The sequence below is a fragment of the Pseudomonas sp. Sample_14 genome (assembly GCF_004307515.1).
GTDB classification, from domain to species: domain Bacteria; phylum Pseudomonadota; class Gammaproteobacteria; order Pseudomonadales; family Pseudomonadaceae; genus Aquipseudomonas; species Aquipseudomonas atacamensis.
Genome location: NZ_RCOC01000043.1, coordinates 57,323 through 112,542, shown reverse-complemented (window position 1 = coordinate 112,542; position 55,220 = coordinate 57,323). Strand labels below are relative to the sequence as shown.

Genomic DNA, 55,220 nt, shown 5'->3' with positions numbered 1-55,220 from the left:
GTCGCCGTCGCCGCGTTCAACATCATTTCCACGCTGGTGATGGTGGTGAACGACAAGAAGGGCGACATCGCCATTCTGCGCACCCTCGGCGCGACACCGGGCACGATCATGCGCACGTTCATGGTTCAGGGCACGGTAATCGGCGTGGTCGGCACGGCCATCGGCGCGGTGGTCGGGATCCTCGCGGCACTGAATGTCAGTGCGGCCATTTCGGCGCTTGAAGGGCTGATCGGCCACAAGTTTCTTAATGCTGACGTGTATTTCATTGATTATCTTCCTTCGCAGGTACAGAGCCAGGACGTCGTCATGGTCTGCGCCGCTGCGTTGGTCCTGAGTTTCCTCGCCACCCTGTATCCCGCCTGGCGTGCCGCGCGCACCCAGCCGGCGGAGGCGTTACGTTATGAGTGAGTCGGGCATGAGTGAACAAGCAATTCTGAGCTGCCGTAATCTGGGCAAATCCTACGAGGAGGGTCCGGAGTCGGTACAAGTGCTGGCCGGCCTGCAACTGGAGTTGCACCCAGGCGAGCGTGTGGCGATCGTGGGTAAATCCGGTTCCGGCAAAAGTACCTTGCTCAACCTGCTCGGCGGTCTCGATACGCCAAGCAAGGGCAGCGTCTGGCTCGACGGTGAAGAACTGTCTGCGTTGAGCGAGAAAAAGCGTGGCCTGCTGCGCAATCGCGCGCTTGGTTTCGTTTATCAGTTTCACCATTTGCTGCCGGAATTCACCGCGCTGGAAAACGTCTGCATGCCGCTGCTGATCGGCAAGACCGCCATCCCTGAGGCGCGTCAGCGTGCCACGGCATTGCTGGAGCGCGTCGGTCTCGGCCATCGTCTGGAACACAAACCGGCGGAACTGTCCGGCGGCGAGCGTCAGCGCGTGGCCATCGCCCGTGCCCTGGTCAACAACCCGGGGCTGGTGATGCTCGATGAGCCGACCGGCAACCTCGACCTGCACACCGCCGAAGGCATTCAGGATCTGATGCTGGAGCTGAGCACTTCGATGCGCACGGCGTTTCTGGTGGTGACGCACGACATGAACCTGGCTCGCCAGATGGACCGCGTCCTGCAGTTGCAGGAAGGTTGCCTCACTCCCATCTGACTGGCTGAAACCCGGCGCCCGTAACGGCGCCGGGTCTTTTATTTCTATACGGTGCCCCAGCGAATGTTCAGACCGTTATCGATCTTTATCGGCACGCGCTATACCCGCGCCAAGCGCCGCAATCGCTTTGTTTCGTTCATTTCGATGACCTCGATGATCGGCCTCGCCCTCGGCGTGCTGGCGATGATCGTGGTGCTGTCGGTGATGAATGGCTTCCAGCGCGAGATGAGCTCGCGCATCCTCGGCATGGTCCCTCACGCCACCATCGTCGGCGTCAAGCCGATCGATGACTGGCAGCCGGTGGCCGCCGCCGCGATGAAAAATCCCGAAGTGACGGCCGCCGTGCCGTTCACCGAGATGGAAGGCATGCTTTCCTACAAGGGTTCGATGCAGCCGATTCAGATCAGTGGCGTTGATCCGGCCCAGGAAGGCAAGGTGTCGATCGTTGCCCAGCACATCGTCCAGGGTCGTCTGGATGCCTTGAAGCCGGGTGAATTCGGTGTGGTGATCGGTGAAATCACCGCGCGGCGTTTCCGCCTCAATGTCGGCGACAAGATCACTCTGATCGTCCCGGAAGTCAGCACCGCGCCGGGCGGTATCACCCCGCGCATGCAGCGCCTGAATGTGGTGGGCGTGTTCAAGGTCGGCGCCGAGCTGGACGGCTCGATGGGCCTGATCCACGTCGCCGATGCCGCGACCATGCAGCACTGGCAGCCGAATCAGGTGCAGAGCGTGCGGCTGGCAGTCAAGGATCTGTACGCTGCGCCGAAGGTGTCTGCGGACATTGCCGGTGGCCTCGGCGCTGACTTCAAGGCTGACGACTGGACCCACACCCAGGGCAGCCTGTTCAGCGCGATGAAGATGGAAAAAACCATGATCGGCCTGCTGTTGCTGATGATCGTCGCGGTGGCGGCGTTCAACATCATCGCGACGCTGATCATGGTGGTGAACGACAAGGGCGCCGACATCGCCATCCTGCGCACCATCGGCGCTACGCCCCGGCAGATCATGGCGATCTTCATGGTCCAGGGCACGGTGATCGGTATTGTCGGCACCATCATTGGCGGCGTGCTGGGCGTGATTGCGGCGCTCAATGTCAGCGAACTGGTCGGCTGGGTCGAGCGTGTGACCGGCCAGCATATCTTCAGTTCGGACGTGTATTTCGTCAGCAACCTGCCTTCGGAACTGCAGGGCGGCGATGTGCTGTTGATCTGCTCGGCGGGATTCATTCTGAGTTTTCTGGCGACGGTGTATCCGGCGTGGCGGGCGGCGAAGATCGAACCGGCGCATGCCTTGAGATATTCGTAAGCGACTCCATGCTCGTTCCCACGCTCTGCGTGGGAATGCCTCAACGGACGCTCTGCGTTCGGCTCTTGAAGGGACGCGGAGCGTCCTGGGCTGCATTCCCACGCAAAGCGTGGGAACGATCAGGTCCGAGGCAACTCGATTACAAACCGCGTCCAACCCGCTTCAGATTCGCAATGAATCGTCCAGCCATGTGCCCGCACGATCGACTGGGTGATCGCCAGACCCAACCCCGCATGCTCACTGCTACCTTCCTGCCGCGCCGGATCCGCTCGATAGAAGCGGTCAAACAGACGCGGCAGTAATTGCGCTGAAACCCCCTCGCCACTGTTTTCGACGCAGACGCGCACGATCTCCTCCTCGTCGACGATGCTCAAGCGCACATAACCCTCGGCCGGGGTAAACCGCAGCGCGTTGTCCAGCAGGTTCGACAAGGCCCGGCGCAACATGCCGCGATCACCTTTGATACGCGCCTCGCCTTCACGACTCAAACTCACGCCAGCGTCTTCCGCCAATGGCGCAAAAAACTCCAGCAACATGTCAGCTTCATCCGCCAGTTCCAGCGGTTCGCGCTTGGGCATCAGCAAGCCGTGGTCTGCCTTGGCCAGATAGAGCATGTCGTTGACCAGTTGCGCCATCCATTGCAGTTCTTCGAGGTTGCTGTGCAGTGCTTCGCGGTAATCCTCCAGTGCCCGTGGGCGGGTGAGGGTGACCTGGGTGTGGGTCAGCAGATTCGACAACGGTGTGCGCAGCTCATGGGCGATGTCGGCGGAGAATGCCGAGAGGCGCTGAAACGAGTCGTCGAGGCGTTCGAGCATGGCGTTGAAGCTGTAGGCCATTTCTGCAAGCTCTGGCGGCATCTTCTCTTCAGGCAGTCGGGCATTCAGCGATTGCGCGGAAATCCCACGGGCCACCGCGCTCATCCGCCGCAACGGGCGCAGACCGCTGCGCGCCGCCCAAGCCCCGAGCAGGGCAGTAGCCAGCGCCGACAGGCCGACGGTCAGCCAGATCAGATGCTGCATGCGCGTAAGAAAATGCTGGTGATGGGTGATGTCCAGCAGCAGCGTCAGTTGCGGCGAATCCGCTGCGTCCGGGTAGAGCGGGGCGCGCAGCACGCGGTAATCGGTGCCGTCATGGCTGATGGTCGACAGGCCGGTTTGCAGCGGCAGATTCTTCGGAATCTGCACCGAGCTGTCATACCAGTGCTGACCGTCGCCACTGGTAATGCGCAACGACAGATCCGCCTGACGGCTGAGTTCATCGGCCAGCCGCGCTTCGCGTTGAGCAGGCTGCAGATCCTGCAAGGCGCGGCGCAGGCCGATCAGTTTCGTCTCCAGTTGTTGCTGATCGAGTTCGATGAAGTGCGCCTCGCTGGCGCGGTCGAACAGTACCCCGGCGAACAGCGAGACCACCGCAGTGCAGGCGGCAAACAACAGCGCCAGGCGCGTGCTCAAGGACCAACGACGCATCACAGCGAACGCTCTTCGAGCACGTAACCCATGCCGCGCACGGTGTGGATCAACTTGTTGGGAAAGTCATCGTCGATCTTCAGGCGCAAGCGGCGGATCGCCACTTCGATGACGTTGGTGTCGCTGTCGAAATTCATGTCCCAAACCTGCGAGGCGATCAGCGATTTGGGCAGGACTTCACCCTGACGGCGCAGGAGCATTTCCAGCAGGGCGAACTCCTTGGCGGTCAGGTCGATGCGCTGGCCGCTGCGTTCGACCCGGCGGCGGATCAGATCCAGGCGCAGATCGGCCAGTTGCAGGCTGGTTTCCTGGGCGATTGCGCTGCCGCGCCGCAACAGGCTTCGCACCCGGGCGAGCAATTCGGAGAAGGCGAACGGCTTGACCAGATAATCGTCGGCGCCCAGTTCGAGGCCGTGAACCCTGTCCTCCACCGCGTCTTTGGCGGTGAGAAAAAGTACCGGCGTGTCGAGGCCGGCGCTGCGCACCGCTTGCAGAATCTGCCAGCCACTGCGCCCGGGCAGCATTACATCGAGGATCAACAGCGCGTAGTCGCCGCTCAAGGCCAATTGCTGGCCGCTGATTCCGTCGGCCACCAGCTCGGTATTGAATCCGGCCTCGGTCAGGCCCTGACGCAGGTACTGGCCGGTTTTCGCTTGGTCTTCGACGATCAACAGTTTCATGGGCGACTCGGGCGGGGTTGGTATTTGGAAGGGCGAAGGCGTTATACCGTGAGATCCGGCGATAAGCGCCAAGCTGACAAAGTTGTAATCTGCCTGTCAGGTCGATGCCAGCCCTGGGTGGTTAGAGTTTCCCACAGGCTGAACCTTCTCTTGTTGGAGTACGACCATGTTTTTGCGCACCTCGCTGAAAATAGTCGCCTGTCTGCTGGCATTGAGTTCGCCAGCCTGGGCGACACCGGTGCACACCTTCGCCTTCGGCCAGCCGGCAGCGGCGAGCCAGGCCACGCGGACTATCGAAATCGTCATGGGCGACATGAACTTCGACCCGAAAGCCATACAGGTCAAGGCCGGTGAGACCATTCGCTTTGTGCTGGTGAATAAAGGCCAGTTACTGCACGAATTCAACCTCGGTGATGCGGCGATGCATGCCAGTCACCAGCAGGAAATGTTGCAGATGCAGCAAAGCGGCATGCTTACGCCTACCGGCATGAAAGAAATGTCCCACGACATGGCAGGCATGGATCACGCGGCGATGGGCCATGGCATGCAGCATGACGACCCCAACAGCGTACTGGTCGAGCCCGGTAAAACTGCTGAGTTGACCTGGACCTTCAGCAAGGCCATGGCGCTTGAGTTTGCCTGCAATATCCCCGGGCATTATCAGGCGGGCATGGTCGGCAAACTGACAGTCAGTCAGTAAGCACTCAAAGGCGCGGGCAAAGGCTGGTAGAATCCGCTGATTCTTCAGTCAGGTTTCCGCCATGCATCCCGCAGCCGAACATTCGCCGCTGGGCAAATCCAGCGAATACATCGCCACGTACACACCGTCCCTGCTGTTCCCGATTCCGCGCACCGCGAAATGGGCCGAGCTGGGCCTGACCGCCGAAACCCTGCCGTATAAAGGCGTGGATTTCTGGAACTGCTTCGAGCTGTCGTGGCTGCTGCCGTCGGGCAAACCGGTGGTGGCGATCGCTGAATTCAGCATCCCGGCGGACTCGCCGAACATCATCGAATCGAAGTCGTTCAAGCTCTACCTCAACTCGCTGAACCAGACGCCGTTCGCCGACGTCGCCACATTGCAAGCGACGCTGGTCAAGGATCTGTCCGCCGCTGCCGGCAAACCGGTGGGCGTGCGGGTGCGCAGTCTGAAAGACGTGGAAGCTGAAGGCGTGGTGGCGTTGCCGGGCGTGTGCATCGACGATCTGGATATCAGCGTGAGCAATTATGAACACCCGCGTCCGGAGCTGCTGCGTTGCGATGATTCGCGGATCGTTGAAGAGAGCGTGCACAGCCACCTGCTCAAATCCAACTGCCCGGTGACCAGCCAGCCGGACTGGGGCAGCGTGGTAGTGGAATATCGCGGCGCGGCGCTGGATCACGCCAGCCTGCTGGAGTACATCGTCAGCTTCCGCCAGCATTCGGACTTCCATGAGCAATGCGTTGAGCGGATTTTTCTTGATCTGCAGCGGTTGTTGAAGCCGGAGAAACTCACGGTGTTTGCGCGCTATGTGCGCCGGGGTGGGCTGGATATCAACCCGTATCGCAGCACTGAAGAGGTGCAGCTGCCGAATCACCGGCTCGTACGTCAATAAAGAAACGGAATGTGCGATATCCCTTGTGGGGGCGAGCCTGCTCGCGAATGCGGTGTTTCATTCAACGATGATGTCGACTGACACGACGCCTTCGCGAGCAGGCTCGCTCCCACAAGGGCTTGCATGCACATTTTGCAAATGAAAAAGCCCTGCCATCGCTGGCAGGGCTTTTTTTGTGCGGCGGGGCGTCAGATGCCCATGCTGCCCAGCGTATTCATGATATTGCGCAGGGTGCCGGCGATCGCCGGGTGTTCGACTTCGAAGCGCTCGACCGCCAGGTTCACGCCGTCGGCGATGCTCGCGTCCTGGGTGGCAGTTTCCAGCTGGATTTCCGATTCGATCTGCGCCATCAGCGCATGCAGATCCTCACGCTCGGCTTCCGACAGCGGTGGATTGTGTTCCAGCTGCTCGCGCAGGGTATCGAGCTGTTTTTGCAGTTCTTGGGCGGGCATGGTGGTTTCCTTTTATCAATAGGCACTGGCATTGACCGCAGCCACGCGCCAAAGGTCTATGGCTGACCTTTAGATTAATCCACTCTCGGTAAACCTGCATGACGCCGATCAGGGCTTTTCGCCTTTGGCGCGGCGCAGGCTGATGTCTGCGAGGCAGGCGTCCAGTTCGCCGAGATGATCGATTACCGAATGCACACCCAGGCCGAACAACTGCACGGTTGCCTTGCCGCGCAACTTTTCGCGTTCCTTTTGTGACAAAGCCTGCCACTCGCTCGGGCTGAGGCCGCATAGCGAGCCACAGGACGCCAGGCCAATCGTCCATAACCCGGCATTCAGACCGGCCTGTAACAGGCGCGGCTCACCGCTGACCAGCACGCAGCCGTCGAGGCGGTCGATGTTCAAACTCATCAACGCCTGCCAGCACGCGTTGGGCGCTGGCCATGGATTCATTGTTGCTGAATGTTGCGTCGGTTTGATCCAGTCTGGCAGCGAGGCGGCCAGTGGCTGAGCGAGGGCAGCGGGCAATTCGTCGAGCCACGCGCAGGGAATTCCCTGGCGCTGCAAACTTTTCAGGCTATCGAGTGCGCCGGGTGTAGTTTTGGCATGTTCCGGCTGGGCGTTGAGCTCTTGCGCGGCGCGGGCACCGAAATCCACCAGGCAACCGCTCAGGCCGAACAGCACGGCAGTCAGGCCGGGCGCGGCGACGGGCAAGGTTTCGGCGTGAGTCATGGCAACGTCCCTGAAATAACGCTCAAGACTAGGGCGCTGGGGTGACAGTTGCATGACAGGCGGGTGAAAGCCTGCGTAGGAAACTTCCTGCATATCCTTGCAGCGGCGCACTGCCCAAATCGCCGTTTACGCTTATACTAGCGGCCTTAATGCCCGGGCCGAGAGGACCGCGCCAGTATCGAATCCAAGGAGTTTTTCTATGCGCTGGAGCCCTTCGCTCACTCAGCTAAGTGTATGTGCCAGCCTGTTGCTGGCGCCGTTCGCCACCCAGGCGGCCACCGAAGAAGACCCTTGGGAAAGCGTCAATCGGCCGATTTTCCAGTTCAACGACTTCGTTGACACCTACGCGCTTAAGCCATTGGCGCAGGGTTATGAGTTCATCACCCCGCAGTTCGTTGAAGACGGCATTCACAATATGTTCCGCAACGTCGGTGACGTGACCAACCTGGCGAACAACATTCTCCAGGCCAAACCGGCTGCAGCGGGCGTTGATACCGCCCGACTGATTTTCAACACCACCTTCGGTCTGCTCGGCTTCTTCGACGTCGGCACCAAGATGGGCTTGAACCGCAGCGACGAAGACTTCGGTCAGACCCTCGGTTACTGGGGCGTGGGCAGCGGCCCGTACGTGATGCTGCCGCTGATGGGGCCGAGCACCCTGCGTGACGCACCGTCGAAATATGTCGACAGTTTCACCGGCGCGTACCGCTACATCGACCACGTGCCGACGCGTAACTCGATCTTCGGCCTGAACATCGTCGACACCCGCGCCAGCCTGCTGTCGAGCGAGAAGCTGATCAGCGGCGACAAATACACCTTCATCCGCAACGCTTACCTGCAGAACCGCGAGTTCAAGGTGAAGGACGGTCAGGTCGAAGACGATTTCTGATTTCGACCGGTGATGAAAAAGGCGGCCCTCGGGTCGCCTTTTTTGTCCGCGCCAGAGCGTCGCCTGCGACTGCCACTACCTTCCATCGGGTTACCGTTGGAGCGGTTCTTATAACTCCCGGTGATTTGACAAACAAAGTCGTCAAGCGACAATCGGCGCATGCTTGAAACGCTCTGCGGATGGGAGTACCGTCTGCGCCTTAGAAGGGCACCTCTGTTTAAAACCGCGCGCCAGGCGAATGCTTGAAAGCGCTGCAACAGAGAGGCTAGAAAGCGAATCCAGTAGTCTGCGCAGGGCCGATGCCCCGCTCACTACGCCAACCTAATTCTGGCGCCGTTTGCCCACATGCCAAAAACCAGTGCCACGCTGCTGATAATCGATGATGACGAGGTAGTGCGCGCGAGCCTCGCGGCCTATCTGGAAGACAGTGGTTTCAGCGTCCTGCAGGCCGGCAACGGTCAACAGGGTCTTCAGGTATTCGAGCAAGACGAGCCCGATCTGGTGATCTGCGATCTGCGCATGCCGCAGATGGGCGGTCTCGAACTGATCCGTCAGGTCACCGAGCGCTCACCGGAGACGCCGGTGATCGTGGTCTCGGGTGCCGGGGTGATGAACGACGCGGTCGAGGCCCTGCGCCTGGGCGCGGCGGATTACCTGATCAAGCCTCTCGAAGATCTGGCTGTGCTCGAGCACTCCGTGCGTCGGGCCCTGGATCGTGCGCGACTGCTGCTGGAAAACCAGCGCTACAGCGAGAAGCTGGAAAAGGCCAACCGCGAGCTCGAAGCCAGCCTGAACCTGCTCCAGGAAGACCAGAACGCCGGTCGCCAGGTGCAGATGAACATGCTGCCGGAAAGCCCGTGGAGCATTGACGAATTCAATTTTGCCCACCAGATCATCCCGTCGCTGTACCTGTCGGGTGATTTTGTCGACTATTTCCGCGTTGACGAGCGCCGGGTCGCGTTTTATCTGGCGGATGTTTCCGGGCATGGCGCGTCATCAGCCTTCGTCACCGTGCTGTTGAAATTCATGACCACGCGTTTGCTCTTCGAATCGAAACGCAGCGGTACCTTGCCGGAGTTCAAGCCTTCGGAAGTGCTCGGTCATATCAACCGGGGACTGATCAGTTGTAAGCTGGGTAAACACGTCACAATGGTCGGTGGAGTCATCGACGAGGAGACCGGTTTGTTGACCTATAGCATTGGCGGCCATCTGCCTTTGCCTGTGTTGTACACGCCTGACAGTGTTCGTTATCTCGAAGGCCGTGGCCTGCCGGTGGGCCTTTTCAATGAAGCCACCTACGAAGACCACGTGCTTGAGCTGCCGCCGACGTTCAGCCTGACGCTGATGTCTGATGGCATTCTGGACCTTTTGCCGGAAGCAACGCTCAAAGAAAAAGAGGCTGCTTTGCCCGAACGGGTGAAGTCAGCGGGCGGCAGCCTGGATGGTCTGCGGCAAGTGTTTGGTTTGGCCACGCTAGGGGAGATGCCGGATGATATCGCCCTGTTGGTGTTGAGCAGGAATCTTTAATGAGTACCGGTAGAATCCAGTTCGCCGAGCAGGACGGCACCTTCGTCTTGAAGTTCGTCGGTGAAGTTCGCCTGACCCTGTGTTCGGCGTTGGATGCGACTATTGAGAAAATCTTCACCGCGCTGAATTTCAACGCGATCGTGATCGATTTGACCGAAACCCGCAGCATCGACAGCACCACCCTCGGCCTGCTGGCCAAACTGTCGATCCTGTCGCGGCAGAAGGTCGGCCTTTTGCCGACGGTTGTCACCACCCACGAAGACATCACTCGGCTTTTGCAGTCGATGGGCTTCGAGCAGGTGTTCAACATCGTCAACCACCCGGTGCCGTGCCCGGAGTGCCTGGACGACCTGCCGGATCAGGACCAATCCGAAGAAGTGGTGCGAATCAAGGTGCTGGAAGCGCACAAGATTCTCATGGGCCTGAACGATTCCAATCGTGAAGCGTTTCATGATCTGGTCAATGCCCTGGAAAGACACTGATCTCATGAATTGATGGTGTCTGGGCTGGCCTCTTCGCGAGCAAGCTCGCTCCCACACTGGATCAGTTCGATCACAAATCCCCTTGTGGGAGCGAGCTTGCTCGCGAAGGTTTCAGTTCGGTCAACGCGCCTCTCAATGCAGAATGAAAAAGGGCGAACCTGTGAAGGTTCGCCCTTTTTGCATTCTACAAACTCAGATCACAGCTTGGCCTGCAGCAATGCTTCCAGTTTTTCCTGATCGCGGGCGAACTGACGGATGCCTTCAGCCAGTTTCTCGGTGGCCATCGCGTCTTCGTTGGACAACCAGCGGAATTGCGCTTCGTTGAGGCTCAGACGCGCTTCACCGGCATTGCCCGGTGCCAGTTTGCGTTCCAGCTTGCCGGTATCGGCGGCGAGCTTCTCCAGCAGTTCGGGGCTGATGGTCAGGCGATCACAGCCAGCCAGTTGTTCGATCTGGTTGATGTTACGGAAGCTGGCGCCCATGACCACAGTCTTGTAGTCATTAGCCTTGTAGTAGTTGTAGATGCGCGTCACCGACTGCACGCCCGGATCATCAGCGCCGGTGTAGTCGTTGCCGTTGGCTTTCTTGTACCAGTCGTAGATACGGCCCACGAACGGCGAAATCAGGAACACGCCGGCATCGGCGCAGGCGGCGGCCTGGGCGAAAGAGAACAGCAGGGTCAGGTTGGTCTGGATGCCTTCCTTCTCGAGGATCTCGGCGGCGCGGATGCCTTCCCAGGTCGAGGCGATCTTGATCAGCACGCGGTCGCGGCCAACGCCGGCCTTGTCATATAGCTCGATCAGACGATGCGCGCGCTTGAGGATCGCATCCTGGTCGAAGGACAGGCGCGCATCCACTTCGGTGGAGATGCGGCCCGGAACCACGTTGAGAATTTCCTTGCCCACTGCGACGCCGAAACGGTCGCTGGCCAGGCCGACATCGCCCTTGCAGTCGCGAACGCAATCGTTCAGCAGTTCGGCGTAACCGTGAATGGCCGAAGCCTTGAGCAGCAGGGAAGGGTTGGTGGTGGCATCGGTCGGTTTGACTCGGGCGATCGCTTCGAAGTCGCCAGTGTCGGCAACTACGGTGGTGAACTGTTTGAGTTGTTCCAGCTTGGAAGTCATGGGCGTGCTCTATCCTATGGGTCTGAAGACATTACCCGAGCGCTGACGGGCACTCAAGGGTGCATTCGTGGATCGATGGCCCCTGCGGCAACAACCTGAAAACGATTGTTTGAAAGGCGGGGCGCGGTGTCGCTGAATACGATGCCAAAACAGCCCACAGGTTCAAAGCAACCGACCTGTGAACAGACCGGTTGCCCAATGCCTACTCAGCGTTCAACAGACCTTCTACCGACAAGCGTGCCGGTTTTGGCTGGCCGTCAGAGGTGAGAAAGCCGAAGTTCTTCTCGCGATCGTTGCTGCCCGAATCACTGTTCCGCCATTCATAGATAGAGGTCAGGGGAATATTGAGGCGTTTAACGTCGGTAATAAACGCGTTGATCTTGGTCGCTTGCCCCTCGGGACCACCGTTGGAGGCGAGGGCCGAAACCCCCCATTCACTGATGACCCCCGGCAGATTGAAGTTCTGCTGGATGAAGGTCTGTGCGTTGCTGATCTGCGTGGCGGTCATGCCGTAAGGGTGATAGGACACGGCGTTCAGGCATTTGGGGTAATCGCTGACGATACTTTTCATCGCCACCGTTGACGCCGAGCCCGCGCTTGGCGGCCGGGCGAAGCCGAAACCGACCCGTGGCGTCGTCTGCGGCTGACCTTCGAAGGCCTTGCACATGCCAGCCATGAACGGCACGAAGGTGGTATCGAAATTGCGCGTCGGCCAATAGGTTTCCAGATCCGGCTCGTTCCAGATTTCGATCGCCACCAATTGCGAACTCCAGGTTTTTTCCAGCCCGGTCACGGTGTTGGCGAACTTAGCGCCGGCGGCGTTCAGCTCCTCTGGCGAAGTGGCCGGCAATGCCTTGATCGCGCGCACCGTCAGCAGCACCGGCAGGCCGGCGGAAGCGGCGGCGGCGAAGGCGTCGCTGACCTGTTTCTGATAAGTCTTGGCGGTGAGGCTGTCACTCCACACGCCGAAGCGCACAAAGCTGAAGCCGGCGGCCTTGATTTGTGCGGCATCGGCGGCGGTGAAGCTCTGGATCTTCACCTGCACGCCGATGGTTTTTGCTGGAAGGTTGGGGAACAGCTCACTGGCGTGAACCTGGCTGGCGGCACCGAGCGCCATCAGGGCGAGGGCGGCGAGTTTATTGCGCTGTGCTGTTTTCATGTCTGCTCTCCTGAAGAGAATGACAACTACGAATATTTGTCCCGTTACTCAATTTCCGATAACGGTGATGGCACTAAGTGCGCGAATGTTATTTTTTGTCAGGAAAACAGCAACTGAAAATCACAGTTATTTTTAGTCCGCTAATTGTGGTTGGGGCGGCTTAAAACGCTGTGGTACTTAATGTTCCTGTACTAACAGGGCGAAGCTATTTCTGAGTGCAGGAAAGTCGAGAGGGTTCATTAACTTTCACGGCATGTTGGCTGTTTGATATTACACAGGAAAGCAAGACTTGTTCAAAAAGATCCTCGTTGTCTGCGTGGGCAATATATGCCGAAGTCCGACGGCTGAACTGCTGCTGCGCAACGCGCTGGGCCAGTCCGCCATCACCGTGTCCTCAGCCGGCCTGTCCGCCCGCGTGGGCGAGGGCGTGGAGGCCTCGGCGCGGCAGGTTCTCGAAGAGCACGGGCATTGCGCCGAGGCCTTCAAGGCGCGGCAACTGACCTCGGACATCGTCAATGACTCGGACCTGATCCTGGTCATGGAAAAGACCCACGTCAATCAAGTGCTGAAGATTGCCTCGCACGCCCGAGGCAAAGTGTTTCTGCTCGGCAAGTGGCAGAGCGAGCGCGAAATACATGATCCGTATCGTCAAGGCAAAGCCGCGTTTATTCATGCCCACGCATTGATTGAAGATGCTGTTAGTTCATGGGCAAAGCGTCTCGGGCATTGATGAATCTTCTTCAGAACAGTAAATGGTAAGAACAGACTTATGCAGTTACCGTCCGTAATCGGCACCCGCGACAATGATCAAGACAGTATTGATCTGCTCGGCATCTTCGGCAGCCTGATCGACCAGAAGTGGCTGATCGGCGCGCTGACCGGTGCCTTCATGGTCACCGGCGTCGCCTATGCGGTTCTGGCAACGCCGGTGTACCTGGCGAACGCGCTGGTGCAGGTCGAACCGAAAAAGAACGACATGCTCGGTTTCTCCGACCTCAACAGCATGCTCGGCGGGCAATCGCCGTCGGTGACCGAAATCGGCATCATCAAATCCCGCGCGGTGATCGGCAAAACCGTTGACGACCTGCGCCTGGATATCGACGTCACCCCCAACACGTTCCCGTTGATCGGCGGCTTTCTCTCACGGCGCTATCGCGGTGACAGCGAGACCAGCGTCGCGCCGCCGCGTTTCGGTTTGACCAGTTATGCCTGGGGTGGCGAGCGCCTGGAATTCACTCGGCTGCAATTGCCGAAAGACCTGCTCGGCAAGAAACTCACCCTGATCGCCGGCGAGCAGCAGCGTTTTGAGCTATTCGATGAAAACGACAATCTGCTCGCCGAAGGCGTCGCCGGCGAGGCGTTTGCCAATGACGGTGTAGAAGGGCAGATCGCGCACTTGTCGGCCAACCCCGGCACGCGTTTTCAGGTAGTGCGCAATCCACGCATCGTGACTATCCAGGGCTATCAGGACGCGCTGGATATCTCCGAACAGGGCAAGGAGTCGGGGATCATTCGTCTGGCGCTGGCCAGCTCGGACGCGGCCGAGGCGGTGAAGATCCTCAACAAGATCGCCTCGCTCTACGTCGAGCAAAACGTACGGCGCACTTCGGCGGAAGCTGCGCAGAGCCTCGCGTTTCTGCAAAGCCAGTTGCCCCAGGTCAAGCGTGATCTGGCCAAGGCCAGCGACGCCTTGAATGCCTACCAGACCCACGGCAAGACCGTGAACATCTCGCTGGAAACCCAGTCGGTGCTGGGCCAGTCGGTGGCGCTGGAAACGCGCATCTCCGAGCTGAAAATGCAGCAGGCCGAACTCGATCGCAAGTTCACCAAACAGCATCCGGCCTATCGCGCCTTGATGACGCAGATCGGCGAATTGACCCAGCAGCAGAAATCCCTCGAAGGCAAGGTTCAGGACTTGCCGGCCACCCAGCAGGAATTGCTCAACCTGACCCGCGACGTCGAGGTGGCTTCGCAGATCTACACGCAGTTGCTGAACAAATCCCAGGAACTCGACATCGTCCGCGCCGGGGCCGTCGGCAACGTGCGCCTGATCGACACTGCCGATGTCGACCTGACCAATCCGATCAAACCCAAAAAACCACTGATCGTGCTGATCGCGACATTGCTTGGCGCGTTTGTCGGCGTGGCCCTGGTGCTGCTGCGCAAATCCCTCAGCCGAGGCCTTGAAGGCCCGGAAGGCATCGAGCAGTTGGGCCTGCCGGTTTATGCGTCGATTCCCTACAGCGCCTTGCAGGAAGAAGAGGACAACAAAAAGGGCCGCGCCCGCGACGGCGTCGACAAGCCGGCGTACCTGCTGGCGCTGCGCAACCCGACCGATCTGTCGATCGAATCGATCCGCAGCCTACGCACCTGCCTGCACTTTGCCGGGCTCGATTCGACCAACAACCGCATCATGATTTCCGGGCCGAGCCCACAGGTCGGCAAGACCTTCGTTTCGTCCAACCTTGCGGCGGTCATGGCCCTCAGCGGCCAGCGCGTGGTGCTGATCGATGCCGACATGCGCAAAGGGCATCTGCACAAAACCCTCAACACGCCGATCAGCAACGGTCTGTCCGACCTGCTGGTCAAGCGCTGCACCCTTGAGCAGGCGATCAACAAAGTCGAAGTCGACAACCTGCATTTCATCAGCCGGGGGCAAGTGCCGCCCAATCCTTCCGAATTGCTTATGCACGCCAACTTCCGCGAACTGCTGGCAGAACTCAGCGAGCGCTACGACCTGGTGATCATCGACACGCCGCCGCTGTTGGCAGTGACCGATGCCGCCATCGTCGGTCGCGAGGCCGGCATCAGCCTGATCGTCACCCGCTTCGGCGTGAACCCGGCCAAAGAGATCGAACTGACCATTCGCCGCTTCGCCCAGAACGGCATCGAGTTGAAAGGCGCGGTGTTCAACGGCGTCGAGAAGCGTGCGGCCAGCTATTACGGCGGCACGGGCTATTACAACTACGAATACGCGTCCGACAAATCCTGATGGTTGCCGATTGTTCTTTCCTGTTTGAAGTGGGTGAGTTGTGAAAAAAATACTGCACGTGGCAGAGACGATCAAAGGTGGCGTGGCGACGGTGATCCGCACGATCTCGGCATCCCCCGAAGACGACGCAGCGAATTATCAACTGGTCTATCTGGTACCCGAGGATCAGGCCAAGGAGCTGCACGGCATCGCCCCGCAGCAGGTGCGCACCTTCCCGCGCAGTGGTCGCAACGTGCCGTCGCTGCTGCGTTTCGCCTGGCGTCTGAGCCAGGTGCTGCTCAAGGAAAAACCCGACGTGGTGCATTTGCACAGCACCTTTTCCGGAGTTATCGGCCGTGTGGTGTGTGTGCTGTTGCGACCATGGCGCAAGCCGAAAATCGTCTACTGCCCGCACGCGTTTTCGTTCCTGATGGAAAGCTCGCCGACCAAGCAGAAGGTCTATGCGTGGATCGAGCGCGTGCTGCAGAAAGTCACCGACGTGATCATCTGCGTCAGCCAGTACGAGCTGGATAAAGCCGCGCGTTTCGGCATCGAGCGCAAGCGCATGAAGCTGATCTACAACGGCATTCATCACAAGGACGACGCACCGAAAAGCGCTGGCGCCGAGCCGATTCATCTGCTGTTCGTCGGGCGTCTGGATTACCAGAAAGGCTTCGACGTGCTGCTCAAGGCCTACGCCAAGGTCAATCGCAACGACCTCAAACTGACGGTGGTTGGCAGTGCGGTCAACGAAGACTCGGTCGAGTGCCCGCCGATGGATTCGGTCGAGTACCTGCCGTGGGTGACCCCGAGTGAAGTGCAGGCGCTGTATCAGAAAGCCGATGCGCTGATCGTGCCGAGTCGCTGGGAAGGCTTTGCCATGGTGCCGCTGGAAGGCATGGCCATGGGACTGCCGGTGATTGCCAGCAACTGCACTTCACTGCCGGAACTGGTCACCAACGAAGTGTCCGGCTACGTGTTTCCGTCCGGCGATCACCAGGCGCTGGCCGATGTTTTGACGATCATCCAGAAGCCGCGCCTGCTCGACCTCGGCAACGAAGGCCGGAGCATTGTCCGCGAACGCTTCAGCGCCGCGTTGATGATCCGCCAGACCTACGACCTGTATCACGCTCCCACTTATTAAGTAGAACTCAAGCTTATGAACGTAACGATTTTGCATGGCTACAGTGCGTCCAACTCCGGTGACGGTCTGCTCGTCGATCTGGCCATTGCTCTGGTGCAGCGTAACTTCGGTGACGACACCGCGATCAGTGTCGTGGCGTCCGACCCTGAGTCGTTCAACTATCTGCCGCACCCGCGTTTCGATGCGCCGGTGATGGCGGCCAAAGGTCTGGGCCGGGTCAAGCAAGCGGTGTTTCTCAATCAGTCCTACGCCGGGCTCGCCGATCTGCTGAAGAAGACCGATCTGATCGTCGGCGTTGGCGGTGGTTACATGCGTTCGAAAAGCGCCTTCGAGCACATCAAGCTGAAGCTCGGCCATGCCAAGCAACTGGAAACCGCGATTCTCAGCAAAGTGCCGTCGGTGTACCTGCCGCAGAGCATCGGCCCGTTCCACGGTGAGAGCAGCAAGATCGTTGAACACTACGCCAGCGCTGATGCGGTGTTCGTGCGTGACAACCGTTCCTCGGCAATTTTTGATGCTTGCGAAAACGTCTACCGCGCGCCGGATCTGGCGGTGCAGTCGCTGGCGAGCAAGATTCTTCAGCAACCGAAATTCACCCGCTGCGCCGCCTCGCCGGCGACAGTCTGCGTGGTGCTGCGCAAGCCGCCGGAGTGGAGCAAAGAGAAGAAGGTCGCCTACGTGGCCAATCTGAAACTGCTGCTGCAGCGTCTGAAGAACAAAAGCAAAGTGGTCTGCGCCGTGCAAAGCGCGGTGCGCGGCAACGATGACGGCGCGTTCTACCGCGAGCTGGGCATCAACGAAGATCTGCTGTCGCTGAAGGCAACCATTGCCAAGTACCAACCGGACTTGGTGATCTCGGTGCGTCTGCACGGCGCCATCGAATCGCTGCTCTCCGGCGTGCCGGCGTATCACATCAGCTACGAGCGCAAAGGCTTTGGCGCCTATCAGGACATGGGCGTCGAGGACTGGGTGATCAACGGCGGCGATATCGACGTCGACACCATCATCAACACCGTTTACGCGCCCAATGCCTTGGCGGATTTCGGCAAGCGCCTGACCGACACTTGCCGCGAGATCGAGGCGAAAACCGTGGCCATGGACGAAATCATCAAGGGTGTCGTTCGATGATATTTCGGCTGTTGCTTCGCGGCGGAGCCTTGGGCGCGAAGTTCTTGCTGGTGTTGGCCATCACCCATTACCTCGGTTACGAGGCGCTGGGTTTTTACGGTGTGGTGGTCGCGGCTTCGCTGATCGCATCGAAGTTCTACAGCGTCGGCTTCAGTTCCGAGATCAACCGTTTGATCAGCGTCGGCGGCAGTTCGCGGCGGGTGGTCGACAAGGTTTTGCTGCTGTATCTGGCGGTGGGGCTGTTGTTGTCGATACTGACGGTACTGATCTATTCGCTGTTCCAGTCGGTGGAAGCAACCGCCACGTTGATCCTGTGCGTGACCCTGGTGCTGCTCACCGAACATCTGTCGTTCGAAATCAATTCCTTCGTGTTTTCCGCGCAGAAAGCCACCGCCGGAGCTCTGCTGTTCTTCATCAAGACCGGCCTCTGGGCGGTGTTGGCGGTGGGCGGCATGGTGCTCGGCTGGGTCGCGGGCATCGCCAGTGTGTTGTGGCTGTGGGTCGCCGCCAACGTGCTGGTGATCGTCGCCGGTTATTTGATCGTGGTGAATGTGCACAAGGGCCGCGAAGCCGCGCCGCTGGACACCGCGACGGTGTGGAAGGCCGGGTTGCCGTTCTATCTCGGCACCGGTCTGATCGCCCTGAGTCAGTATGCCGAGCGCTTTCTGATCATCGACCTCGAGCCCTACGCCAGCCTCGGTAAATACGTGTACGCGTGGTCAGCGGCCAACACTTTGCAGGCATTGTCGTATGCGGTGGTGGCGGTGGTCGGCATTCCGGTGCTGGCCAAGCGTTTCCAGGCCGATCAGCAGGCATTCACGGTCAAGCAACTGTTCGTCAACAAATGGGTGATTCGCTCGCTGGTGGTTTCCGCCGTTGTGGCCGTGGCGATCTATGTGTTTTTCAATGTGCTGCTCGATTACGTCGCCGCCAGCGTGCCGCGTCCGGATAACGCGCTCCTCGCGGTGCTGATCTTTTCGTTCGCCTTGCGGGCGATTGGCGACATTGTCTGGGGCGGTTTGATTGCCTCGAAAAACAGCCGGGTGTCGCTGGCCAGCGCTGCGCTCTGCCTGCTGATTTCAGTGCCGGTCAGCTATGTGCTGATCAAGCATTACTCGATCTATGGCGCGGCGTGGGGCAATGTTTTCGCCATCGTCGTGCAGCTCAGTGTGATTGCACTGTTGACCCGTGTCAGCGGCGCGAAAAAGGCTGCGCTGTCATGGGCCTGAAACTGCCGCGCATCGAGTTTCGTGGGCGCAAATTCGATTCGTCGATTTCCTTCCTGATTCTGTTCACCGGGCTGTTTCTGTCAGTGGCGATGCCGTTGCTGGTGCCGCGTGATCCGGGGCCGGATGCGATGACGTTGTGGTCGTCGTATGCGCGCGCCGACAACTGCAATTTCTGGAACCCGTTCTCGCCGGATCGCTCGTCCTACGAATGTTCGGCGTTCCTGCTGCGGCCCACCGGGATCAACCTGACCAACGCCTGGGCCTACGGCATGTTCTGCAATTTCTTCCTCACCGCAATTCCGGTAGTGGTGTTCCGGCGCATGCCGTTGACCATTTTCGGCACCCTGTGCCTGTGGGGCATCGTGCGCTCGTTTTTCCTTGAGAACCTGACCAAGGAAATCATCGTGTCGGTGGCGGTGTTGAGCATTCTGCTCAGCGCATTGACGCGCAAATATCGCGGCGGTTTTTTCCTCTCAGCGGTGATTTACGGCGTGTTGATCCGGCCCTACTGGATTCTGTTTTCGCTGTCGTGGGTCGGCGTCTGCGTGATGAAAAAGTACGTCTCGCGCTTCACCTTTTTTCTGATGCTGTTCCTGTTTTATCTGGCGGTGGCCATGGCCATTCAGCTGGCGCTGGGCTTTCCGGTGTCATCGATCCGCGCGAGCAACAACGAGCTGCGCACGGCGGGCGAGGAGGGCTCGAAGTCGCTCATCGTGTCGTGGCTCAGCGGCAGTGACTTCGTCTCCCAGGCACTGGACTCAATGATCATTTTCTTCCGGCTGTCGTTTCCGGTTGAGCTGATTCTGCTGTCCGGGCCGGGGCAGGTGATCTTCGTTGCGCTGATGATCATGACTGCACTGCTGCTGTTCAAAGTCATCACTTCGACCGACTACAAGGGCGCGCCGATCCAGACCAAACCCAAGGAACTGATCGCGATTCCGCTGGCGTTTCTGTTAGTGCAAGGCTTGTTCGAGCCGGACTTCGGCTCCTTCGCCCGACACTTCTCGATGGTCGTGCCGGTGTTGTTCGTCGGCCTGGGCTTGATGCTGCGCGCGAACAAACCGGTGCAGGTCGAATCAAGAATTCTCACTTAAGGCAGGTGCTCTATGTCGAGCAAGAAAAAATCCCTGGAGATCGAAACCCTGCGCGGCCTGGCGTGCCTGCTGCTGGTGCTCTATCACGTCATCGGCCCGCTGGGCGGCGGCTTGAAGATCGACATCGGCTCGCCGTTCCGGGTCATCGCCGACTCGATGGTGTACGTGCGCATGCCGCTGTTCACGTTCATCTCCGGCTACATCTATTCGATCTACAAGATTCGCGGCAATGACTTTTCCGCGTTCTTCGCCGGCAAGGTGCGGCGGCTGATCGTGCCGCTGTTCTGCGTCGGCGTGCCGTTCTCGGTGCTGCAAGCGGTGGGGCCGGGGGTGAACAAGGACGTCGGCGTGATCGACGCGTTGTTGTCGTTCTGGGTGCCGATCAACCACTTCTGGTTCCTGCAGGCGGTTTTCAGCATTTTTATCTTCGTCGGCTTGCTGGAGTGGCGCGGCCTGTTGCATTCAGCAACGCGGCTGTATGGCTTGTTTGCGTTTGCGGCAGTGTTGTTCCTGCTGCCGCCGTTGCCGCTGGATGCGTTCGGTATCAACGGTGCGATTTACCTGCTGCCGTTTTTTGTTGCAGGGATGATCGGTCAGGAAAATGTCGATGTTTTGAAACAGCGTTTCAAAGTGATCGGGCCGCTGCTGTTTGTGCTGATCTCGCTGACGCTGTTGTATGTCGCGGCGATTGATCGTGAGCTGATTGTCGATCGCCGCAGCCTGATTGGTTTGACGGTGGGGTGCGTGTCTTGTATCGCATTGCTGTCGAGTGACATGCGCTCGAAAGCGCTGACCTGGCTCGGCGGGTATTCCTATGCGATTTTCCTTTTTCATGTGCTGTTTGCCGCGACCTCGCGGTTTGTCCTTGGGCGCCTCGGCGTGAAGGATGAGAGCTTGCTGGTGTTTGGTGGTCTGAGTTGTGGATTGCTCGGGCCGGTGCTGTTGGCGATGGTGTTCAGCCGGTTCAATTTCACCTCGGTGTTGTTCCTTGGCGAACGTGCGGCGAAGAGGAAAGCACCGGTGATTGTCGCTCCGGTGGTGCAGACGCAGAACAGCTGAAAACTTCGCGAGCAGGCTCGCTCCCACAGAGGTTGTGTGAATTGCACAAGGTCTTTTGTGGGAGCGAGCCTGCTCGCGAAGGGGCCATCCCGGACAAAGGAAATATTCAATGATGCCAGTAGACGCCCCTCAACCAGTCGCCACCTCGGCCATCACGATAGACGATGCCCGCCAGCGCTTTGCGCAGTGGCGCGAGGGCAAGGCCGGCAAGGTGCTGGCGGTTTCGGTGATCGGCGACAGCTACACCGCCGGGCAGGATTTCTACCTGAATAAACTGGTGCAGCGAGTGGCCGCCGAGGTGGGTTTCGCCGGCCCCGGTTACGTCGGTTTCAACCACGGCGCGGCGCTGGGCGGCACGCATTTCAAATACACCCGCAGCAGCGACAAATACTTCGGCGGCGGCTGGAAGGTTTCCGAGCTGGGCCAGGCCAGCCCGGACAGTCGCACGATCAGCGGCAAGCCGGGCGCCTGGTTGCAAGTCGATGCCAGTCCTTCGCCGCGCATCGATACCACGGTCACTCAGGCGAAACTGTTGTATCTGGGCAACGGCGAAGCCGACGAGCTGCGCTATCGCTGGTCGCCCGCGCAAGCCTGGCAACCGTTGAAACTCGCAGGCTCGGGCGTTCAGGAAGTCGCGCTAGCGGGCGTTCCATCAGCCGCAGACTGGTCATTCAGACTGGAAGTGGTGAAGGGCGCGCCCACGTTGTTCGGCCTTTGGATGACGAATGATGAGAAGGGCATTCGGGTGTCGAAACTGGCGGCCTCCGGCGCGGCATCCGCGGATTTCTATCACGCCGATCCACAGTGGCAGGCGCAGTGGAAAGCCGTGGTGTCGAAGATCCCGGCCGATGTTTACCTGATCATGCTCGGCGGCAACGATCAGGGCTTCGGCGTCAAACCTGCGCAGTACCTGCAAAACGTTCAGGGCCTGGTGAGCATGCTGCGCGAGATTCAGCCGGCGGCGAGCATCAACCTGATCATGCGTCAGGACACCACGCGCTCCAGTGCTTATCCGATGTCGGCCTATGCGCAGGTGCTCGAACCGTGGGCGCGGGAGCAGCATTTGGGCTTCGCCAACCTGCAATGCGCGTTCGGCCCCGACGTTAAACGCTACGCCAGCGCGATGATCGGCCCGGACAAGATTCATCCGTTGCCGGCCACGGGCGGGAAGGTGATTGCCGATTATTTTTATGGCTGGATCATGGGCGCCAACGACCGTTGCGACGGCGGCGGACAATGATCGTTCCCACGCAGAGCGTGGGAACGATCATCGTGCAGGAGCGAAGTTGTCGACTTGTTCGAGTAATTCCGCGAGCTTCTGCGGCATCAACCGCGCATCACAGCGGGTCTCGACGTTAATGATGATCGCCGGATCGTTGCAGCAGATGCGCACGCGAAAACGCCAGTCGCTGAAGATCACTTTCAGGCCATCACGGTCATCCATTTCCAGCGCCTGTTCGCCATACAACGCCTTCAGGTGCGCGAGCAGCGGATAAGGATCGCGCAGCGGCCGGCGAATATCGCCGGACGCAGGAAACACACCGATCCGTTCCACCAGCAGAATCGTTCCCAGCCAGGTTTCGTTGGCGCTGGGCAGCGGTTGATGGCGCGACAACCAGCTCATCACCCCGAGGTTGCCCACCTCACGTTCAATCTCTGTCGAATGTTGTGCAATGTTCATGGTTGCCTGCCTCTGGTGATGGGGGGCCGTCTCAGCGGCCCTTGAGGTACACGTTGTCGTAGCAGAAGTTGGTCGCCTGCAAGTAGCCCTCGGCATCGCCGCAATCAAAGCGCAGGCCTTTGAATTTGTAGGCCAGCACGCAGCCGTTCTGCGCCTGTTTCATCAGTGCGTCGGTGATCTGGATTTCGCCGCCCTTGCCCGGTTCGGTGTCGGCGATCAGGTCGAAAATGTCCGGGGTGAGGATGTAGCGCCCGATGATCGCCAGGTTTGACGGCGCGTCCTGCGGCGCCGGTTTTTCCACCATGTTGTTGACCCGGTAGATGCCCTCGGAAATCAGCTCACCGGCAATCACCCCGTACTTGTGAGTCTGGTCGGCCGGGACTTCCTGGATGGCGACGATCGAGCAGCGGAATTTCCTGTACAGCTGAATCATCTGCGACAGCACACCGTCGCCTTCGAGGTTCAGGCACAGGTCGTCGGCCAGTACCACGGCAAACGGTTCGTCGCCGATCAATGGGCGACCGCTGAGAATGGCATGGCCCAGGCCTTTCATTTCCACCTGACGAGTGTAGGAGAAGGTGCAGGTGTCGATCAGCTCGCGGGTGCCGGCGAGGAATTTCTCTTTCTCGGTGCCACGGATCTGGTGCTCGAGTTCGTAGCTGATGTCGAAGTGGTCTTCCAGCGCGCGCTTGCCCCGGCCGGTGACGATGGCCATGTGTTGCAGGCCGGCGTCCCGTGCTTCTTCAACGGCGTATTCGATCAACGGCTTGTTGACGATCGGCAGCATCTCTTTCGGCATGGCTTTGGTCGCCGGCAAGAAACGCGTGCCGTAGCCGGCAGCGGGGAACAAACATTTACGAATCATAAAAGTATCCTGGACAGTCATGGAACACAGGCGACGGTTGCGCACCACAAAGTGGCGGCAAGTTTCAATGATTATTGAAGGCTTACTTTAATACCCGAGTCAGGTTGTTGCTGGCAATTAGTTGCGCTGTTAAAAAGCGCTAATGTTATGAGATGTCGACTACTTGGTTATTAGTTATTTTTAGTCGGTATCCGTCGATAGTGATAAGTGTCCAGGGAGTGCTAATAAGTACCCGTCAAACAGTTTGACCGGCAAAAATAATTATTGCCAAGTGGTTGAACTAAATTTGTTTGAGGTTGTTGTCGCCCTGTTTGTGTGAATTGCTCCGCATATCCACCAGGCATGGCTTGACACGCTACCGGGTATTTATTCAATGACGGACCGCGCTATGAAGATTCTGGTAACGGGTGGTGCCGGCTATATCGGCTCGCATACCACACTTGCATTGCTTGAAGCAGGTTATGAAGTTGTCGTTCTGGATAATCTTTGTAACAGCAGCGACGCAGCACTTCACGCCGTTGAAGCCATTTGCGGCAAAAGTGCATGGATGATTCGCGGCGATGTCTGCGATCGGCCGCTGCTCGACCGGATTTTCCGCGAGCATCAGATTGACGCCGTGCTGCATTTCGCCGGGCTCAAAGCCGTGGGCGAGAGTGTGCGCAAGCCGCTCGAATACTACGAAACCAACGTCGGCGGCAGCATCACTCTGTGTCAGGCGATGGCAGCGGCGGGGGTGTTCCGCCTGGTGTTCAGTTCCTCGGCGACGGTGTACGGCGAGCCTGAAGAGATGCCGATTCGCGAGGATTTTCCTACGGGCAATCCGACCAATCCCTACGGTCAGTCCAAGCTGATCGTCGAGAATGTGCTGCGCGACCTGAGCCTCGCCGAGCCGCGCTGGAGCATCGCGCTGCTGCGCTATTTCAACCCGATCGGCGCCCACGCCAGCGGGCACATGGGCGAAGACCCCAACGGCATTCCGAACAATCTGGTGCCGTATATCAGCCAGGTTGCGGTCGGCAGCCTGCGTGAGCTGTCGATTTTCGGTAACGATTACCCGACCGCCGATGGCACCGGCGTGCGCGATTACATTCATGTCGTCGATCTGGCGGACGGGCATTTGAAAGCGTTGCAGTCGATCAGCGAGCGCACCGGCATTCACACCTGGAACCTCGGCACCGGCGATGGCTACAGCGTGCTGCAAGTGCTGCATGCCTTCGAACAGGCCAGCGGGCGGCCGGTGCCGTACCGGATGATGCCGCGCCGCGCCGGTGATATTGCCGAGAGTTTTGCCGATGCTTCGAAAGCGGCGAAAGAGCTCGGCTGGAAAGCCACGCGCAACTTGCAGGACATGGTTGCCGACACTTGGCGCTGGCAATCGAATCATCCCAATGGTTATTCGCGATGATGGCCATTTAGTCTGATGTTAGTTTCAGTCAGGTTGTTAGATAACGTCGGGAAATTACACTGGCAATGCCATTTGCAAATCCGTAGATATAAACCTGCCGTTCGACTTTAGCAGTTGCACAGGACTGTGAAAGAACAACGGATCTTGTTCGCGCTCTTTGCGGACTTGAAAGCTACCAGCTCTGACACAGATCTGTTTTTTAACAGTTCGAATGTTAGAAAGGAGTTGTTATGAAAAAAGTGATGGCAGTTGCCCTGTTGACGATGTTGAGCAACTGGGCTGCCGCCGCTGAAGCGCCGTTGACAGCGGTAACCAATGTAGGTGGCAGTGTGGCGGCTTCGCAAGCGCCCGCGGCCAGTACTGCAATGGTTGCCAGTGCTGTAGCGGCGTCCAACAGCGGTGGCAGTGCCAACGGTGGTACCACCGGTACGACGGGTACCACCGGTACAACCGGCACGCATAACTAACAGGAACATTTGTTAGTGCAGTACAGAGTCGCCCGACGCAAGTCGGGTGACTTTGTTTTTTGGATTCGCCCTTGAATAGCGTAGTGCCATTATGACTCGTAGTGTTTATCTTTTAATGTTGGCAAGTCTCGCTTTGCAAGGTTGCATGTTTTCCCCCGGCCAGTACCTGAGCACCAGCGATATCACCCGCCAGGGTGCCAGCGAAAGCAGTCGGGTCGAGCTGATTCCGATCACCCCGAAGCTGATCGCCATGAACCGCGCCACCCAGAAGCGTGAGTCGCTGCCGGCAGAGCTGCTGGTGACGCCGGCGGAATATCGCATCGGCAACAATGACGTGCTGTACATCACCGTCTGGGATCATCCGGAGCTGACCGCCCCCTCCGGCGCGCAACAACAGATCGATGCCAACGGCCGTCTGGTGCGCTCCGATGGCACGCTGTATTACCCGTTCATCAAGGAAGTCCAGGCGGCCGGCCGGACTATCCAGCAACTGCGCGCGGACATCGAACAGCGCTTGTCGGCATTCATCGCCGAGCCGCAGGTCGACGTCGCGGTGCTGCGCTTCGCCAGCCAGAAAGTCGTGGTCACCGGCGCCGTGACGAAGGCCGGCCCGCAAGCGATTTCGACCAATCCGCTGAGTGTGGTCGAAGCCCTCGGTTCCGCTGGCATCGACACTAATAACGCCGACTTGTCGGGCCTGCTGCTGACGCGCAACGGGCGGGTCTATCCACTCAATCTCGACACGCTCAATCAGCAGGATTCCGAGCTGCAGAACGTCTACCTCAAGGGCGGCGATCAGCTGTATCTGCCGTACAACGACAATAAGCGCATCTACGTCATGGGCGAAGTCAACCAGCCGCGCGCGCTGAGCTTCAAGACCGCGACCATGAACCTGTCCGACGTGCTCGGTTCGGTCGGTGGCCTGAGTCAGACCAGTTCCAACGGCAACGCGGTGTACGTGATTCGCGGCGTGGAAAATCTCGACGTCGAGCCGGCCAAGATCTATCAGCTCGAAGCCGAATCGCCGACCGCCATGGCGCTGGCCTCGCACTTTCAGGTGCGGCCGCAGGATGTCGTCTACGTCGGCCCGGCCAACGTTACGCGCTGGAACCGTTTCATCAGCCAGTTGGTGCCGTCGGCGTCGATTGTCGGCACCGGGGCTTCGGCAGCGAAGAACTGGAGCGAATACAGCAACAACAGCAAATAAGGCCGCCCGACTGTGAACCTATTGAAAGTGGGCGTCTGCCTGATGGCGGCCTCGTTGCTGTGCGGCTGTAACCCGCTGATGAGCGCATCGCTGAACAACCTCAAAGCCGCCGTCGTCGGCCCCGACGAGGTTGATGTGACAGCGGCCGAAGTCGCCGGGGTCAACTACCCGCAACTGAAACTGACCACGCCATCCGGCTCAGGTGTACTGGCGCTGGTGCGCGAGCGCGAAGACCTGCAATTCTGGGTCGCCTCCGGCAAGCAGGTGTTGCTGCTCCGCGATGGCCTCGCCGTGCGCAGCATCGGCCTCGGTCTGCAAGGTGATCTGGATGGCACACGGCTGGCCGATGATTCGCCGTTCAAACACGGTCTGCATCACGTCGCCGACGGTTTCACCACACGGCGCTGGATCGATCTGTACAAAGGCCAGGAAGTCGGCGTGATCGTCAACAGCCGCTTCTCGCGCCGCGCCACCGAAACCCTGGAAATTCTCGACAAGCCTTACTCGGTGCTGCGCATCGATGAACAGATCGACGCCCCAGCCATCGGCCTCAGCGCGACCAACCGTTACTGGGTCGACCCGCGCGACGGTTTCATTCTGCAGAGCGAGCAACAACTGACCTCGCAATTGCGCGTGAAGCTGGTGCAATTGACTCCTGATCGCAGGCATCTGCCGTGAAGCGCTTAAGCCTAATCGCGGCGGGTCTTTTGCTGGTCGCAGGGGCGAGTCAGGCCGCCGTCATCGTGTCCGGCGACGTCGCCAATCCCGGTCCGATCGCATTGCCGCCGGGTGGACGCCTGTTCGATGTGATCAGCGAAGCCGTGCCCAATGCAGAGGGTTATTGGCTGGCGGGCGGCTTGTTGCGCCAGGCGCTGGTCGAGGAACAGACACGGCTCAAGGTCGGCGTGTTGTTCGATCTCGAGGTGCTGCAGCGCATGGCGACGCTGTTTGATCGGCCAAGCCGCGCGGCACTGGCACAGCGCGTTGCTGAAGAAGTCCGACAAATGCCAGTGACCGGACGGCAGATCGCTGACCTCGATCCGGTAGCGGTGGAAGTCGGCTTCGCGCGCAACATTCGCCTGGATGACGGCGATCGGCTGATCTATCCGAAACGGGTTGATGAAGTGCAGGTGTTGGGCGCGGTCACCGAGCCATGTCACTTGCCGTACCAGCCATTGCAGGAGGCTCGTGAATACCTGGAAGGCTGCTCGATTCTCGACGATGCCGAGGCCGATTACCTGTGGCTGATCCAGCCCAACGGCGTGTCGCGGCGCGTCGGCATCGCGCACTGGAATCGCGAGTCCGGGCAGTTTCCGGTGGCCGGCAGCAGGATTCTGGTGCCGATTAAAAATGATGATCTGGATCCGCCTCTTCCTGAATTGAATCAGCAGTTGGCCGAATTCATTGCCACGCAGCTGGCCGAGGTGGTTCGTTGAAGTTACGTTTTGCAGCTGTGTTGTTATTGCCCTGCGGTCTGGCTCACGCCGAGCCGCGCATCACCCAGAATGACTTCGGTGGCGCCGGTCTGTTGCAGACACCGACGGCGCGCATGGCCCCGGCCGGCGAGCTGAGCGTCAATGCCAACCGCACCGATCCCTACAGCCGCTACAGTGTGTCGTTGCAACCGCTGGACTGGCTCGAAGGTTCGTTCCGCTACACCGCGATCACCAACCGGCCGTACGGCTCGGAGGCCCTCAGCGGCAGTCAAAGCTACAAGGACAAGGCGGTCGACGCCAAAGTACGCCTGTGGCAGGAAAGCCACTGGGCGCCGGAAGTGGCGCTGGGCTTTCGAGATATCGGTGGTACCGGTTTGTTCTCCAGCGAATTCTTCGTCGCCAACAAGCGCTTCGACAATTTCGACTTCAGCGCCGGCATTGCCTGGGGCTACATCGGTAATCGCGGCGACTTCGACAACCCGCTGGGCTACGTCAGCAATCGCTTCGATACGCGCCCGGCGCTGGAAGGCACCGGTGACGTCAACTCCGGCTCGTACTTTCGCGGCAAGCCTTCACTGTTCGGTGGCGTGAGCTACCAGACGCCGTGGGATCGGCTGAGCCTGAAGCTGGAATTCGAAGGCAACGACTACAAGAACGAGCCGAAGGACAACGAGATCAAACAGGACTCGCCGATCAACCTTGGCGCGGTGTTCAAGGTGACCGATTCGATCGATCTGAGCGCTGCTTGGGAACGGGGCAACACGGCGATGTTCGGCGTGACCTTTCACACCAATTTCGTCAGCCGCAAGGCGCCGGCCAAGACCTACGACCCGACCCCCGAACCGCTGCCGGCGAAGGCGCCGACGACCTCGATGGAACAGGTCAACTGGGCCGATGTGTCGCGGCGTTTGCAGCAGAATGCCGGGTACAAGGTCGAGCGCATCAGCCAGCGCGATTCCGAACTGATCGTCTATGGCGAGCAGCAGCGTTATTTCCATTCGTCCAAAGCCGTTGGCCGCGCGAGCCGGATTCTCGACAACAGCGTCAACGACGACATCGACTGGTTCACCGTGGTCAACAAGCGCTACGACTTGCCGCTGGAAGAAACCAGCCTGCCGCGCCAGACCTTCCGCGAAGTGATCAACAACGAAGAACCGTTGGAGGCGCTGCACCGCACCACCGAAATCAACCCGGCGATGCCGCACAACGAGAAGACCCTCTACATCGAAGCGCCGCAGCATTTCAGCTATGGCGTGGGTCTGGGCTTCAAGCAAAACGTCGGCGGCCCGGATGGTTTGCTCTATCAATTCAGTGCTGATGCGGACGCGGAATATCGCTTCAACCGCAACACCTGGTGGAGCGGTTTGCTCAGCGCCAACCTGGTCAACAACTTCGACAAATTCGTCTACGACGCGCCGAGCGGATTGCCCCGCGTGCGCACGGATTTGCGCCAGTACCTGACCACGTCAAACACGACCATGCCGTTGTTCCAGCTCAGCCATGCCGAGCAGTTGGATAAGGATCTGTACGGCATGGTGTACGGCGGCTATCTGGAATCGATGTTTGCCGGCGTCGGTGCGGAAGTGTTGTTCCGCCCGACCGGCGAGCGCTGGTCGCTGGGCGCCGATCTGAACTGGGTGCGCCAGCGTGATTTCGATCAGGGCTTTGCCTTGCGCGATTACTCGGTCGTGACCGGGCATATCACCGGCTATACCGACCTGCCGTTCGACACGCTGGCGGCGGTCAGTGTCGGGCGGTATCTGGCCGGAGACTGGGGCACCACCGTGGACATCTCGCGCGAGTTTTTTAACGGCGTGCGCGTCGGTGCCTGGGCAACCATCACCACGGCCAGTAGCGCCGAATATGGTGAAGGTAGTTTCGACAAGGGCCTGTACCTGTCGATCCCGTTCGACGAAATGATGAGCATGTCGACCATGCGCCGCGCCAATTTGGTCTGGGCGCCACTGACCCGAGATGGCGGCGCCAGACTGAGCCGCAGCTATCAACTGCACTCGATGACGGATAGCCGGGAAGGGGACATGTTCTATCGCAACTTCGAGAAGATTACCGAGTAGGCGCTGGTATGTGGGAGCGAGCCTGCTCGCGAAGGCGCCGACACATCCAACATCGCCATCGCCTGACACACCGCTTTCGCGAGCAGGCTCGCTCCCACAGGGGGTTGTGTTACAGCACAGTTTTCGACCCTAACCCTGATCCCTGTGGGAGCGAGCCTGCTCGCGAATGGTCCGGCACATCCAACATCTCCATCGCCTGACACACCGCTTTCGCGAGCAGGCTCGCTCCCACGGGGGCGCACCTGTAGTCGATACTGGTTACCCAAATCCCGCCCACAAAAAAGGGGACTTTCGTCCCCTTGTGATCTGCAGCGCTGAACCTCAGTAAATATCCTTCGACAACAACGTAAACGGCGTCTTCACCAGGATCTTCAGATCCAGCCACAACGACCAGCTGTTGATGTACTGCAGGTCGATCTCGACACGCTTCTGCATCTTGTCGATGGTGTCGGTCTCACCGCGGCAGCCACTGATCTGTGCCAGGCCAGTGATGCCCGGTTTGATTCGGTGGCGGGCCATGTAAGCGAGGATCTTGCCCGAGTAGTAATTGTTATGCGCCACCGCATGCGGCCGTGGACCCACCAGCGCCATGTGCCCCTGCAACACGTTGAACAGTTGCGGCAACTCATCCAGGGAAGTGCGGCGAATAAAACGGCCTACTGCGGTAATGCGCGAGTCATTGCGGCTGGCCTGTTTCACTTCGCGGTCATCGTGGACACGCATCGAGCGGAATTTCCAGACCTTGATCACCTTGCCGTTCCAGCCATGGCGGTCCTGCTTGAAAAATACCGGGCCGGGCGAGTTGATTTTCACCGCCAGAGCGATGATCAACAGCAGCGGACTGAGCGCGATGATCGCCAGGAATGCCACGGTTTTCTCAACCAGACTCTTGCTCAGAGCAGCGGTGGGGCGGCTGGTCAGCGGGCTTTCGTTGAGGTAAATCGCCGGCAAGCCGTCCACGACTTTCACCGAATGATTGAGCAGGGTCAGGCTGTTCAAGTCCGGCACCCACACCACATCGACGTTGGCGCCGAGCAAATCGACATACATCGCTTCGATTTTCGCGGCTTCGCACAGCGGCAGAGTAATGTAGAGGCGGCGGATGTCGTGGGCTTCGATCAGCTCAAGCAACTCGTCCTGAGCGCCAACGACACGCGGTGCATCCGAGGCGAGAACAGGTTTGTCACCGTTGCTGACCAGACCGATCAGCGGCAGGTTTTCCAGTTGGCTGAGTTTCTTCGCCAGGCCCAACGCCAGTTCGCCAGTACCGACGATCAACGTCCGGTGTTCGCTTTTACGCGAACGCTGGTAGTACTTGGAAAACGCATGCAGCGGCGCGTAGAGGAACGCCTGACCGAGGAAGCCATACACCGCCCAGCTGAGAATCACCTGACGGGAAAACAGCTCATCGGCCTGGCAGACAAACGCGATGCACGCCAGCGCGGCCATGGTCATCGACCAGCCCATGAACAAGCGGCCGAGGCCGGTCAGGTAGTTGTCGCGTTTGCGATAAACGCCGCTGAATGTGTAAGCCGGCACCGAAGCCAGGACGGCGAGGGTGGCGCACATTCGGTAGTAGAACGCGACGGTGCCGGTGTGCTGTTCAGCGAGAATGAACAGCAGCGTCACAACGAAAGCCTGTGCCAGCGCCCATTGGCCCCAAAAGGTCAGTCCCTTGAGGCCCGTGCTTCGATTAATACTGAGAGAAAGATCCATACGATATCCCCAAAAGACGTCCATTCAGGTTTCAACAGTTGAAAGCCGAGTTGTTATGCAGACTTATTGTTTTTGTTTTAGCGAGTGTCTTGAGGTAACAACATCGAGAGCCGAACTGTCGTCAGCCAATAGACTAAGTTATTGCCGGGAATGGTGTCTGACGAGTTCTAACAAGATGGCACAGTGCCAACTTTTAATAATTAAATAGATGGCTGTTAGAAAAGGTCGCAGAAAGAGGGATGAAAAAGCGGGGACGTATTTGTTACTGTTTGAGGGTGGAGGCAGGGAAAGCTTTTATTGAATCAGGGAGGGAAAACCAAACAGAGTGCTCTTCTTGTTGTTGTAGTCGCACTTTATATCTGTTTGTCTTGGTTTGTGTGTCGCTTGTGATTAAGCAACGACTTCCTGGATCAGGCAATATCCGCGATTTCTTACGGCTCGGAACAATCGCTCGCCATTACTTGCGCTCTTGAATTTATCCTGCAATCGGCTCAGGCACATTTCCAGGCCACGGTATTGCTCGGGTTCCCGACCAATGCTGATGATCAAGTCATCACGACTGACCACGCGCTCTTCATGGCTCAGCATTTTCCTGACCAGAGCGGTTTCCAAACCAGTCAGGCTGATCGCAACATTGTCCTTGAGCAACACGCCTTGTTCATCGTCAAGATGCCAGGTGTCGCTGCAAGGCTCAGTGCTCTCGCAGACATTGGAGATATGAGCGCGTTCTGCACTGCGTGTCGGGAAGCTTTGAAACGGATTGTCTGTTTGCGCAGCTCGCCATTCATTTTCAAGAGTGGCCAGTATGCGTTGAGTATCATGTTCGATACTGCGCGCAACATTCTTTCGGCTGAGGCTTGGGTAACTGAACTCCATGACCATCGGGGCGGAAGAGGGCGAAGCAACACCTTCAACAAACATTTGTGCCTGCGACGTGCCAAACGAATTGAAACGCTCACTGGACAAGATGCTTTCCAGTTCACGTTGCGACGTTGTGCTGTGCGTCACAACAACAAAATATTTTCTGGGGAGGGTTGTACTCGTTTCCATGTCTCTCTCCTAAATACACACCAAAATTGGCTAAAAGATAAATCGGCAGGCGAGCAATGACTTCCTCGGAAGTAATCGTAGGCAGGGTTCTGGCCGAAAATGGCCATCGATAAATTCCACTCGATCTGCTGCTATGTTATGGAGTTTTATTGTTATGTGGCGTGATGCCGTGCTCATTCAAGTGCTTGAGTTTTAATAAGTATGAGGCGCAATTGAAACGATATGGCTGCATCAGACGATCCTTCGTACGTATGCAAAAGGGAAGACTGCCCGAGACTCAGGCAGTCGATATCAGGCCCCGCATCAGGCGATAGCCGTAGCCGCGGATGCTCTGAATCGCGTTTGTACCATACATGTCCTTGATTTTTCCACGCAAGCGACTGATTGATTTTTCCAGTGCCCGAGGGTCGTAGAAATTGGTGTTGAGGCCCATGATGCTGGCGATTTCATCATGACTCAGAATGTGATTGCCGGTGTGCGCAAAGGCCTCGAGGATCTTCATTTCGGCGAAAGAGATATCCAGTTTGCGCCGACTGTCCATCAGGCAGATCCGCGTCGGATCAAGCGTGAGATTGATATCTCGTTGCCAGTCTTCGCTGTTGAAGAACTCCGCGAGCAAGTCTTCGCTGTCATCGCTCAATGTGTTGAGCTTGATACAGGCATCCGCCCCGGCGAGGAAATATTTGATCTTGTTGACGGCACCGCGGCCGGTAACGACAGCGCAAATAAGTGGCTTCAAGTTGTCATCGCGCAGGGTCTGCACCAGGGCCAGATTTTCTTCGATGGCTTGTGGACTATCGATGATGACGAAAATGGCGCGATAGGAACCTATGTAGCCGTGCTGTTTATATGAACTAGTGAAAGCACCTGTTTCCAGGGTCATATCGGGTTGCACGTGCTTTGCGATCAGCGATCTGAAATGATCAGCCACACCCAGTGTACGACCCAGCGCAAGAACACCGGATTCATCATTTGTCGGGCGCGGACTTCTCGTCGCCAAGTTCCCTGAGAGCATCATGCGTTGACTCGAATTAGGTGCTGACATCGGGATGTTAAAGCACCGGTTCTCATCTGTGACTGACAATTGGTAACATTTGTGCGGATTTTAGACGTGTCTCCCGAGTTTTCTAACAATAACTAAGCTTTTCAGGCTTTTAGTTGATTTTCTCGGGCTTGTGAACTAACGCGTAGATGATGGCTATATGCAATGGTGCCACTATTTTGAGCTTGTGGCGATGGCTTTGTCTATGTCCTTTTGCCATTGATTGGCCATGTCAACAATATGTGAGGTTGATCACACTTCATATCTGAACTGAAACATTTGTTGTAATAGATGTAAATTTTTTCCGTTTAGTTCGTCGGCCGACGATTACTAACAGCTCTTGAGTCTAACTCTGCATAAACCCTATTCTTCCGGATCGGCGAATCGCTGTATGAATTACTTCAGATACTCAACCCCTGAGTGTTATTGACTGGTCGCTCACCCTGAGTGCTCTGACGGAGGATTAATGGATTTCTGGACCCTTTTCCAGGTGTTGATATTAGGCGCGGTAGAAGGCTTGACCGAGTTCTTGCCCATTTCAAGTACCGGCCACCAGATTATTGTCGCCGACCTGCTCGAGTTTGGCGGCGAACGCGCGATGGCGTTCAACATCATTATTCAACTGGGGGCCATTCTTGCTGTGGTCTGGGAATTTCGTCCGAAGATCTTCGAAATCGTCAAAGGCCTGCCCACCGAGCGCAACGCGCAACGTTTCACCCTTAATCTGCTGATCGCGTTTTTCCCGGCCGTTATCCTCGGCGTGTTATTCGCCGACGCGATTCATGAATACCTGTTCAACCCAATCACCGTTGCGGTGGCCCTGGTTGTTGGCGGCATCGTCATGTTGTGGGCCGAACAGCGCAGCCATGTAGTCAGCGTCGAACATGTCGACGACATGCGCTGGTCCCACGCGTTGAAGGTCGGTTTCGTACAATGTCTTGCGATGATTCCCGGCACCTCGCGTTCCGGCTCGACCATCATCGGCGGGCTGCTCTTCGGCCTATCGCGCAAAGCCGCCACCGAGTTCTCGTTCTTCCTCGCCATGCCGACCATGGTTGGCGCCGCCGTTTATTCCGGCTACAAATACCGCGACCTGTTCCAACCCAACGACCTGCCAGTCTTCGCCCTCGGCTTCGTCACCGCGTTCATCTTCGCCATGATCGCCGTACGCGGCTTGCTCAAGTTTATTGCCAACCACAGCTATGCCGCGTTCGCGTGGTACCGGATCGGTTTTGGATTGTTGATTCTGGCGACGTGGCTGTTTGGTTGGGTCAACTGGACCGCCGCAGCGGCCGCCTGATCACTGCGCGCTGATCAACGCCGCCACGGCGAGATCGTTTAACGTCGAATCCGACGACTCCTGACGAAAGCGCTGCAAGGCCGAGTTGAAATACGCGGCTTGCAGCATGCCGTCGCTGGCCAGATAGAGTCGCGCGTCTTCTTGCTCCTCGGCAGAGTAAACACGCTTGTGACTGTCGGTCGTTTCCTGGCTAGACGAAATAGGTGCGAGGATTAAAGACACCAAAGTGAAGCCGGAAAGCTGCGTCACCTCCCACGGCGTATCGGTACGGCCCATGCAAAAGCCATCGCAGTGCGCATAAACGTCGGAAGTGAAGCTGAACAAGGCGAGGAGGGTGAAACGCTTGAAACCTGAAAAAGTAAACGCGGGCATAAACAAAAGACATCCTGTCAGTACATCAAAATACCGGGCAACGCTCATGCGCCGCCCGCACACTCAAACCATCAATCAACGCCCTTCAAGCAACTCAGCCGCCTGATCCAGCAACGCCAGCGGATCCTTGGCCTTGTGAATATCCACCGACAACAACTGACGAAACTTGCGCGCCCCGGGGAACCCTGTGCCCAGGCCCAGCACATGCCGAGTGATGTGATGCATCGCACCACCGGCCAGCAAATGCTCGGCGATATAAGGCCGCAACTGCGCCAACGCCTCAGCCCGACTGATCACCGGAGCGGTACTGCCGAACAGTTGCTGATCGACCTCCGCTAGCAGATAAGGATTGTGATAAGCCTCACGCCCCAACATCACGCCATCGAACGTCTGCAGATGCTCATGGCAGGCCTCCATGGTCTTGATCCCGCCGTTCAGCACAATCTCCAGCTCCGGAAAATCCGCCTTCAACTGCGCCGCCACGTCATAGCGCAACGGCGGAATGTCGCGATTCTCCTTCGGCGACAACCCCTCGAGGATCGCAATCCGCGCATGCACGGTAAAACTCGTGCATCCGGCATCCCGAACAGTGCCGACGAAATCGCACAGCTCGGCATAACTGTCGCGCCCGTTAATGCCGATCCGGTGCTTCACCGTCACCGGAATCGACACCGCATCACGCATCGCCTTCACACAATCGGCCACCAACTGCGGATGCCCCATCAGGCACGCGCCGATCATGTTGTTTTGCACACGATCACTCGGGCAGCCGACGTTCAGGTTCACCTCGTCGTAGCCATGTTCCTGCGCCATGCGCGCGCAGGCGGCGAGATCGAGCGGAACACTACCCCCGAGCTGCAACGCGAGCGGGTGCTCGGCTTCGTTGTGACGCAGGAAACGTTCGTGGTCACCGTTGAGCAACGCGCCAGTGGTGACCATTTCGGTGTAGAGCAGGGCGTGCTTGGACAGGAGGCGCAGGAAGTACCGGCAATGGCGGTCCGTCCAATCCATCATGGGTGCCACACTGAAGCGCCGAGACGGCTCAGGCGTTGGTTTTACTGGGCTAAAGCTCGGATTCTGGACCATTTTACTCAACGTGTTTTCGGCGTGTTTTTGGGCGTTTTCAGGCGTTTTTCAGGTCTCGGTGGTACGAAGTACCACTTCAAAACCAACGCGTACCACTTCCGATATGGCAGCGATCAGGGCAAGAAAACTGGCGGATGGGTCTGTGAGCTACACCGCTCAGATCCGCCTCAAGCGTGATGGGGTGCAAGTCTACCAAGAGAGCCAGACCTTCGTCCGGAAACAGGGGCGTACGTTGGAATTGAAACTGGGTAATTTTTTTGCGATGGAGAAAGCACAAGAAGGTCGCGCGGCGGACGGGAAGATGATCGGGGGCTACCTTGGCGAGTACTAGCAGAGATCTTGTACGTAACCAAGATGCGAGCAGGATCATCCTGCCGGGTGTCGACAAGTGATTGCATATTGAGATCATTGTCGAAAAAAGGTAGGTTGCCCATCAGTGCTACGTTTTTACACCTCGCTGAAGGATATGTTTGTGAAAGGAATCAAGCCTTTTTTAGTTTTGCGATATTCGCTCGTCGAAAATAAGCAGGGAGCTCTTGTCCCTACGCCTTTACCTAAACCTAAGGGTGGAGTGGTGGTGGCAGCACTTCAGGACGATGGTCGTGAATTCGTAAAAAATAAGGTTCGCTACAGCTTTGTGGGATTCTCATATGTTGAACCCGTAGCTGATGAGTTTCCTAAAGGCCGCTTTTTGGTTGGGAAAACAGCAAAACATAAGCTGACAAAAGTAGGGGATAAAGTCCCCGGTGATATAGTTGCTCATGATGCTGACGATTGGGTTCCGGTGATCACAGTGGTGGATGTTGCAGATCAGTATATTTTTGTTCAACATGATTGGCGGTTCGGGTCGGACGAACAAATTGCAAATGCCATCCAGGCTGGGCTTAAAGATCCAATATTAAATGAGTTTAATTATTCAATTTTCATCGAGCCCAAGACGGTTAAGGGCAAGTTCTGGGACGTAATAAAAACCCATAAAAAGATATTTGAGATCGAGTTGGAGCTTATCTCTCCCAACATTCTTGAAACAAATATCAGAGCTCGCGATGCTCTCAAGGCAGTGAAACAGCTCTTTGGGCAGGACGAGGTCAAGATCTCCCTAAGCAATGAATACGGAGATTTAAAGGTACCAGCTTCGCCGGTTGAGGACTACATCGATTATATTGAAGAAGGTGAAGGCAAATGGAGTGTGACCACGGAGGGCGGACAAAATGGCAGGCAGATTCATAAAAGCTCATCTGCCATCGTGAAAATTGATCTGAGTGTCCCTTCGGATGACGTGGTAATGCAGGAAGGGCAATTGGAGCTGGAAACAGGTCAACCTGCACCGGGGCGTTACGCGAATGACGCTCGAATAGTGGCTGACGTTTATTCCGCTATCAGTGAGTTGTTGAGGCGCTAATATGATTCGCCTGTTGTTTTTGTCCTTAACGTCGTTCGCGCTAAGCTATCTTTCGTTATGGGGGACGGATGGCGCAGTCAGTTTACTCTTCAGCAATTACAATCCGCTTTTGTTTGTATTGGGAGCGTTATTCGGGGCCCTGTCACTTGCTTTTTTCAATTTTGTTGAAGGGGTGATGAAAGATGTTCCAAAAGCATTAAGGGTGAAAAACGCTGAAGCATATTTAGGCGTAATTAAAACGCTGACTGATCTAAAGAGAGAAGTTATCGTTAATGTGATGCTAGTGGTAGTGCTCCTAGTGGTGGCGTATGCCGCAGGTGCTGTCTACGACTTGATAACTTTACAAGAGCCGAATTTTGAAAAACGCTGGATATGGAGTGTTTTGTCAATTCGTGGCGCTTGTGCGTTGAATGTCTTGGTTGTAATTGTTTTGCAAGCGGGAGGTTTTGTCACAGCTAACCACCTACGCGCTCAAATATCGATGAATGGGGATTAGTATGGGTATGCTAAAGTTCTGCATTATATTCTGTTCGACGTGACACCGATTTCTCCATGGTCAGCGTTTTCCGTACTGTCTGGGATGTTAAGACTTATCTGTGCTTGCATCTTTCAAGCTCTTTTTGGCTACTCAAGCGAGTAGTCACGCCAAGCCGATATTTGCAGTACTGAATAACCAGCTGCCGCTCCTTCTCGCTTAACTCACCTATGGTTTTGTCATCTGATTCATAAGCGAAAATATTCTCGAATTTCAATTGAAATGTCGGACTTTTCTTGATGAAGAACACTTTTTCCGGATAAGCGTCTTCCATCTTTTCATAGAAGCCGACGTATAGGACAACGACACAGATAATTGTGGAGATGATAAGAAGCGATTTCATGACGAAGGCGGTCGCAAGAGTTTGGTTTTGATTCGAAGGTTTTTTACCAGCTCCATGCCAATATTGCCGGGACAAATCTTCCCTTCGCCGGCCTGCATGGGGAATTCACGATGTCCTCCTAACGTCGTTACCCTGAAAACACTGGTCAGGGCCTGAATCAACTTCAGAAGAGTGTCAATCTGAATGGCAGGAATTTTCTGATCCATATTGCCATTGAAGGTTTCAAGAGCCTGACGGGCAAGAGCCACCATGTCTCCACCTTCGTCGGCAGTCGTCAGGTTCTCCAGCAAAACGATCCCAATTACACCAGTGTTGTAGTTATGTACGCTTGAGCCTTTGAATCGTATGTCACGTCCTTCAAAGACTTTACCCGTGCAGTCGATACCATAGTGATAGCCGATGTCATCAAACTTGGCTTGATGCTCACTTTGGATTGCCCGCATTTGTCCTGCCCCAGCACCGCAACCCATACTCCGGCCGGCATGGTGAAGGGCGATCATTGAGTAGTCCCAATCATCGACCATTTCGCCTTTTGCTTTATGTGCTCCCCAAGAGGATCTTTCCACAAATTCGCATTTGTTTTTGTGGAGAAGCCTGATAATCGCTTCCCTTGTTGCAGCTCTATCGTTGACCGTGATAATCGTGGGGACAATTGGCGCGCCTGGTTTGATTTCCGCTGCTTTTGCTTCAGTAGTAAATTGTTCGGCCATAGTGTTCAATCCGTGAGTTCGCTGAGCGTCCGAGCTGGTGAGGTGAAGTCGATGGTAATTGAAATAGGAGCATCTTTTACTTGGGTCTTAACGGTCGCTGCTCCTGCACTATCAGTGACACCGGTAATCTTCTGACCATTAACGATTGCGCTGAAATTCCTTCCCGCCAAGGGCTGGCCTGTTTCGCTGTCAACAATGCTGAAGGTGTGCCCATACGTTGTCTGCAGTAATAGGGGAAGCGGTGCAGTAAACGGTGCCGGACTATGCGAGTCACCGATAATCACAGTGCCCGAGCCGCCGATGACGATGTCTCCATGGGTGCCTACCGTACCTACCAAGGCAGCATTCTTGCCGTTGATAAACACAGTCGAGGACACTGCTGACGCCAAAGCGCTGCCGCAGGTGCAAGTATCGCCTTTGGTCGCGGCTGCAAGACCGTCGAAGAAAACATCGGGAGATCCGGACGCGATAGCTTTCGGACCGTGTCCAGGGATAGGGCATTTGGTGGGATCGGTAATACGAGCCGCTGGCTTTGCCATGTTTGACTTCCTGTCTACGATTTTGCCAAGTGGAACTGTATCAGACTCGATTTGAACTTTGGCTCGGGATTTTTAAACGGTTGCGCAGGCGCTTGTTTAAATCTGACTGGTGAAAGTCATCCGAAGCCTACCTTGTCTTGCGCCTCCCCCTACGGCTAAGACAGAATCCGCCGGCTTGTGCGTCTAGCCTGCGGGTTTTATCTTCCCTGGGTCACTGAAATCAGTGATCGGGTTTGGTAGCCCGCTTCGTGTCTAGATGCATTGCGTCACCTGATTCAGGCCGCTTCTCAGCGCTCGATATCATGGTGGTCATGCGTGGGGTCCATTCGTGGGCGCCGGGTTCTAGTGCGACCGGTCTACCAACCCGCGTGTGGCCGCCACCCTTCGTTTGGTAGCGAGGGTGAAGGCTTCTTTTGTAATCGCGCTAGAGGTTTCATCCATGTTTAAAGTTACACCCCACCCGCCGGACACCAATCCCGCATCCCCCTACAAATCCCCAGACTCAAAAAAACTCCACGACGCCGCCGAGCGTGCGCTGGACTATTACCTGCCGCCCGCCAGTCACATCAAAGCCTCCACCAACCAGCCCGAACGCATGTTCCTCGCCAACCCGGCTTACGACAGTGAGTCCCTGTTGGCCAACGCCAGCGAATCACTGGGTTCGGCCAGCACCATGCTCAACGACTTCGCCGCGTTGCTGGAAAACTCGCAGCGCAAGAAGTTATTGGGCATCGCCCAGGTAGTGATGCTTGGAGAGATCGCAGTGAATCAGGCGTTGGACAAAGTTGAAGTGAAGGCTTGAAGCGAACCTCGCGGTGACGGAGCGCTTATCCGTCACCGCGAGGCTATATGGTTAGCTGAACAGTCGCCGTCACCGCTGCACGACGATTAACCGTTATTGCCCCGGCACCGCAATCCACTCACCCAACGTCTGCTGATACTTGCCAGTGACCTTGCTCAAGTGCAGCCACTGATCGACATACAGTTTCCAACTCATGTCATCGCGCGGCAGCAAGTAAGCCTTCTCCCCGTACTGCATGTACTTATGCGGATTCACAGCGCACAACCCCGGTTTGAGTTTCTGCTGATACAGCGCTTCCGAGGCGTCGGTGATCATCACGTCGGCTTTGTTGTCGAGCAGTTGCTGGAAGATCGTCACGTTGTCGTGCAAGGCCAGTTGCGCCTTGGGCAGGAAGGCGTGGACGAAGGCTTCGTTGGTGCCGCCGGCAGGTTCCACCAGGCGCACGTTGGGCTGGTTGATCTGGTCGATGGTCTGGTATTTGGACTGGTCGGCGCAGCGCACCAGCGGGATCTTGCCGTCGGTGTCGAGGGTGTTGCTGAAGTAGGCTTTTTTCTGCCGTTCCAGTGTGACCGAGATGCCGCCCATGCCGATGTCGCATTTGCCGGCCTGCATGTCGGGCATCAGGGTTTTCCAGGTGGTCTGCACCCATTGCACCTTGACGCCGAGGCTGTCGGCCAGGGAGCGGGCCATGCTGATGTCGATGCCTTCGAAGTCGCCATCGCTGCGCTTGAAGGTGTAGGGCTTGTAGTCGCCGGTGGTGCAGACACGCAACTGGCCTTGTTGCTGGATGCTGTCGAGGTGGGACGTGGCGGGGTCGGCGTGAGCGCCAGTCGCCAGGGTCAGCAGGCCGCCGAGGATCATCGTGCTTTTTAGTGTTGTCATTGAGATCGGGCTTCTGAAAGGGAAGGTGGCCCAGTGTAGTGAAAGCTTTCCACGGGTGTCATCCCGGGTCCGGACTCAATGTGCCCAGCCACGCCACCAGCGCCACGATCAACAGGGCAAGGGCCAGCTCCATCACCACACTGCGTCGCAGCGCTTTCGCGGCGATGAGGTGCTGGCCGTCGCGCAGCGATTGTTGCAGTGACGGTCCAAGATGAAAGCGGTTCAACGCAGCGAGCACCAGCATCACGGCAAACGCCAGCACCTTGATCGCCAGCAGCTGCCCGTAGGTCCCGAACAGCACTCCGTCGAGCCTTGGGCCGACGATGAAAAGATAATTCATCACGCCGGTGACCGACACCGTCAGCACGATCACCGCGCCCACCCATTCGAAGCGTTTCACTGCACCGGCGAGCAGGCGAAGGCGTGTGTCACCGATCCGCCCGCTCGCCATCAACACCAGCGCCAGTAAGGCACCCAACCACGCTCCCGCCGCAAGCAGGTGCAAGATGTCGCTGAGAAAGTGCCAGAACCGCAGCCATCCTTCGTCCATCGCGCCATGCCCGCTCCACGCCAGCGAAGCGAGGGCAATGGCGCCTGCCAACGACGCTGGCCAAAGACCCGGTCGGATCACCACGATGGCCAACGCTGTCATCCGCAGCACCCACGCCAGGCCGACGTCCGTGTCCAGCAGCATCATCTGCAGGTGTGGCCACAATGCCGCGAGCTGTGTTTCGCCACTCATGGCGCGGGTCATCAGCACCAGTCCGGCCACTGACAGCAATGCCCCTGTCACTGCCATGCCGCGCAACAACGGACGGAACCGCAGCAGCGCGTTGAAGCTGTACAAGCGAAACAACGCCAGCCCGAACAACAGCAGCAAATCCACATACAAGGCGAACCGCAGGATGATGTTGAGCAGGTCCGCCATTGTTCACTTCACTTTGAACGTGACGTTACCGGTGATCGGGTGCGTGTCGGCGGACACCGCGCGCCACTGCACCTGATAGGTGCCGGCAGGCAGCGGGGCGAGCGGGGTGATCAGCATGGTTTTCGGATCGCTGCTGGCGCTGACTTTGGCTTTCATCGGCATCGGCGAGTGAGCCATGCCACCCATTTCGGTCATTACCAGTTTGGCCCCGGAGAACTGCGTGACCAGGTTCTCGGAAAAATGCAGCTCGATCCTGCCCGGCGCGGCGCCTTCCGCGCCTTCGGCCGGCGTTGACGAAAGCAGTTTCGGGTGGGCCTGGGCGAGGGTGCTCAGGAGTAATCCGCTGGCGAATATCAGGGGCAGGGTCAATGTGCGCATGCAAGGTCTCCGGTTTGTTTTTGTAGAAGAATTCAGAACCACAGCCTGACCCCGAGGACCAGGCGCGCCTCACTGCGATCCTCGTCTTCTTCGCGGGCGTAGTCGGCGGTGTTGCCGTAAGTGCGATTCCACGTCACGCCGATATAAGGCGCGAATTCGCGGCGGATTTCATAGCGCAACCGCAGGCCTACCTCGGTATTGGACAACCCTGAGCCGATGCCTCGCTGCGGATCGTTTTTGCCGTAGATGTTGAGTTCTGCGGTCGGCTGCAGGATCAGTCGGTTGGTCAGCAGGATGTCGTAGTCGCCCTCCAGGCGTACCGCACTCTGGCCGCCCTCGCCAATGAAAGCCGTGGCTTCGGCCTCGAAGTTGTACAGCGCCATGCCTTGCACGCCGAACGCGGCCCAGGTTTGCGGTGCGCCGGGTTTGAAGTCCTGACGCACGCCGCTGACCACGTCCCACCATGGTGAAATCGCGTGGCCCCATAGCGCTTGAATTTCCGCGTCTTCAGTCTTGCCGTTGTTGCGCTCGCCTTCAGAGCGCAGCCACAGCCGATCGGTATCCCCGCCGATCCAGCCGGACAGGTCCCAGGCCAAAGCGCTGCCGTCATCGGCGTTCTGCCATTCGAGTTTGTCGGCAAGAAAGTAGCTGTTTATTACGCTGTCATGCACCTGATGACCGCCGGGGCTGATAAACACCGCAGCGCGGTCGGCGTCGGTCACGGGCGCAATCGGCGTGCGGCTTTCGCTGGGCGCGGCGGGCTGCATCATGCCGTCGTCCATGCTTTGCATTGCCGAATGATCCATCCCGGGCATCTGGCTGTGGTCCATGCCGTGCATGGCGTCGGCAGCCATGGCAGAGGTGCCGGCGAGCAGCAGCGAAAACACGCTGAGTCGAGTCATGATCGGCCTCTTCATTCTTCCACCCGCACTTCGCGGAACATGCCCGTTTCCATGTGATAAAGCAGATGACAGTGATAGGCCCAGCGGCCGAGGGCGTCGGCGGTGACGCGATAGCTGCGGCGGCTGCCGGGCGGCATGTCGATGGTGTGTTTGCGCACCTGAAAGTTACCGTTTTCGTCCTCCAGATCGCTCCACATCCCGTGCAGGTGGATCGGGTGGGTCATCATGGTGTCGTTGACCAGCACCAGGCGGATGCGCTCGCCGTATTTCAGCCGTAGAGGCTCGGCATCGGAGAATTTGATGCCGTTGAACGACCAGGCGAATTTCTCCATGTGGCCGGTCAGGTGCAGCTCTATCGTGCGGCCCGGATCGCGGCCGTCCGGGTCCTCGAAGGTGCTGCGCAGGTCGGCGTAGGTCAGCACTCGGCGGCCGTTGTTGCGCAGGCCGAGGCCTGGGTCGTCGAGCTTTGGCGCGGTGATCATGGCCTGCATGTCCACCAGCGGATTATTGTTTTCACTGTCGGGATGGGCTTGCATCGGGCCCAGGGCGGAGTGATCCATGGCGCTCATGTCCATGCTGCCGTGATCCATGCCGCCCATGCCCATGTCGTCCATGCTCACCAATGGACGCGGATCCAGCGCCGGCACTGCTGCCGACATGCCGGGGCGTGTGGCGAGAGTGCCACGGGCGTAGCCGGTGCGATCCATCGCCTGAGCGAAGAGGGTGTAGGCCTCGGTTTCAGGTTCAACGATCACGTCATAGGTCTCGGCCACGGCAATGCGCAGTTCATCGACGCTGACCGGTTTGACGTGCAGGCCATCGGCAGCCACTACCGTCATTTTCAATCCCGGAATGCGCACATCGAAGTAGGTCATGGCCGAGCCGTTGATCAGGCGCAGGCGCAGTTTTTCGCCGGGACGGAACAGCCAGGTGAAGTTGCTATCGGGGGCCTGGCCGTTGATCAAGAAGGTGTACGTGGCGCCACTGACGTCGGCAATGTCGGTGGGATTCATGTTCATTTGCGCCCACATCGTGCGATCGGCAACCGTGGCGCCCCAGCCTTTCTCACCGACATCGTTGATAAAGTCGCCCACGGTGCGTTTGTGAAAGTTGTAGTAGTCGGACTGCTTTTTCAGGGTCTTCATCAGGCTGGCCGGGTCTTCGTCGGTCCAGTCGCTGAGCATCACCACGTAGTCGCGATCGTACTGGAACGGTTCCGGCTCTTTGGCCTCAATGACCAGCGGCCCGTAGACGCCGGCCTGCTCCTGTAAGCCGGAATGGCTGTGATACCAGTAGGTGCCGTGTTGCCGAACCTTGAACTGGTAAACGTACACGCCGCCCGGTTCAATGCCGTGGAAACTCAGGCCCGGCACGCCGTCCATGTTCGCCGGCAGCAGAATGCCGTGCCAGTGAATCGAGGTGTCGGCGGTGAGCCGGTTTCGCACCCGCAGCGTCACGGTATCGCCTTCGCGCCAGCGCAACAGCGGGCCGGGCAGGCTGCCGTTGATGGTCATCGCTGTGCGTGCCGAATCCGTGAAATTGACCGGAGTTTCGCCGATGAACAACTCGAATTCGTTGCCGCTCAGTTCGTTGACGGGCGCGGCGCCGTTCAGCGCCCAGACCGGTGTCCGCCAGAGCCCGAGGCCACCGAGCAAGCTACCGGCGGCCAGGCCTTTGACAAAAGTGCGTCTTGTGAGAATGGAAGGCATGCGCTGGAAATCCCCGTCTGGCTCATGACAGAGAGACTAGCCAGCCCCGGCTTTCAGTTGGCTGAGGCAAACATTACAGTTTTGTCAGTTAACCCGGGCGGCTTACAGGCTCAACCCTTGCTGCACCACCTGCAGCAGATTGTTTTCCGTCAGCGCGATCGCATCCAGCTCCTGGCCGGTCTCGATAGTCTGCAACCACCAATGGCTTTCGCCATGCTCGTCAACCGTGCGCAGCAACGACTGATCGCGCCCCGGCACCTTGATCTCGACACGTCCGCAACCGTCCTCGGTGAACCGCGCAATCGGATCGAAAATCAGACTGTGATTGTTCGCTTCGATCACCAACTGGTCGATGGCGTAGTCGTGGCTTTCGCCGTCCGGCGAACTTTCGCAAACGTGCGTAGGATTGCGCCGAATCTTCAGTCCTACTTCGGTGACTGGCTGCAGCCAGCCCTCAATGCGGTGGTACAAGTCGTACACCTGAGCAGGCCAGCAATCGATTTCCAGCGCCGCATCAGCCTGGGTATGCCGTGTCTGCTTGAGTCTGGCGGCGAGTTCGTCTGCTTTACTCATGTCGGTTCCCTTGTTGGATGTCTGCCTGTTCAGCGTAGACCTTTGCACGACGCAGGGCCTTGCCTTGCGTCATGCGCTTGCAATACAAGCGTGTCGAAATCAGCACTGGCCAGGTCTGGCCAACAACGAAAACCACGGACGCAGGCGTCCCAAGGAACGGGTTAATGAAAAAGCTGTTTACAATTCTAGCGCTGATCGCGCTGACGGCCGGTAGCATCGGCATGAGTTCGGCGCGTCAGCCGGAGTCGAACAAAGCTCAGGCGGAATCGGTGGCGGGGGTGTTCGACTACTACCTGCTGGCGCTGTCCTGGTCGCCGACTTTTTGTCTGTCGCACAAGGACGACGCGCAGTGCACCGGCAAGGGTTATGGTTTTGTCCTGCACGGTTTGTGGCCGCAATACGCCAAAGGCGGCTGGCCAGAATCCTGCCCGCCGCTGACCAGGCTATCGGCGGCAGAAACCAGCAAGGGCCTGACGATGTACCCGACGAAAAAACTCCTCGATCACGAATGGTCCAAGCACGGCACCTGCAGCGGTCTCGGCGCGGAGGGCTATCTGGACAAGTCCGATCAGGCCCTCGGCGCGGTGAAGATTCCGCAGGCGTTACAGCCGTTCGGCTCGACGTCGTACTACTTCGAAGCGCAGGAAATTGTCGATCTGTTTCGCAAGGCCAATCCGGGTATTCCCGAGGATGGAATTGCAGTGGTTTGCAGCGGCCCGCAGCTGTCGGAAGTGCGGGTGTGCATGGACAGGGATTTGCAGTTCGGCGCGTGTGGCAAGGGGGTGAAGACGCAGTGCCGGGCGGGGGATATTCGGGTGCCGCCGGTACGGTGAACCATCCGTAATGAGCCAGGGAAAACAGGCGCTCCCGTGAGCGCCTGTTTTTTTGGCCTGAGGATTTGGAAATGTGAATATGAATACGAACCACGCTACTACTCAAACACCATGAACATCCCCACCGCCGACCTGCTCCGCGAAATCAACAAACCCAAATAAACAACCCCGGGGGACTCACGCAAATCCCCCCGCATCCACCCCCAATTCCCCACGCAAAAACTCCACCAGCCCCCGCTGCAACCCGCTCAACACTCCCTCGCGGCTGACCAGCGCCAGTTCCGTCGGCGCCAACTCCGGCAAATCCGTGCACACCTCATGTTCTGGCAATAGCGCCGAAACCGGCAGCACCGAAATCCCCAACCCGGACGCCACCGCCGCTTGAATCCCGGTCAGGCTGTGGCTGCCGAACGCCACTCGCCACGGTCGCTGCGCCACATCGAGCAGGCGAATCGCCCGTTGTCGATACAGGCAGCCCTGGGGAAACAGCGCCAGCGGCAGCACACCGCTGGAGGTGTCGAATTCGGTGCCTTTGACCCATACCAGTCGTTCCGGCCAGGTGGCCCATGCCGGGCCGCTGTCGGGCTCGCGTTTGATCAGGGCAATGTCGATGTCGCCGGCGTCGAGGCGTTGGCGCAGGTCGAGGCTCATGCCGCTGATGGTTTCCAGGCGCGCTTGCGGATGGTTGCGGGTGAAGCCGGCGAGGATCAGTGCCATGCGCCGGGCGTCGAAGTCTTCCGGCATGCCGATGCGCAGCACTTCCAGGTCGACGTCACTGGCCAGCGCTTGCGTGGCTTCGGCGGACAGCGCCAGTAACCGGCGCGCATAGTGGATCAGCAGTTCGCCGTGTTCGGTGACCGCGACGTTCACTCCGGTGCGGTCGCGCAGGAGTAGCGGGTGGCCGACCAGATCCTCGAGTTTGCGCACCTGCTGGCTGACCGTCGATTGGGTGCGGTGCACACGTTCGGCAGCGCGGGTGAAGCTGCCTTCGTCGACTACGCAGACAAAGGTTTTCAGCAATTCCAGATCCAGCATGGCGGCGTTCCTGATAGTGGATTTGCGAATGACGATCGCGTATTTATTTAATTTCACACTATCACCGCACGCTCATAAGCTGAAGTCCTCACTCTGGAGGAATCGACCGATGACCTTGAACAACACGCCGCGCCCGCAATGGCTGACCTTCGATTGCTACGGCACGCTGATTCAGTGGGATGAAGGACTGAAAGCCGTGGTCGAGAAACTGCTCAGCGACAAGGGCGAGCACGCCGTCGACGCCGCTAAGCTGATCGAAGTCTACGACCGTCACGAGCACCGTCTCGAACAAACACCGCCGCACCGTTCCTTTCGCGAACTCAGCACCCTTGGCCTGCAACTGGCGCTGGAAGAATTGAGCTTGCCGAGCCAGCCCGAGGACAGTCAGCGTCTGGCGGCGGCCATCCCGAACATGCCGCCATTTGCCGAAGTGGTCGACACCCTCGCGCTGCTCAAAGCCTTGGGCTTCAAGCTGTGCATCGTCTCCAACACTGACGACGACATCATCGCCGGTAACGTCGCGCAACTCGGCGGCCATATCGACCGGGTGATCACCGCGCAACAGGCCGGTGCCTACAAACCGGCGCCGCGCCTGTTCGACTACGCTCATGAGCAATTGGGCGTGACCCGGGATGAAGCGGTGCACATCTGCGCCAGCCCCATGCTCGATCACACGGCGGCGCGGGACATGGGCTTTCGATGCGTGTGGATCGATCGCGGCACGGGTCGTCAGTTATTGCCGGACTATCGCCCCGACGCGATCCTCTCCAGCCTCGATCAAGTGCTGCCGCTGTTCAAATCCCTCGGCTGGACCTAAGGAGAATTGCCATGGCTCATATCTTGAGCGGCACTGGCAAAGCCAGACCAAGCGCAACGCTGCACCTGGACACCGAGGCGATCATCACCGCCCGCAACGAACTCGCTGCGTGCTTTCAACTGGCCGCGTTGCATGGTCTGGAGGAAGGCATCTGCAATCACTTTTCGGCGATGCTGCCGGGGCATGATGATCTGTTTCTGGTCAATCCATACGGCTACGCTTTTTCGGAAGTGACAGCGCAGAATCTGCTGGTCTGCGACTTCGTCGGCAATGTGGTCGATGGCGATGGCGAGCCCGAAGCGACCGCGTTCTACATCCACGCGCGCCTGCACAAACAACTGCCACGGGTAAAAGTCGCCTTCCATACGCACATGCCGCACGCCACCGCGTTGTGCCTGTTGCAAGGCCCGCCGCTGCTGTGGCTGGGGCAGACCGCGCTGAAGTTCTACGGACGGACGGCGGTGGACGAGGATTACAACGGCCTCGCACTGGACGCATCCGAAGGCGACCGCATCGCCAGCGTCATGGGCGACGCCGACATTCTCTTTCTGAAAAACCACGGGGTGATTGTCGCCGCGCCGACCATTGCCGAAGCCTGGGACGATCTGTATTACCTGGAACGCGCCGCGCAGGTGCAACTGCTGGCGATGGCCACTCAGCGCGAATTGAAACCGGTGCCTCATGCGATTGCGCAGCGCGCCTATGAACAGATGCGTGAAGGCGATGCGCAAAGTGCCCGCGAGCACCTGACCAGCGCGATGCGGCGGCTGGCCCTGCACAACTGATTAACCGTAAAGAAGCAATCGTAAATAAATCGACGAAAAGCGATCATCCAAACTCGCGACGCGCCGATAACTGGGCGGGAGGCGGGCGTTTGCCCGGTACATCCCGGTGGGCTACGCTCACACATACAAGGGTTTCGGGCTCGCGCCCCTGTCGTACCTGCCCAGGACATGCTTTTGCCAATCCCCATTCACGATCCGCATCAGGCCCCCGGCACGCTCAAACGGTTGCCGCTTCGCAAAGCGGCGGTGCTGTTTATCGTTGCGGTGAGCCTGTGCCTGTGCGGTCTGCTGTACCTGCAATTGGAGCAGTCGCGGCGTCAGGATCTGGCGGTGGCGAAAATGGCCTCGGGCAACCTGACCCGGGCCATGGCGCAGCAGGCCGAGGACACCGTGCGGGCAGCGGATCTGGTGATGACCAGCCTGGTCGACTGGATTCAGGACGATGGTTACGGGACGGCGCAGCGACCCCGGTTACAGCGGATTTTCGCCCGCCGCGCGCAGCAGCTCGATCAGTTGCACGGCATCTTTCTCTTCGATCGCGAAGGGCAGTGGATCATCACCTCGTTTGCCGATCTGCCTCGTGGCAACGGTGTGGCCGATCGCGAATATTTCAAGTTCCATCAGCAGAATGCTTCGACCGTTGCGCACATCGGCCCGGCGATTCGCAGCCGCGAAAACGGCGAGTGGATCATTCCGATTTCCAGACGCGTCAACGACCAGCTCGGCAATTTTCAGGGCGTGCTGATGGCCGGCATCCGCATGTCCTACTTCGATCAGTTCTTCAAAAGCTTCAGCCTCGATGACAGCGGCATCATGTTTCTGGCGCTGACCGACGGCACCTTGCTGGCGCGACGGCCCTTTGATGAGTCGTTGATCAATACCTCGGTGGCCCACGGCGAGATCTATCAAACCCTGCTGCCGAACGCTAACGCTGGCACCGCGATGCTCAACTCCGTGGTCGACGGCGTGACCCGCTTGTATGGCTATCGACAGCTCGCCTCGTATCCGCTGGTGGTCTCTGCCGCGACGTCGCAAGACACGATTCTGCAGGGCTGGTATGACCGCGCGTTTCAGTCCAGCGTGATTGTCGCGCTGGTGATTCTTGGGGTTGGCCTGTTCGGCTGGGTGTTCATTCATCAGGTGCGCGACGGCGAGCGTATCGAGAAAAATCTGCGCAAGGCGCAACTGGCGCTGGAGCAGATTGCCACCCACGACAGCCTGACCGGGTTGGCCAATCGGCGCTTGTTCGAGCGCTCGCTGGACATTGAATTTGCCCGTGGCGCACGCCAGGTCAGCCCGGTCAGCCTGATCATGCTCGATATCGATTTTTTCAAGCGCTACAACGATGCTTATGGTCATGTCGCCGGCGATCAATGCCTGGCGCAGGTGGCGCAAGTGGTGAAGGCCTGCTGCCAGCGCAAGTCGGATCTGGCGGTGCGTTATGGCGGCGAAGAATTTGCCGTGCTGTTGCCGGACACGGACATCAACGGCGCGCTGGCGATAGCCGGGCAGATTCGCCGCAGCGTGATCGACAAGCACATCATCCACAGCGGCTCGCCGACCGGTTATCTCACCGTGAGCCTGGGCTGTTATGCGTTTATTCCGCACGGCAACGACAGCCCGCAAGTGTTTATCCAGCGCGCGGACGCGGCGTTGTATCAGGCGAAAAATGCCGGACGCAATCGCGCGGCGGTGTATGCGCCGGAAGAAGGTTTTGCCGAACTGATGCGGTCGGATCGCTGATTCTTTCAATCAACAGAAATCAGAAGTGGGAGCGAGCCTGCTCGCGAATCGGTGTGTCAGCTTGCATCAAGGTTGGCTGACAGACCGCTTTAGCGAGCGGGCTCGCTCCCACATTGGGTCCTGATGTAAGCAGGACTATCTGGGATGGCTCTTGTTCGTTCAGCCGCCCGTGCCACCGCCCGCACCACCCGTGCCGCCGCCGGCCGAGCCGGTGCCACCGCCCGCGCCGGAACCCGAACCGCTGGCGCCGCCATTGGTGCCCGTACCGGTGCCCATTCCCGAGCCAGTACCGGTGCCGGTGCCGTTATTGGTTCCGCCAGAACCGCTGCCACCCGATGGCGAGCCCGGGGTGTTGTCTGGCGGCATAGTCGAGCTGCTGGCGCCGCCGGACTTGGTGCCCGTCGCATCGGTGCTGTCATTGGCCGCGAAGCTGGCGGCGGACGCCGTGGCGAGCAGGCCGGCCAACAATAACGAAGTGAATTTGCGCGTCATCATGGTACGTCTCCTGATAAAGGGGATTACCTGATATTGGTCTTGCGCACTGAAACCTTGGTGCCCGTCGAGTGACGAGCGGTCAGTCGCCGCGCCGAGTGGCCTACCGTTCTTCTGCAATATTGGCTATTTGCCGAACCACCCCCGGGGACTAACGTAGCCGCACATTCAATCGCTACCCCGGAGCCCACCATGCAACCTCGTGCCGACTTCTACACCGCTTCCCCCGATGCCATGAAAGCGATGATGGCGCTGGAAAATGCCGTCTCGAAACTGTCGCTGGAAAAGAGCCTGCTCGAACTGGTCAAGCTGCGCTCTTCACAGATCAACGGCTGCGCATTCTGCATCGACATGCACACCGCCGACGCGATCAAGGACGGCGAAACCCCACGCCGCCTGTTCGCCGTGACGGCATGGCGGGAAGCGCCGTTCTTCAGCGAGCGTGAGCGTGCCGCGCTGCTGTGGACCGAGTCGCTGACACAACTGAGCCTGACCCACGCGCCGGACGAAGACTATGAAGTCGTCGCTGCACAGTTTTCGCCGAAGGAACTGGTTGACCTGACGGTGGCGATCAACACCATCAACGGCTGGAATCGCTTGGCGGTGGGCTTCCGCAAACTGCCGCAGGCCTGAGGCATTCACGCTTTTCCCTTGTAGGAGCGAGCCTGCTCGCGAAGGCGACGTGTCAGTCACCATCATCGTTGCTGACATACCGCATTCGCGAGCAGGCTCGCTCCCACAGGGAGATCTTCAGTGTCCATCTGAACTCGGCCTTGTGTGAGCGCACCTTGCGCATCAAGAACACCATCACAGCATGCATTGCTTTGTATTAATACGAAGCATTACTATTCACGCCCCTTTCTCACCATGCCGCCAATCCCCCATGCGCTCCCGCAGATCCGGCTTTTTCGAGCATTACGAAGAGTTGATCGGCACCTGGACTCGGCGCCTGCGCAATCGCGCGCAGGCCGAGGATCTGGCGCACGACACCTTTGTGCGGGTGCTCGAGGCGGATTCGGCGGCGGTGCAGCAGCCGCGTGCGTATTTGCATCAGACTGCACGCAATATCGCCGTTGACGGTTATCGGCGGGAGGACCGGCGGGGCGCCCTGGAGTCGGAGGCGGTCGAGGACACTGCGTCGTCGGCGGGCGATCCGGAGCATTACATGCACGCGATCCAGTTGGCCGATTCCATCGAACGCGCGCTCACCGAGCTGCCGCTCAACTGCCGCAAGATCTTTGTCTGGCAGAAGATCGAAGGCCTGACTCAGGCAGAAATCGCCGAACGCCTGGGGCTGTCCAAGAACATGGTCGAAAAGTATATGATCCGCACCCTGCGGCATCTGCGTGAGCGGCTGGATGGCTTGCAATCATGAGCGCTTGGATCTTTTCATTTTCAGCCGGACAGGACATTCCATGATGGAGACGGGTGATTGCGCCTGTGGGCAAGCGGCGGTGCGTGACGAAGCGGCGGCCTGGTTCGTGCGATTGCAGGAGTCGAATGTCAGCGTCGAGCAACGGCAGCGCTTCGAGGCCTGGCTGAACGAGCATCCGCAACACCGCGAAGAATTCCAGTTGCTGCAGGGTTTGTGGGCGGCGGCTGATCTGCTGCCGACGTCGCGTCTTCAGGCGCTTGCGCAAACTCCCCGCCGCGAACGCCGGCCGTTGCTGCGTTATGCCGTGGCCGCGAGTGTTCTGGCCGTGGCGCTGGGGCTTGGCCTGTTCAGTGGTTTGAATCATCCGGGCGCTTACCGCGCTGAATTCGCCACGGCGCCGGGTGAGCGCAAGCATGTGGCGTTGCCGGACGGTTCGCTGATCGATCTGAACAGTCGCAGCCGCTTGCAGGTGCGTTATGAGCAGGATCGACGGGTTATCGAATTGAGCGCGGGCGAGGCGATGTTCAGCGTTGAACACGACGCCTCGCGTCCGTTCATTGTTGAAGCCGGCAGCGGCAAGGTCACAGTCACCGGTACACGTTTCGATGTGCGCCGCGATGCCACGCAGACCCGCGTGGCGGTGGAGCAGGGCACGGTGAAGGTGCAGGGAAGTGCTGCCCCGGACAACGAGTTCATCAACCTTACCGCAGGCCTCGGCACTTCGGTCGATGCCCAGGGCAAGGTCCTGCCGGCCTACGCGGTTAGCCCGGCGGAATTGACCGCATGGCGCAACGGCAAACTGGTGTTCAACAACGCCAGCCTCAGTGAAGTCGCGGTGGAAGTATCGCGCTATCGCGACAAACCGCTGACCGTAACCCAGCCGAACGTGGCCAGCCTGCGCCTGACCAGCGTGTTCAAATCCGATGACACCGACGCTTTGCTCAAAGCCTTGCCGAGCATCCTGCCGGTGACGGTGCGCACCCTTGCCGATGGCAGTCAGGAAATAATTTCCAGATAGCATTCAGGTTTTTTTTCAGTTCATCGTCTTCCTGTTCAACTGCAACTGGTTTGCATTAACAGCCGCACACTCTTGCGATCCACAGGACTGCGTACGACGTGAACATCACCACAACCCACAATAAAAAATCCCCTTGGTTGCCATTGGCTCTCGCGCTGGCGGTCAGCGCCGCGATGCCGTTGGCGTTTGCCGCTGAAGCCATTCATATCCGCGCGCAACCGCTGGGCCAGGCCTTGAGCGAACTGGGCCAGCAAACCTCGCTGCAGGTGTTTTTCAGCCCTGAGCTGGTGGCCGGCAAACAGGCGCCAGCGGTCGACGGCGACCTTTCACCAGAGCAGGCTTTGCGTCAGCTGTTGCAGGGCAGCGGTCTCGATTATCAGATCAACGAAGGCTCGGTGACGCTCGCTCCAGCCGCCACCTCCGCAGCCAGCAACGGCCCGCTGGAGCTCGGCGTGACCGACATCAAAGTGGTCGGCGACTGGCTTGGTGACGCGGACGCTGCGGTGGTGCAGAACCACCCCGGCGCACGCACGGTGATTCGCCGCGAAGCGATGGTCGAGCAGGGCGCGATGAACGTCAGCGACG

At 58.4% G+C, this 55,220-nt stretch carries 58 protein-coding genes and 2 pseudogenes (2 of these 60 running past the window's edge); 35 read left to right on the top strand and 25 right to left on the bottom strand.

The features are described from left to right. The 3 genes from D8U61_RS10125 to D8U61_RS10115 all read left to right on the top strand — a co-directional run. Window positions 1-408 carry the final stretch of a lipoprotein-releasing ABC transporter permease subunit gene (locus tag D8U61_RS10125; RefSeq protein WP_024013629.1) on the top strand. It extends 843 nt beyond the left edge of the window, so only the last 408 of its 1,251 coding nucleotides appear in the window; the start codon falls outside the window, past its left edge; the stop codon is at window positions 406-408. A gap of 7 nt (window positions 409-415) precedes the next feature. After that, window positions 416-1,099 (top strand): lipoprotein-releasing ABC transporter ATP-binding protein LolD, encoded by a 684-nt coding sequence (lolD, locus tag D8U61_RS10120; protein WP_016775477.1) that lies wholly within the window; start codon window positions 416-418, stop codon window positions 1,097-1,099. Window positions 1,100-1,162: 63 nt separating this feature from the next. Continuing rightward, window positions 1,163-2,407: a lipoprotein-releasing ABC transporter permease subunit gene (locus tag D8U61_RS10115; RefSeq protein ID WP_024013627.1), complete on the top strand. Its 1,245-nt coding sequence runs from the start codon at window positions 1,163-1,165 to the stop codon at window positions 2,405-2,407. A 119-nt stretch (window positions 2,408-2,526) separates the two neighbouring features. On the opposite strand, the gene D8U61_RS10110 is transcribed toward D8U61_RS10115, so the two are convergent. Both D8U61_RS10110 and D8U61_RS10105 read right to left on the bottom strand, forming a co-directional pair. Further along, a complete protein-coding gene (locus D8U61_RS10110) occupies window positions 2,527-3,873 on the bottom strand; it encodes a heavy metal sensor histidine kinase (RefSeq protein WP_130926861.1) in 1,347 nt (448 codons plus the stop codon). Then, complete coding sequence (locus D8U61_RS10105) at window positions 3,873-4,553, bottom strand: heavy metal response regulator transcription factor (protein WP_071173049.1); 681 nt, start codon at window positions 4,551-4,553, stop codon at window positions 3,873-3,875. The genes D8U61_RS10110 and D8U61_RS10105 overlap by 1 nt, the downstream gene beginning before the upstream one ends. A 166-nt stretch (window positions 4,554-4,719) precedes the next feature. Here D8U61_RS10105 and D8U61_RS10100 point away from each other — a divergent pair, with 166 nt between their 5' ends. Further along, window positions 4,720-5,253 carry a cupredoxin family protein gene (locus D8U61_RS10100; protein WP_130926860.1) on the top strand — a complete coding sequence of 178 codons (534 nt, stop codon included), beginning with the start codon at window positions 4,720-4,722 and terminating at the stop codon, window positions 5,251-5,253. Window positions 5,254-5,314: 61 nt separating this feature from the next. Continuing rightward, the gene (gene queF, locus D8U61_RS10095) at window positions 5,315-6,145 is read left to right on the top strand and encodes an NADPH-dependent 7-cyano-7-deazaguanine reductase QueF (RefSeq protein WP_016775473.1); all 831 of its coding nucleotides are present in this window, start codon (window positions 5,315-5,317) and stop codon (window positions 6,143-6,145) included. Between the two features lie 23 nt (window positions 6,146-6,168). On the opposite strand, the pseudogene D8U61_RS28255 reads toward queF, so the two are convergent. The 3 genes and pseudogenes from D8U61_RS28255 to D8U61_RS10085 form a co-directional block, all read right to left on the bottom strand. Then, window positions 6,169-6,276, bottom strand: a pseudogene (locus tag D8U61_RS28255) (metal ABC transporter ATP-binding protein); the annotation flags it as partial. 57 nt (window positions 6,277-6,333) lie between these two features. Further along, complete coding sequence (locus tag D8U61_RS10090; RefSeq protein ID WP_016775472.1) at window positions 6,334-6,597, bottom strand: DUF4404 family protein; 264 nt, start codon at window positions 6,595-6,597, stop codon at window positions 6,334-6,336. Between the two features lie 108 nt (window positions 6,598-6,705). Continuing rightward, the gene (locus D8U61_RS10085; RefSeq protein WP_130903106.1) at window positions 6,706-7,326 is read right to left on the bottom strand and encodes an HAD family phosphatase; all 621 of its coding nucleotides are present in this window, start codon (window positions 7,324-7,326) and stop codon (window positions 6,706-6,708) included. Between the two features lie 199 nt (window positions 7,327-7,525). On the opposite strand from D8U61_RS10085, the gene D8U61_RS10080 reads away from it, so the two are divergent. The 3 genes from D8U61_RS10080 to rssC all read left to right on the top strand — a co-directional run bounded on the left by D8U61_RS10080 (window position 7,526) and on the right by rssC (window position 10,224). Then, the gene (locus tag D8U61_RS10080; RefSeq protein WP_016775470.1) at window positions 7,526-8,215 is read left to right on the top strand and encodes a VacJ family lipoprotein; all 690 of its coding nucleotides are present in this window, start codon (window positions 7,526-7,528) and stop codon (window positions 8,213-8,215) included. A 345-nt stretch (window positions 8,216-8,560) separates the two neighbouring features. After that, complete coding sequence (rssB, locus tag D8U61_RS10075) at window positions 8,561-9,742, top strand: two-component system response regulator RssB (protein WP_041477317.1); 1,182 nt, start codon at window positions 8,561-8,563, stop codon at window positions 9,740-9,742. Then, a complete protein-coding gene (gene rssC, locus D8U61_RS10070) occupies window positions 9,742-10,224 on the top strand; it encodes an anti-sigma factor antagonist RssC (protein ID WP_003226553.1) in 483 nt (160 codons plus the stop codon). Before rssB ends, rssC begins: the two co-directional genes overlap by 1 nt. Before the next feature lie 197 nt (window positions 10,225-10,421). Here rssC and tal read toward each other — a convergent pair whose 3' ends face one another. Next, a complete protein-coding gene (gene tal, locus D8U61_RS10065) occupies window positions 10,422-11,348 on the bottom strand; it encodes a transaldolase (RefSeq protein ID WP_016775468.1) in 927 nt (308 codons plus the stop codon). Window positions 11,349-11,550: 202 nt separating this feature from the next. Further along, window positions 11,551-12,507 (bottom strand): cellulase family glycosylhydrolase, encoded by a 957-nt coding sequence (locus tag D8U61_RS10060; RefSeq protein ID WP_125927275.1) that lies wholly within the window; start codon window positions 12,505-12,507, stop codon window positions 11,551-11,553. 289 nt (window positions 12,508-12,796) lie between these two features. Here D8U61_RS10060 and D8U61_RS10055 point away from each other — a divergent pair, with 289 nt between their 5' ends. The 8 genes from D8U61_RS10055 (at window position 12,797) to D8U61_RS10020 (ending at window position 22,372) form a co-directional block, all read left to right on the top strand. Next, on the top strand, window positions 12,797-13,237 hold the full coding sequence (locus D8U61_RS10055) for a low molecular weight protein-tyrosine-phosphatase (protein WP_041477312.1): 441 nt from the start codon (window positions 12,797-12,799) through the stop codon (window positions 13,235-13,237). A 39-nt stretch (window positions 13,238-13,276) separates the two neighbouring features. Then, window positions 13,277-15,499, top strand: a complete 2,223-nt coding sequence (locus D8U61_RS10050) for a polysaccharide biosynthesis tyrosine autokinase (protein WP_130887715.1) — start codon at window positions 13,277-13,279, stop codon at window positions 15,497-15,499. Window positions 15,500-15,539: 40 nt separating this feature from the next. Further along, complete coding sequence (locus tag D8U61_RS10045; protein WP_016775464.1) at window positions 15,540-16,622, top strand: glycosyltransferase; 1,083 nt, start codon at window positions 15,540-15,542, stop codon at window positions 16,620-16,622. 15 nt (window positions 16,623-16,637) lie between these two features. Continuing rightward, the gene (locus D8U61_RS10040) at window positions 16,638-17,750 is read left to right on the top strand and encodes a polysaccharide pyruvyl transferase family protein (protein ID WP_041477306.1); all 1,113 of its coding nucleotides are present in this window, start codon (window positions 16,638-16,640) and stop codon (window positions 17,748-17,750) included. Further along, the gene (locus D8U61_RS10035; RefSeq protein WP_130903109.1) at window positions 17,747-18,979 is read left to right on the top strand and encodes an oligosaccharide flippase family protein; all 1,233 of its coding nucleotides are present in this window, start codon (window positions 17,747-17,749) and stop codon (window positions 18,977-18,979) included. The genes D8U61_RS10040 and D8U61_RS10035 overlap by 4 nt, the downstream gene beginning before the upstream one ends. Next, on the top strand, window positions 18,970-20,073 hold the full coding sequence (locus D8U61_RS10030) for a hypothetical protein (RefSeq protein ID WP_016775461.1): 1,104 nt from the start codon (window positions 18,970-18,972) through the stop codon (window positions 20,071-20,073). The genes D8U61_RS10035 and D8U61_RS10030 overlap by 10 nt, the downstream gene beginning before the upstream one ends. Window positions 20,074-20,085: 12 nt before the next feature. Then, a complete protein-coding gene (locus D8U61_RS10025; RefSeq protein ID WP_125927272.1) occupies window positions 20,086-21,132 on the top strand; it encodes an acyltransferase in 1,047 nt (348 codons plus the stop codon). Window positions 21,133-21,241: 109 nt separating this feature from the next. Next, window positions 21,242-22,372 (top strand): GDSL-type esterase/lipase family protein, encoded by a 1,131-nt coding sequence (locus D8U61_RS10020; RefSeq protein ID WP_130926859.1) that lies wholly within the window; start codon window positions 21,242-21,244, stop codon window positions 22,370-22,372. Between the two features lie 27 nt (window positions 22,373-22,399). Here D8U61_RS10020 and D8U61_RS10015 read toward each other — a convergent pair whose 3' ends face one another. Together D8U61_RS10015 and galU are read right to left on the bottom strand one after the other, a co-directional pair. After that, complete coding sequence (locus tag D8U61_RS10015; RefSeq protein WP_130887511.1) at window positions 22,400-22,813, bottom strand: mannose-1-phosphate guanylyltransferase; 414 nt, start codon at window positions 22,811-22,813, stop codon at window positions 22,400-22,402. Window positions 22,814-22,844: 31 nt separating this feature from the next. Then, on the bottom strand, window positions 22,845-23,678 hold the full coding sequence (gene galU, locus D8U61_RS10010; protein ID WP_041477294.1) for a UTP--glucose-1-phosphate uridylyltransferase GalU: 834 nt from the start codon (window positions 23,676-23,678) through the stop codon (window positions 22,845-22,847). Window positions 23,679-24,066: 388 nt separating this feature from the next. Here galU and galE point away from each other — a divergent pair, with 388 nt between their 5' ends. The 6 genes from galE to D8U61_RS09980 all read left to right on the top strand — a co-directional run bounded on the left by galE (window position 24,067) and on the right by D8U61_RS09980 (window position 30,268). After that, a complete protein-coding gene (gene galE, locus D8U61_RS10005) occupies window positions 24,067-25,083 on the top strand; it encodes a UDP-glucose 4-epimerase GalE (protein ID WP_130926858.1) in 1,017 nt (338 codons plus the stop codon). Between the two features lie 230 nt (window positions 25,084-25,313). Then, on the top strand, window positions 25,314-25,550 hold the full coding sequence (locus D8U61_RS10000; protein ID WP_016775457.1) for a hypothetical protein: 237 nt from the start codon (window positions 25,314-25,316) through the stop codon (window positions 25,548-25,550). Between the two features lie 91 nt (window positions 25,551-25,641). Further along, window positions 25,642-26,757 (top strand): polysaccharide biosynthesis/export family protein, encoded by a 1,116-nt coding sequence (locus tag D8U61_RS09995; protein ID WP_177180896.1) that lies wholly within the window; start codon window positions 25,642-25,644, stop codon window positions 26,755-26,757. A gap of 12 nt (window positions 26,758-26,769) precedes the next feature. Further along, on the top strand, window positions 26,770-27,435 hold the full coding sequence (locus tag D8U61_RS09990; RefSeq protein WP_071173031.1) for a YjbF family lipoprotein: 666 nt from the start codon (window positions 26,770-26,772) through the stop codon (window positions 27,433-27,435). Beyond that, window positions 27,432-28,193, top strand: a complete 762-nt coding sequence (locus tag D8U61_RS09985) for a capsule biosynthesis GfcC family protein (protein ID WP_130903114.1) — start codon at window positions 27,432-27,434, stop codon at window positions 28,191-28,193. The genes D8U61_RS09990 and D8U61_RS09985 overlap by 4 nt, the downstream gene beginning before the upstream one ends. Then, on the top strand, window positions 28,190-30,268 hold the full coding sequence (locus tag D8U61_RS09980) for a YjbH domain-containing protein (protein WP_125918354.1): 2,079 nt from the start codon (window positions 28,190-28,192) through the stop codon (window positions 30,266-30,268). The genes D8U61_RS09985 and D8U61_RS09980 overlap by 4 nt, the downstream gene beginning before the upstream one ends. Window positions 30,269-30,589: 321 nt before the next feature. On the opposite strand, the gene D8U61_RS09970 is transcribed toward D8U61_RS09980, so the two are convergent. From D8U61_RS09970 to D8U61_RS09960, 3 genes are all read right to left on the bottom strand, one after another. Next, a complete protein-coding gene (locus tag D8U61_RS09970) occupies window positions 30,590-31,984 on the bottom strand; it encodes an undecaprenyl-phosphate glucose phosphotransferase (RefSeq protein WP_016775452.1) in 1,395 nt (464 codons plus the stop codon). 390 nt (window positions 31,985-32,374) lie between these two features. Then, entirely contained in the window at window positions 32,375-33,034 is a 660-nt protein-coding gene (locus tag D8U61_RS09965) for a helix-turn-helix domain-containing protein (protein WP_122699470.1), read from the bottom strand. A gap of 277 nt (window positions 33,035-33,311) precedes the next feature. After that, window positions 33,312-34,052 (bottom strand): winged helix-turn-helix domain-containing protein, encoded by a 741-nt coding sequence (locus D8U61_RS09960; RefSeq protein WP_125918355.1) that lies wholly within the window; start codon window positions 34,050-34,052, stop codon window positions 33,312-33,314. Between the two features lie 490 nt (window positions 34,053-34,542). Between D8U61_RS09960 and D8U61_RS09955 the strand changes: the two genes are divergently transcribed. Beyond that, window positions 34,543-35,376, top strand: a complete 834-nt coding sequence (locus D8U61_RS09955) for an undecaprenyl-diphosphate phosphatase (protein WP_016775449.1) — start codon at window positions 34,543-34,545, stop codon at window positions 35,374-35,376. Here D8U61_RS09955 and D8U61_RS09950 read toward each other — a convergent pair whose 3' ends face one another. Together D8U61_RS09950 and dusA are read right to left on the bottom strand one after the other, a co-directional pair. Beyond that, window positions 35,377-35,748 (bottom strand): DUF2388 domain-containing protein, encoded by a 372-nt coding sequence (locus D8U61_RS09950; RefSeq protein ID WP_130926857.1) that lies wholly within the window; start codon window positions 35,746-35,748, stop codon window positions 35,377-35,379. Window positions 35,749-35,823: 75 nt separating this feature from the next. Then, window positions 35,824-36,834, bottom strand: a complete 1,011-nt coding sequence (gene dusA, locus D8U61_RS09945) for a tRNA dihydrouridine(20/20a) synthase DusA (RefSeq protein ID WP_130926856.1) — start codon at window positions 36,832-36,834, stop codon at window positions 35,824-35,826. Between the two features lie 103 nt (window positions 36,835-36,937). Here dusA and D8U61_RS09940 point away from each other — a divergent pair. The 3 genes and pseudogenes from D8U61_RS09940 to D8U61_RS09930 all read left to right on the top strand — a co-directional run. Further along, window positions 36,938-37,057: pseudogene (locus D8U61_RS09940) on the top strand (site-specific integrase); the annotation flags it as partial. 249 nt (window positions 37,058-37,306) lie between these two features. Further along, window positions 37,307-38,236 (top strand): hypothetical protein, encoded by a 930-nt coding sequence (locus tag D8U61_RS09935; protein WP_130926855.1) that lies wholly within the window; start codon window positions 37,307-37,309, stop codon window positions 38,234-38,236. Window position 38,237: 1 nt separating this feature from the next. Continuing rightward, window positions 38,238-38,732: a hypothetical protein gene (locus D8U61_RS09930; protein WP_130926854.1), complete on the top strand. Its 495-nt coding sequence runs from the start codon at window positions 38,238-38,240 to the stop codon at window positions 38,730-38,732. Window positions 38,733-38,826: 94 nt separating this feature from the next. Here D8U61_RS09930 and D8U61_RS09925 read toward each other — a convergent pair whose 3' ends face one another. Genes D8U61_RS09925 through D8U61_RS09915 form a run of 3 tightly spaced genes read right to left on the bottom strand, consistent with a single transcriptional unit; the run spans window position 38,827 to window position 40,363 of the window. Continuing rightward, window positions 38,827-39,114 carry a hypothetical protein gene (locus D8U61_RS09925; protein WP_130926853.1) on the bottom strand — a complete coding sequence of 96 codons (288 nt, stop codon included), beginning with the start codon at window positions 39,112-39,114 and terminating at the stop codon, window positions 38,827-38,829. After that, on the bottom strand, window positions 39,111-39,824 hold the full coding sequence (locus D8U61_RS09920; RefSeq protein ID WP_130926852.1) for a peptidoglycan recognition family protein: 714 nt from the start codon (window positions 39,822-39,824) through the stop codon (window positions 39,111-39,113). The genes D8U61_RS09925 and D8U61_RS09920 overlap by 4 nt, the downstream gene beginning before the upstream one ends. Window positions 39,825-39,829: 5 nt before the next feature. Next, window positions 39,830-40,363 (bottom strand): PAAR domain-containing protein, encoded by a 534-nt coding sequence (locus D8U61_RS09915; RefSeq protein ID WP_130926851.1) that lies wholly within the window; start codon window positions 40,361-40,363, stop codon window positions 39,830-39,832. 439 nt (window positions 40,364-40,802) lie between these two features. Between D8U61_RS09915 and D8U61_RS09910 the strand changes: the two genes are divergently transcribed. Then, window positions 40,803-41,165 carry a DUF6124 family protein gene (locus tag D8U61_RS09910; protein WP_130926850.1) on the top strand — a complete coding sequence of 121 codons (363 nt, stop codon included), beginning with the start codon at window positions 40,803-40,805 and terminating at the stop codon, window positions 41,163-41,165. Window positions 41,166-41,258: 93 nt separating this feature from the next. Here D8U61_RS09910 and D8U61_RS09905 read toward each other — a convergent pair whose 3' ends face one another. The 6 genes from D8U61_RS09905 to D8U61_RS09880 all read right to left on the bottom strand — a co-directional run bounded on the left by D8U61_RS09905 (window position 41,259) and on the right by D8U61_RS09880 (window position 46,537). Then, window positions 41,259-42,047: a transporter substrate-binding domain-containing protein gene (locus tag D8U61_RS09905; protein WP_130926849.1), complete on the bottom strand. Its 789-nt coding sequence runs from the start codon at window positions 42,045-42,047 to the stop codon at window positions 41,259-41,261. A gap of 58 nt (window positions 42,048-42,105) precedes the next feature. After that, window positions 42,106-42,975, bottom strand: coding sequence for a copper homeostasis membrane protein CopD (gene copD, locus D8U61_RS09900; protein WP_130926848.1), 870 nt, complete (start codon window positions 42,973-42,975; stop codon window positions 42,106-42,108). 3 nt (window positions 42,976-42,978) lie between these two features. Further along, window positions 42,979-43,353, bottom strand: coding sequence for a copper homeostasis periplasmic binding protein CopC (copC, locus tag D8U61_RS09895; protein ID WP_056791417.1), 375 nt, complete (start codon window positions 43,351-43,353; stop codon window positions 42,979-42,981). 32 nt (window positions 43,354-43,385) lie between these two features. Then, window positions 43,386-44,255 (bottom strand): copper resistance protein B, encoded by an 870-nt coding sequence (locus D8U61_RS09890; RefSeq protein ID WP_130926847.1) that lies wholly within the window; start codon window positions 44,253-44,255, stop codon window positions 43,386-43,388. 11 nt (window positions 44,256-44,266) lie between these two features. Next, window positions 44,267-45,964, bottom strand: a complete 1,698-nt coding sequence (locus tag D8U61_RS09885; protein ID WP_130926846.1) for a copper resistance system multicopper oxidase — start codon at window positions 45,962-45,964, stop codon at window positions 44,267-44,269. 102 nt (window positions 45,965-46,066) lie between these two features. Then, complete coding sequence (locus tag D8U61_RS09880; protein ID WP_122752110.1) at window positions 46,067-46,537, bottom strand: hypothetical protein; 471 nt, start codon at window positions 46,535-46,537, stop codon at window positions 46,067-46,069. A 164-nt stretch (window positions 46,538-46,701) separates the two neighbouring features. Here D8U61_RS09880 and D8U61_RS09875 point away from each other — a divergent pair, with 164 nt between their 5' ends. Next, entirely contained in the window at window positions 46,702-47,370 is a 669-nt protein-coding gene (locus tag D8U61_RS09875; protein ID WP_130926845.1) for a ribonuclease T2, read from the top strand. Between the two features lie 177 nt (window positions 47,371-47,547). On the opposite strand, the gene D8U61_RS09870 is transcribed toward D8U61_RS09875, so the two are convergent. Next, entirely contained in the window at window positions 47,548-48,405 is an 858-nt protein-coding gene (locus tag D8U61_RS09870; RefSeq protein ID WP_130926844.1) for a LysR substrate-binding domain-containing protein, read from the bottom strand. A gap of 109 nt (window positions 48,406-48,514) precedes the next feature. Between D8U61_RS09870 and D8U61_RS09865 the strand changes: the two genes are divergently transcribed. From D8U61_RS09865 to D8U61_RS09855, 3 genes are all read left to right on the top strand, one after another. Then, entirely contained in the window at window positions 48,515-49,222 is a 708-nt protein-coding gene (locus tag D8U61_RS09865) for a haloacid dehalogenase type II (protein WP_130926843.1), read from the top strand. Window positions 49,223-49,233: 11 nt separating this feature from the next. After that, a complete protein-coding gene (locus tag D8U61_RS09860) occupies window positions 49,234-50,007 on the top strand; it encodes an aldolase (RefSeq protein WP_130926842.1) in 774 nt (257 codons plus the stop codon). A gap of 174 nt (window positions 50,008-50,181) precedes the next feature. Beyond that, entirely contained in the window at window positions 50,182-51,750 is a 1,569-nt protein-coding gene (locus D8U61_RS09855; RefSeq protein WP_130926841.1) for a sensor domain-containing diguanylate cyclase, read from the top strand. Window positions 51,751-51,909: 159 nt separating this feature from the next. On the opposite strand, the gene D8U61_RS09850 is transcribed toward D8U61_RS09855, so the two are convergent. After that, window positions 51,910-52,245, bottom strand: coding sequence for a hypothetical protein (locus tag D8U61_RS09850; RefSeq protein ID WP_016775424.1), 336 nt, complete (start codon window positions 52,243-52,245; stop codon window positions 51,910-51,912). A gap of 189 nt (window positions 52,246-52,434) precedes the next feature. Between D8U61_RS09850 and D8U61_RS09845 the strand changes: the two genes are divergently transcribed. The 4 genes from D8U61_RS09845 to D8U61_RS09830 all read left to right on the top strand — a co-directional run. Then, window positions 52,435-52,875, top strand: coding sequence for a carboxymuconolactone decarboxylase family protein (locus tag D8U61_RS09845; RefSeq protein WP_016775423.1), 441 nt, complete (start codon window positions 52,435-52,437; stop codon window positions 52,873-52,875). A gap of 250 nt (window positions 52,876-53,125) precedes the next feature. Beyond that, window positions 53,126-53,617: a sigma-70 family RNA polymerase sigma factor gene (locus tag D8U61_RS09840; RefSeq protein ID WP_130926840.1), complete on the top strand. Its 492-nt coding sequence runs from the start codon at window positions 53,126-53,128 to the stop codon at window positions 53,615-53,617. 40 nt (window positions 53,618-53,657) lie between these two features. Continuing rightward, window positions 53,658-54,635 (top strand): FecR family protein, encoded by a 978-nt coding sequence (locus tag D8U61_RS09835; RefSeq protein WP_130926839.1) that lies wholly within the window; start codon window positions 53,658-53,660, stop codon window positions 54,633-54,635. A gap of 98 nt (window positions 54,636-54,733) precedes the next feature. Next, window positions 54,734-55,220: the 5' portion of a TonB-dependent receptor gene (locus D8U61_RS09830; RefSeq protein ID WP_130926838.1), read on the top strand. 1,940 nt of this gene lie beyond the right edge of the window; 487 of the gene's 2,427 nt are visible here — the first part of the coding sequence; its start codon is at window positions 54,734-54,736; its stop codon lies off the right edge, out of view.

Coding starts and splice junctions, on each gene's coding strand:
- D8U61_RS10050 (WP_130887715.1), top strand. CDS start 13,277: ATGCAGTTACCGTCCGTAATCGGCACCCGCGACAATGATCAAGACAGT.
- D8U61_RS10085 (WP_130903106.1), bottom strand. CDS start 7,326: ATGACTCACGCCGAAACCTTGCCCGTCGCCGCGCCCGGCCTGACTGCC.
- D8U61_RS09925 (WP_130926853.1), bottom strand. CDS start 39,114: ATGAAATCGCTTCTTATCATCTCCACAATTATCTGTGTCGTTGTCCTA.
- D8U61_RS09850 (WP_016775424.1), bottom strand. CDS start 52,245: ATGATGACGCGCAAATTCACTTCGTTATTGTTGGCCGGCCTGCTCGCC.
- queF (WP_016775473.1), top strand. CDS start 5,315: ATGCATCCCGCAGCCGAACATTCGCCGCTGGGCAAATCCAGCGAATAC.
- copC (WP_056791417.1), bottom strand. CDS start 43,353: ATGCGCACATTGACCCTGCCCCTGATATTCGCCAGCGGATTACTCCTG.
- D8U61_RS09950 (WP_130926857.1), bottom strand. CDS start 35,748: ATGCCCGCGTTTACTTTTTCAGGTTTCAAGCGTTTCACCCTCCTCGCC.
- galE (WP_130926858.1), top strand. CDS start 24,067: ATGAAGATTCTGGTAACGGGTGGTGCCGGCTATATCGGCTCGCATACC.
- rssB (WP_041477317.1), top strand. CDS start 8,561: ATGCCAAAAACCAGTGCCACGCTGCTGATAATCGATGATGACGAGGTA.
- D8U61_RS09875 (WP_130926845.1), top strand. CDS start 46,702: ATGAAAAAGCTGTTTACAATTCTAGCGCTGATCGCGCTGACGGCCGGT.
- D8U61_RS09885 (WP_130926846.1), bottom strand. CDS start 45,964: ATGCCTTCCATTCTCACAAGACGCACTTTTGTCAAAGGCCTGGCCGCC.
- D8U61_RS09955 (WP_016775449.1), top strand. CDS start 34,543: ATGGATTTCTGGACCCTTTTCCAGGTGTTGATATTAGGCGCGGTAGAA.
- D8U61_RS09970 (WP_016775452.1), bottom strand. CDS start 31,984: ATGGATCTTTCTCTCAGTATTAATCGAAGCACGGGCCTCAAGGGACTG.
- D8U61_RS09890 (WP_130926847.1), bottom strand. CDS start 44,255: ATGACTCGACTCAGCGTGTTTTCGCTGCTGCTCGCCGGCACCTCTGCC.
- lolD (WP_016775477.1), top strand. CDS start 416: ATGAGTGAACAAGCAATTCTGAGCTGCCGTAATCTGGGCAAATCCTAC.
- D8U61_RS09920 (WP_130926852.1), bottom strand. CDS start 39,824: ATGGCCGAACAATTTACTACTGAAGCAAAAGCAGCGGAAATCAAACCA.
- D8U61_RS09995 (WP_177180896.1), top strand. CDS start 25,642: ATGACTCGTAGTGTTTATCTTTTAATGTTGGCAAGTCTCGCTTTGCAA.
- D8U61_RS10115 (WP_024013627.1), top strand. CDS start 1,163: ATGTTCAGACCGTTATCGATCTTTATCGGCACGCGCTATACCCGCGCC.
- D8U61_RS09960 (WP_125918355.1), bottom strand. CDS start 34,052: ATGATGCTCTCAGGGAACTTGGCGACGAGAAGTCCGCGCCCGACAAAT.
- D8U61_RS10090 (WP_016775472.1), bottom strand. CDS start 6,597: ATGCCCGCCCAAGAACTGCAAAAACAGCTCGATACCCTGCGCGAGCAG.
- D8U61_RS09880 (WP_122752110.1), bottom strand. CDS start 46,537: ATGAGTAAAGCAGACGAACTCGCCGCCAGACTCAAGCAGACACGGCAT.
- D8U61_RS10105 (WP_071173049.1), bottom strand. CDS start 4,553: ATGAAACTGTTGATCGTCGAAGACCAAGCGAAAACCGGCCAGTACCTG.
- D8U61_RS09860 (WP_130926842.1), top strand. CDS start 49,234: ATGGCTCATATCTTGAGCGGCACTGGCAAAGCCAGACCAAGCGCAACG.
- D8U61_RS10060 (WP_125927275.1), bottom strand. CDS start 12,507: ATGAAAACAGCACAGCGCAATAAACTCGCCGCCCTCGCCCTGATGGCG.
- D8U61_RS09870 (WP_130926844.1), bottom strand. CDS start 48,405: ATGCTGGATCTGGAATTGCTGAAAACCTTTGTCTGCGTAGTCGACGAA.
- D8U61_RS10080 (WP_016775470.1), top strand. CDS start 7,526: ATGCGCTGGAGCCCTTCGCTCACTCAGCTAAGTGTATGTGCCAGCCTG.
- D8U61_RS09865 (WP_130926843.1), top strand. CDS start 48,515: ATGACCTTGAACAACACGCCGCGCCCGCAATGGCTGACCTTCGATTGC.
- D8U61_RS10040 (WP_041477306.1), top strand. CDS start 16,638: ATGAACGTAACGATTTTGCATGGCTACAGTGCGTCCAACTCCGGTGAC.
- D8U61_RS09930 (WP_130926854.1), top strand. CDS start 38,238: ATGATTCGCCTGTTGTTTTTGTCCTTAACGTCGTTCGCGCTAAGCTAT.
- D8U61_RS09915 (WP_130926851.1), bottom strand. CDS start 40,363: ATGGCAAAGCCAGCGGCTCGTATTACCGATCCCACCAAATGCCCTATC.
- D8U61_RS10000 (WP_016775457.1), top strand. CDS start 25,314: ATGAAAAAAGTGATGGCAGTTGCCCTGTTGACGATGTTGAGCAACTGG.
- D8U61_RS10030 (WP_016775461.1), top strand. CDS start 18,970: ATGGGCCTGAAACTGCCGCGCATCGAGTTTCGTGGGCGCAAATTCGAT.
- D8U61_RS09835 (WP_130926839.1), top strand. CDS start 53,658: ATGATGGAGACGGGTGATTGCGCCTGTGGGCAAGCGGCGGTGCGTGAC.
- D8U61_RS09910 (WP_130926850.1), top strand. CDS start 40,803: ATGTTTAAAGTTACACCCCACCCGCCGGACACCAATCCCGCATCCCCC.
- dusA (WP_130926856.1), bottom strand. CDS start 36,834: ATGGTCCAGAATCCGAGCTTTAGCCCAGTAAAACCAACGCCTGAGCCG.
- D8U61_RS10100 (WP_130926860.1), top strand. CDS start 4,720: ATGTTTTTGCGCACCTCGCTGAAAATAGTCGCCTGTCTGCTGGCATTG.
- D8U61_RS10035 (WP_130903109.1), top strand. CDS start 17,747: ATGATATTTCGGCTGTTGCTTCGCGGCGGAGCCTTGGGCGCGAAGTTC.
- D8U61_RS10110 (WP_130926861.1), bottom strand. CDS start 3,873: ATGCGTCGTTGGTCCTTGAGCACGCGCCTGGCGCTGTTGTTTGCCGCC.
- D8U61_RS10015 (WP_130887511.1), bottom strand. CDS start 22,813: ATGAACATTGCACAACATTCGACAGAGATTGAACGTGAGGTGGGCAAC.
- D8U61_RS09840 (WP_130926840.1), top strand. CDS start 53,126: ATGCGCTCCCGCAGATCCGGCTTTTTCGAGCATTACGAAGAGTTGATC.
- galU (WP_041477294.1), bottom strand. CDS start 23,678: ATGATTCGTAAATGTTTGTTCCCCGCTGCCGGCTACGGCACGCGTTTC.
- D8U61_RS09845 (WP_016775423.1), top strand. CDS start 52,435: ATGCAACCTCGTGCCGACTTCTACACCGCTTCCCCCGATGCCATGAAA.
- rssC (WP_003226553.1), top strand. CDS start 9,742: ATGAGTACCGGTAGAATCCAGTTCGCCGAGCAGGACGGCACCTTCGTC.
- tal (WP_016775468.1), bottom strand. CDS start 11,348: ATGACTTCCAAGCTGGAACAACTCAAACAGTTCACCACCGTAGTTGCC.
- D8U61_RS09905 (WP_130926849.1), bottom strand. CDS start 42,047: ATGACAACACTAAAAAGCACGATGATCCTCGGCGGCCTGCTGACCCTG.
- D8U61_RS09965 (WP_122699470.1), bottom strand. CDS start 33,034: ATGGAAACGAGTACAACCCTCCCCAGAAAATATTTTGTTGTTGTGACG.
- D8U61_RS10025 (WP_125927272.1), top strand. CDS start 20,086: ATGTCGAGCAAGAAAAAATCCCTGGAGATCGAAACCCTGCGCGGCCTG.
- D8U61_RS10020 (WP_130926859.1), top strand. CDS start 21,242: ATGATGCCAGTAGACGCCCCTCAACCAGTCGCCACCTCGGCCATCACG.
- copD (WP_130926848.1), bottom strand. CDS start 42,975: ATGGCGGACCTGCTCAACATCATCCTGCGGTTCGCCTTGTATGTGGAT.